The organism is Pradoshia sp., from assembly GCF_051873915.1.
In the GTDB taxonomy this organism is placed as follows: Bacteria; Bacillota; Bacilli; order Bacillales; family Pradoshiaceae; genus Pradoshia.
The window spans coordinates 1-50,661 of sequence record NZ_JBJEFJ010000087.1 but is presented as its reverse complement, the minus strand read 5'-3'; the positions used below and the strand labels follow the sequence as shown (position 1 = coordinate 50,661).

Here is a 50,661-nt window from a genome sequence, read left to right as displayed (position 1 = left end):
GAAACCAGTTCAGTAGTGAGCTGGTTTTTTTGTGTTTTCAGGGTATCGTAGAGATGCGGACAAATCAAAAAAGCCTAATAATAGTGTGGTTTTTGAAGATTTTAAGGCAAAAAAACGAGATATCTTCTAAAAAGCAGCTCAGCTTATCATTTTTGACGGTCAGAGGATGGATCGGCTTTATTTTTTTATCTCCATTTTTCTAATTTTAAGATTTAAGGGCGAACGACCTTTGTTAAGGGCGGAATCCAGGCATTACGGGCGATGACCCATCACCTTTTTCAAAATAAGAATTCATTCGCCCACATCCAGACTCATAAAACCTCACCCCTCCCTTCCACTAAACTTTATATGTTGACCCCTAATTAAGACATACAACGTATGCCTGCTCTGGGCATACAATAAGATACAGAAAGAATTCAAAATCATGTATACAATGCCTTGCCAGCGGTGATACTAGGATTAGTGGGAGGTGTATTTATGGCCATTTTTGATGCAGCCTATAAGGAGTTCAAGGAGTCTGAAAACAGATGCCGTATTTGTGAGAAAGAGAAATCAGAAGGTCTACAGCTTCATATAGGATTCATTTGTTCCGAATGTGAGAGAGAGATTGTTCAGACAGATACGAGTGAGCCGGTTTATCAGGAATTCGTGGAGAAACTGCGGAGGAATAATATATCCGGTATTTATACGTAAAGGATTTCAGTTCGTCACTTGAACGAACCGAATAGGAAAACTTATAATGATAAAAAGCACAGGCCCCTTCTTTTGACGGAGCCTTTTTATATGGCTGTGATGAGGAAGGTAGTTGATATAAATGGATAAAATAAAGATACCGATTCTGGAAATGCTGGAGGCTCATAGAGGGAAAGTACCTCTATCATTACATGTCCCAGGTCATAAGAATGGATCAATGGTACATCCGCGGACGCCATCTGGTCTGCAATCAGCTATGAGCTGGGATATGACCGAGCTGACCGGTCTGGATGATCTCCATAGCCCGGAGGAGGGGATTAAAGAAGCTGAAACATTGCTTTCCTCTTTTTATCAGACAGATAGAAGTTATCTGCTTGTGAATGGTTCTACAGTGGGGAATTTAGCGATGATTCTTGGGGTTATCCAGCCGGGAGAAAAGGTGCTGGTACAGAGGAATTGCCATAAGTCTGTTATGAACGGGTTGGAGCTTGCTCGTGCAAACCCTATCTTCATTCATCCGGAGCTGGATGCAGAGGGGGTTGAGATTGGGCTCACAGCTTCAGTCATCAATAAATATTTACATAGGCACCCGGATACGAAAGCCATCATTTTAACTTACCCCAATTATTATGGAATGGCTATGGACCTTGAGGATCTCATTAAGGAAGCTCATTGTTTGCATATTCCTGTACTCGTTGATGAGGCTCATGGTGCTCATTACGCAGCAGGTGACCCTTTCCCGCCTTCTGCCCTTCTTCATGGGGCAGATATTGTGGTTCACTCCGCCCATAAGACACTGCCTGCGATGACAATGGGGTCATATTTACATATTCAAGGGAATCTGGTTTCTGCCGAGCAGGTGGAGCGTTATGTCAGGATGCTACAGTCCAGTAGTCCATCCTACCCGATTATGCTGTCGCTTGATTTAGCGAGGGCATATCTGGAAGGATATGGGGAGTTAGATAAGCAATATCTTCAGGAGCAGATTCAGCTATTGAAGGATTATCTAGCCAGTCATAAACAGCTGGCTGTATATGAAACAGAGGATGCTGATTGGCTTGACCCGCTTAAACTGATGATATACCACCGCGGCGGTCTCTCAGGTCAGAAGCTGCAGGCAAAGCTTGAGGAAGCCGGCCTCTACCCAGAGCTTTCAACAGACCGATTTGTGTTATTTGTTCTCCCTCTCTTGAAGGAGGGCGAGGAATATTTCATTAAGGAGCTTATAGCAAGGATCGAGTCGATAGTGTGGAACGAGGGAATGGGGGCTCAAGCCCGCCATACAGCCTTGATACAGGATGAAGTCAATAGGAGAGAACATAGTGAGCTTGCCTTATCCTACGAGGAAATGGAGAGGCTGCAGGTAGACAGACAACCGCTTTCTCTCGCCATTGGGGAGATTGCTGCCGAGGCAGTTATTCCTTATCCGCCCGGAATTCCGCTCATTCAGCGCGGGGAACGGATTACGGAGGAGGTAGCTGAAGCGTGCCAGAAGCTATTGGAGCAGGGGATAAAAATCCAAGGCGGTATGTATCTGAAAGAAGGAGAAATTCAGGTCTTTAAAAGGGGCCTATGATATACTAACTAGTAGCGTACATAATATTGGAGGGTACAGCCTTGAATCGAGGAGTATTTATTACAGTGGAGGGTCCTGAGGGAGCCGGAAAAACAACCATCATAGCAAAAGTGGCTGAACAGCTGGAGAAGGAAGGATACAGCATTATCCTAACGAGAGAGCCTGGGGGCATCCCCATTGCTGAACAGATTCGAGAGGTAATCCTGAATCGAAGTAATACAGCGATGGACCCGCGTACAGAGGCACTCCTTTATGCAGCTGCCCGCAGACAGCATTTGATGGAGAAGGTTGTACCGGCACTTGAAAAGGGAGCAATCGTCCTTTGTGACCGTTTCGTTGATAGTTCCTTGGCTTACCAAGGATACGCAAGAGGTATAGGGGTAGAGGAAATCTGGCAGATTAACCAGTTCGCCATTGAAGACCTTATGCCGGAGCTGACATTATTTTTCATGATTGAGCCGAAAAAAGGACTAGAGAGAATCGAGCAGCATAAAAATAGAGAAGTAAATAGACTTGATGTAGAGGAGCTGAGCTTCCATCAGAAAGTGTATGACGGCTATCAATTATTGATGGAAAAGGACCCGTCACGCATTAAAGGCATTGATGCAGACCGGTCTATTGAGGAAGTATATGAAGAAACTCTTCACCAAATAAAGACAATTATTGACAGGAAACCTTAAAGCACTGCTTTAAGGTTTTATATTAATCTTATACAGGCTTTGGTATAATGAAGATGACAACTTAGAGGAAAACACATGAATAGATTGATTCTAGATTGGGGGGTTCACCATGAAACTTATTGTAGCAATAGTACAAGATAAGGACAGTGCAAAATTATTAAGTGACTTGGTTGACCATAACTTCCGTGCGACTAAGTTGGCCACGACAGGCGGGTTTCTGAAATCTGGCAATACGACTTTTATGATTGGTACTGAGGAAATACGGGTCAATAAGGCTCTTGAAATCATTAAAAGGAATTGTCAGGCGAGGGAGCAATATGTGTCACCGGTCTCACCCATCGGAGGGAATGCGGATTCGTATGTGCCGTATCCAGTCGAAGTAGAGGTGGGAGGGGCAACTGTATTTGTCCTGCCAGTGGATCAGTTCTATCATTTTTAAGTTTAAGGGATGAGAGGAAATAAGCATGATTGAAACATGGGAACAGCTATCAAGCCAGCAGCCAAGAGCAGCAGCAATGCTGAAGAACAGCCTGATAAAAGACAGGGTAGCACATGCATACCTATTTGAAGGGGAGCGTGGCACCGGCAAGCAGGATGCGAGTATATTGCTTGCTAAGTCCTTATTCTGCCTTGAGCCGATTGAGGGGTATCTTCCATGCGGAGAATGCGCGAACTGTAAGAAAATCGAGCATAAGAATCATGCGGATGTCCATATCATCGAACCTGATGGCCTTTCAATCAAGAAAGAGCAGATCAAAATGCTTCACGAAGAATTTCAGAAAAAAGCAGTTGAATCTCAAAAGAAAGTTTACATTATTACTCACGCGCACAAAATGACAGCCTCTGCGGCAAACAGCCTGTTGAAGTTCCTTGAGGAACCTCATGCAGGCACGACCATTATCTTGCTGACTGATCAAATCCACCGGATGCTTTCTACGATTTTATCCAGATGCCAGACCATTTCCTTTACACCTTTAAACCCTGTGGAGCTAAGCAAGCAATTAGTTCAATCAGGGGTACCAGACAAGAAGGCTAGATTAATTGCCAGTTTGACGAATAGTGTCGAAGAAGGACTAGCTTTAAATGAGGATGAGTGGTTTGCACAAGCCCAAAAGATAGTGGTAAAATTGTTTGAAGCCATAAAAAATCCAGTGGATGGCATTATGGTCGTCCAAGAGGATTGGCTCCCTCATTTCAAAGAACGTGAGCAAATGGAAATGGGATTATTGCTTCTTTTGAATATATACAGAGATCTCCTTTACGTTCAGCTTGATAAACCAGAGGAAATGGTTTATCAGGATAAGGAGGATCAATTCCGCCAATTGGCTATAATGCATTCGCAAAAGCGATTAGCCAATCAGATGAATGAAATACTGGAGGCAAAACGGAAGCTTTCGGCGAATATGAACCCACAGCTGTTAATGGAGCAGCTTGTGCTTAACCTTCAGGAGGGGTTTACACTTGTATGATGTTGTAGGAGTCCGCTTTAAAAAAGCGGGTAAAATATATTATTTCGACCCAGGTGAGCTCGAGATAGCCAAGGATGAGTATATTATTGTAGAAACCGTCAGAGGCATTGAATTTGGGAAAGCTGTGATTCCGCGCAAGCAAGTGGGCGAAAATGATATAGTCCTTCCTTTGAAAAAGGTCATCCGGATTGCTGATGAGAAAGATCGCTTTACCGTAGACGAGAATAAGGAAATTGCCCAGCAGGCTTTCCAGATTTGCAGTGAAAAAGTAACAGAGCATCGGCTGGATATGAAGCTGGTTGATGTGGAATATACCTTTGACCGCAATAAGGTGATTTTTTACTTTACAGCGGATGGACGAGTTGATTTTCGTGAGCTTGTTAAGGACTTGGCGGCCATTTTCCGCACAAGGATTGAACTCAGGCAAATAGGCGTTAGGGATGAGGCCAAAATGCTCGGCGGTATCGGCCCATGCGGACGGATGTTATGCTGTTCAACCTTCTTAGGGGATTTTGAGCCAGTCTCAATCAAAATGGCGAAAGACCAAAATTTATCACTTAATCCAACGAAGATCTCAGGGCTGTGCGGCCGTCTCATGTGCTGCCTGAAATATGAGAATGATGAGTATGAAAGTGCAAAAGAGCAGCTTCCTGACCTTGGTGAGTATATCAATACACCAATGGGCAAAGGAAAGGTTATCGGCCTGAATATCCTTGAGAAGATCATGCAGATTGAATTGCAAGGAAAAGAACGTGTTGTTGAATATACGCTGGATGAGATGATGGAGGAAGGCACCTTCACGATTCAAGCCACAGATTAATAAGGTGGTGGGTGTTATGAATAAAAAGGAAATATTCGATTCGGTCAGCAGCATGGAGGCCCAAATCGGCGATTTGTACAAGCAGCTCGGGGAATTAAAGGAACATTTGGCTGAGATTCTAGAGGAGAATAATACGCTCCAATTGGAGAATGAGAATGTTCGCCGCCGTTTGCTTGAGCTCGAAAAGAGTAAACCTGCTTCTGCTCAAAAAAAGCAGAAGAAAGGAAATAAGCCGATGGATATTGGAGAGGGGTATGACAACCTCGCAAGGCTTTATCAGGAAGGCTTCCATATTTGCAATTTGCATTTTGGAAGTCCGCGTAAGGACGGGGATTGCCTGTTTTGCCTCTCATTTTTGAATAAGAAATAAAGATAGTCTTTCCTATCGTTTAGGAAAGGCTATTTTTATAAAGGATATTTGGTTAGGAGCGAATAGTTTTTGAATATGTTAAAAGATGATGAACGCCTGGATTATCTCTTGGGAGAGCCGCTTCGGATTATTCAAAGCCCAAGTGTGTTCTCTTTCTCTCTGGATGCAGTGCTGCTTGCGAAATTCGCCTATGTACCGATTCAAAAGGGAAATCTCGTGGACCTTTGTGCCGGTAATGGGGTGATCCCGCTCTTATTGAGCCGGAGGACCAAGGGACATATCCATGGGGTGGAGATTCAGGAAAGACTTCATGATATGGCTTTAAGAAGTGTTCAATATAATAACTTGTCCGAGCAGATTACGATGCATCATGAGGACTTGAATAAGATTGTCCCGATTCTCGGGCATGATAAATATGATGTGGTTACATGCAATCCCCCGTATTTTCTGACACCTGCTAAGGAAATCCAGAATGATAATGAACATTATGCTATAGCCAGACATGAGATAATGTGTACATTAGAGGATGTTGTCCGGGTAAGCAGCCAGCTGCTGAAGCAGGGAGGGAAGGCAGCCTTTGTGCACCGGCCCGGAAGGCTTCTTGATATCCTGACTTTAATGAGGAAATACCGAATTGAACCGAAGCGGCTGCAATTTGTGTATCCAAAGGCAGGACGGGAGGCCAATACCATTTTGGTAGAGGGAATCAAGGGCGGGAGCCCGGATTTGAAGCTGCTGCCGCCTCTTGTCGTTTATCAGGATCATAATGAGTATACAGACGAGCTAAAACGGATAATTGATGGAGAATAATATGCATTATTTCTATGTACTTGAATGTGCGGACGGTAGTTTTTATGCAGGCTACACGAATAATATTGAGAAAAGAGTCCATACCCATAATGAGGGAAAAGGGGCTAAGTATACACGAGCAAGAAGGCCTGTGGTCCTGCGTTATTACGAGGAGTATGAAACAAAGACAGAGGCCATGCAGGCAGAATACCGCTTCAAGCAATTGAGGAGATACGAGAAGGAACGGATCGTGCAAATGGGAGGTAATGGCGTTGAAGAGCCAAAAGAGCTTTGAGCAGGAGCGGGAGCCTGCCTTGTATTTAGTGCCGACACCAATCGGCAATTTAGAGGATATGACCTATCGCGCTGTGAGAATTTTACGTGAGGCTGATGTGATTGCAGCGGAGGATACCCGTAATACGAAGAAGCTGTGCAATCATTTTGAGATTCAGACACCGCTTATCAGTTATCATGAGCATAACAGGCAGCAAAGCGGTGAAGCAATCTTAGAGAGAATCAGGAACGGGAGTGTGGTTGCTCTTGTGAGTGATGCGGGAATGCCTGCGATCTCAGACCCGGGCTATGAGCTTGTACAAGCTTGTATAGAGGAAGGAATACCTGTGGTGGCACTTCCGGGTGCAAATGCAGCCTTGACTGCCCTGATCGCCTCAGGAATCACACCTCAGCCTTTTTACTTCTATGGATTCCTGAACCGGAGCCGAAAGGAGAAGAAAAAGGAGCTTGAGGAGCTGAAGAAGAAGGATGGGGCCATCATCTTCTATGAATCCCCTCACCGTCTGAAGGAGACGCTTGGGCTTTTGCATGAATACCTTGGAGACAGGCAGATAGTTCTGGCACGCGAGCTGACGAAGCGATTTGAGGAATATATTCGCGGGTCCATTGCCGAGGCAATCGAATGGGCGAATAATCAGGAGGTTCGCGGTGAGTTTGTCTTAATTGTAGAGGGCACTGATTATGTGGAGGACGAAGCCGTTTGGTGGGAGAACATGAGCTTGAAGGAGCATGTCGAACATTATATTGATTCTAAGGGCATGAAGCCAAATGATGCAATCAAGCATGCAGCTAAGGAACGAAACATTCCGAAGAGGGAAGTATATCAGGCGTATCATATAGACATAATGAAATAAAGAACATAAAAAAGGCTCCCCGTTATGGGAAGCTTTTTTATTAAGAGTTTGTAACGTGAAGGTTTTCTTGAATTTCTTTTAGGAGTTGTTCAGCACCTTCGCGGCTTAGGATTAGTTTGCCGTCTGCTAAAGTGAAGTTGCTGTCAGATACTTCACCTGTTACTTGGCAAGTCATGTTTGGTTTATATTTTTTGAGGATGATACGCTCGTCATCAACATAGATTTCAAGGGCATCTTTCTCAGCGATTCCGAGAGTACGACGAAGTTCGATCGGAATAACCACCCGGCCAAGCTCATCTACTTTACGTACAATACCAGTGGATTTCATAACAATACTCCTCTCATAGAATAATATTTTTTTAATAAAATTCGTCATTATTCGACAAAATTTAATGATGTTATCATAATACCAAGCATTCCCAAAACCGTCAATGTTTTTAGTCCCTATATCAATGGTAGTTTGTGGGGTTTATGGGTAGAAATTTGAAAAAAACTAGTTGAAAAGGCTTACTTTTTCCTCATCTTAACCAGTATATGAAATTTTTACACCCGTAATTGTGCAGTAAATTGTATAAGATTTAGAACAAACAAACTTTTTTCGACACTTTCCGAGAGGGAAAATATTATATCAATATACTCGAATAGGACATTTTGTATAATTAATTCACCCAGACAGTACCATTTGTCTTTATGGAAATTTATTTCGTCTCTTGAGATTGGAGAGTTCCTCTGTATAAAAAATCAAGGAATTCCTTTATAATGTTACTATTATGTAAAATAGTCCTTTCGAGTAAAAGGACTTTATTGGCAGGCCTTTAAGGAGTGAAAAAGATGAAGGAAAAATTAAATACGTTTTACATTACAACCCCTATTTATTATCCAAGTGGAAATCTTCACATTGGTCATGCATATACAACAGTAGCTGGAGATGCAATGGCCCGTTATAAAAGAATGCGCGGGTTCGATGTCATGTACTTAACGGGGACAGATGAGCATGGGCAGAAGATTCAGCGAAAAGCAGAAGAGAAAGGAATCAGCCCGCAGGAATATGTAGACGGTATGATTCGAGATATCAAGATTCTATGGAAGAAGCTCGATATTTCTTATGATGATTTCATTCGCACTACTGATGAGCGTCATAAAACAGCCGTAGAGAAAATCTTTAAGCAATTATTGGACCAAGGCGATATTTACCTTGATGAATATGAAGGCTGGTACTGTACCCCTTGTGAGTCCTTCTTCACAGATCGCCAAGTCGAAGATGGAAATTGTCCGGATTGCGGCCGTCCTGTAGAGAAGGTTAAAGAGGAATCTTATTTCTTCAAGATGAGCAAATATGCAGACAGACTTTTGCAATTCTATGAGGAGCATCCAGATTTCATCCAACCTGAATCCCGAAAAAATGAAATGATCAATAACTTCTTGAAACCAGGGCTCGAGGATTTGGCTGTTTCTAGAACAACATTTGATTGGGGCATTAAGGTGCCAGGTAATCCGAAGCATGTCATTTATGTGTGGATTGACGCATTGACCAACTATATTACTGCTCTAGGATATGGCAGTGATGATGATTCTAAATACTTGAATTACTGGCCGGCAGATGTGCATCTTGTCGGAAAGGAAATTGTCCGTTTCCATACGATTTATTGGCCAATCATGTTGATGGCACTTGACCTTCCGCTTCCGAAGAAGGTATTCGCTCATGGATGGTTATTGATGAAGGATGGAAAAATGTCTAAATCTAAAGGCAATGTAGTAGACCCGGTTACCTTGATTGACCGCTATGGCCTAGATTCCTTACGCTACTACTTATTGCGTGAGGTGCCATTCGGTGCAGACGGTGTCTTTACGCCGGAGGGATTTGTCGAACGCGTTAACTTTGATTTAGCCAATGACCTTGGAAACCTGTTGAATCGGACAGTTGCAATGATCAATAAATATTTTGACGGCAAGATTCCGGCTTACAAAGGCTCTGATCGGGAATTTGACCAGCAATTGCTGCAGGCTAATCTCGAGACAGTTGAAAAGTACGAGGAAGCAATGGAGAATATGCAATTCTCTGTGGCCTTGTCTACTCTATGGCAGCTTGTCAGCCGTACGAACAAATACATTGATGAAACACAGCCATGGGCGCTTGCGAAGGATGAAGCTAAAGTGGATGAGCTAGCATCTGTCATGACCCACCTTGCGGAATCCTTAAGAAGAATCGCTGTAATGCTTAAGCCATTCCTCACTATGGCTCCGAAGAAAATCTTCGAACAGCTGAATTGTGAGCAGGAAGCAATGCAAACATGGGAAAGCCTTGAAAGCTTCGGCATTCCATCCGCTGATTTAGTGGTGAAGAAAGGAAATCCAATCTTCCCGCGTCTTGATATAGAGGAGGAGGTTGCCTATATCAAGGAATCTATGCAAAGTACGGCTCCTCAGCCGGCAGCAGAGGAAGCGAAAAAGGCACCAGAGGCACCAGAGGTCGAGGAAATTACGATTGATGACTTCAAGAAGGTAGAGCTTAGAGTAGCTCAAGTCATCAGTGCTGAACCGGTTCCGAAGGCTGATAAGCTTCTGAAGCTCCAATTGGATTTAGGGTATGAGCAGCGTCAGGTTGTCTCCGGCATTGCCCAATACTACAAACCAGAGGAACTAGCAGGCAAGAAGGTTATTTGTGTGACAAACTTGAAGCCAGTTAAGCTTCGCGGCGTCCTTTCACAAGGAATGATTCTTGCCGGAAGTGAAGACGGGCAGCTAGCACTAGCTTCAATTGCGGAATCCCTGCCAAATGGTGCGCAGGTTAAATAAGAGAAATAATCGGAGGGGGATGTTACATGTGAAACATCCCTTTCTTTATTATGTAAGTTATTAGCCGAGCTTTAACTTTTTAAGAGAATGGGTAAAAACATGGATGAAGGAATAAGACTATACTGCAAAGGAGAAAACGGATGCTGTTTGATACACATGTTCATTTAAACGATGATCAATTTGATGAGGATTTGGAAGAGGTTATTGAAAGAGCGCGAGAGAATGGAGTCGAGCGCGTAGTGGTAGTCGGATTTGACGAAAAGACAATTAAACGTGCAATCGAACTGATCGATACATATGACTTTATGTACGCTGCCATTGGCTGGCACCCTGTTGATGCCATTGATTTAACGGACAGCTATCTTGAGTGGATAGAGGAATTGACTGCTCATCCAAAGGTCGTGGCAATTGGGGAGATCGGGTTGGACTACCATTGGGATAAATCGCCGAAGGATGTACAGCAGGTTGTTTTCCGGCGCCAGATTCAATTAGCGAAGAAGCTCAATCTGCCGATTATTATTCATAATCGCGAGGCCACGGAGGATGTTGTCACTATTCTTGAAGAGGAAGGGGCAGCGGAGGTTGGGGGAATCATGCATTGCTTTAGCGGAAGCCCTGAAACAGCGAAACGCTGCCTTGATATGAACTTCTATATTTCACTTGGAGGTCCGGTTACATTCAAAAATGCGATAAAGCCGAAGGAAGTGGCAAAGGCTGTACCGCTTGACCGCCTGCTTATTGAGACAGATTGTCCTTACCTGGCTCCACATCCATACCGCGGAAAGAGAAATGAGCCGAGCTATGTGAGGCTTGTTGCTGAGCAGATTGCTGACTTGAAGGAAGTGTCCTTTGAAGAGGTTGCAAAGGCGACAACAGAAAACGCAAACCGTCTGTTCAAAATCCAATAATACCAATCGGCGAAGGTCCTGACAGATTGTGTGGATCTTCGCCTTTTTTGTATTGTAAATTAGCGTGTTCCGTATTCAGAAAAGGTAGATAGGTTGACAATGTTGTCAGAATATCTATATAATTCATTCAGTGAAAAGGGGGAATTTTCGTGATTCAATACATGAAAAACCTATTTTCCAGGCCGAGACGAACGTCAAGGACGATATTAATTATGACAAGTGCAGCTGTTTTTATGTTTGCAACAGGAATTATATTTTATGAAAGTACAAAAAAAACAGTAGCACTGAGCCTGGATGGAAAAAAGCAAACGGTCAAGACCCATGCTGACACCATTAATGAACTGCTACAAGAACTAGAGGTTGAGGTAGGTAAAGAGGATTATCTTAGTCTGGCAAAAGGGACCGAGATCAGCGATGACCTGCATGTTATCTGGAACCCGGCTACAGAGGTGGAGCTGACAATTGACGGGGAGACTTCCTCCGTTTGGACGCTTTCTCAAACAGTTGGTGAGTTCCTTGAGGAAGAAGGCATACAGCTCAGAGCAGAGGATAAGGTATCTGAAGGCATGGATGAGGCAATCAAAAAAGATATGGATATCAAAATAGAAACGGCATTTCCCATAGCCCTCAAGGTAGGGAACGAGGAACGGGAAATATGGTCAACTTCGACCACGGTCGCTGATTTTTTAAAGAGTGAGCAGGTAAGTGTGAATGAATTAGACCGGGTCAGTCCAGCTTTATCTGAACATTTGACAGAGGAAACAGCTGTCACCGTTACAAGGGTAGAAAAGGTCACCGATGTGGTGGAAGAACCAATTAGCTATGAAACAGTCACTCAGAAGGATTCATCCCTGGAGAAGGGGAAGGAAAAAATTATAACTGAAGGACAAGAAGGATTAATCAGTAAAACATATGAATTAACAAAAGAAAACGGGAAAACCGTATCTAAAGAGTTGGTTTCTGAGAAAACGGTCAAGAAGAAGGTTGACGAGGTCGTCGCTATTGGAACGAAGGAAAAGAAAGCGGCTGTTACACCAGTGTCAACATCTTCTAAATCTTCAGCGTCTTCATCCTCGTCAGCAGAGGAGTATTATGTCACAGCAACAGCTTATACGAGCGGCTGTAACGGATGCACCGGTAAAACGGCAACAGGGGTTAATCTGCGTGCTAATCCAAATGCTAAGATCATAGCCGTTGATCCAAGCTTTATCCCGCTTGGTACGAAGGTGTATGTAGAAGGCTACGGATATGCAACAGCAGCAGATACTGGCGGTGCTGTGAATGGCAAGAAGATTGATGTATTTGTACCATCGACGGCGGACGCTTATAATTGGGGCGTAAAAACCGTCAAAATTAAGGTGTTTCGATAAATAAATCGTTATTATTTATACAGAGGATTTTTGTCCTCTGTTTTTTTGCGTTATAATAAGCAGGATTGCTGCTTAAATTTATGCTATTACATTTATATTACAAAAATAACGTAAATATATCAAATATTAAATGAATAAAAAGAAAGCTTTTTTGGAGGAAAAATGAAAATCAAGGAAATCATTGTGGTAGAAGGGAAAGATGACACGGTTGCCATTAAGCGGGCACTTGATGCAGACACGATTGAAACAAACGGGTCTGCGATTAATGAGGAAACCTTGGATAAAATACGGCTCGCCCAGAAGGTGCGCGGTGTCATCGTCTTCACGGACCCAGATTTTCCTGGGGAGCGGATTCGCCATATCATCACGCAAAACGTACCAGGCTGTCAGCACGCCTTCTTGCCTAAGCATCTGGCCATTCATAAAACGGGCAAGGGACTCGGGGTGGAGCATGCATCACCAGAGGCCATAAGAGAAGCCCTCTCTAATGCCAAGCAGATGGAAGAGGAGCAAGTCGAAGTCATCAGCAAAGAGGATTTGATGATGTTTGGGCTTATTGGGGGCAGTGATTCGGCGGATAAGAGAGAAAGGTTAGGAAAATACCTGAATATCGGGTACGCTAATGGGAAGCAGCTATATGCAAGGCTGAAGATGTTTGGAATCACAAAGGAAGAATTTCTACACGCAATTGAACAGATAAATGGAGTGGAAACAAATGAATAAAGATATCGCTACGCCTATTAAGACGAGGCAAATATTAGAGAAGTATGGCTTTTCCTTTAAGAAAAGCCTTGGACAGAACTTCTTGATTGATACAAATATTCTCCGCAATATTGTGCATCATTCCGGTGTTACAGAGGAGAGCGGCGCCATAGAAATTGGTCCGGGAATTGGAGCTTTGACGGAGCAGCTGGCTAAGTCATGCAAGAAGGTGGTTGCTTTTGAGATTGACCAAAGACTTTTGCCTATCTTAGCGGATACATTATCTGAGTATGAGAATGTGAAGGTCATCCATGAAGATATCCTCAAGGCTGATGTTACACGCGTCATTGGGGAAGAGTTTGCCGGTCAAGTGAAGGATCTGCATGTCGTAGCTAATCTTCCATACTATGTAACAACCCCGATTATCATGAAGCTCTTGGAGGAGAAGCTGCCGCTTAGCGGAATTACGGTCATGCTTCAAAAGGAAGTGGCGGATCGGATGGCGGCAAAACCAGGCTCGAAGGAGTATGGTTCTCTATCGATCGCCGTTCAATATTATACAGAGGCGTCAGTGGCCATGATTGTGCCGAAGACGGTTTTCGTGCCGCAGCCGAATGTCGACTCTGCTGTTATTCATCTGGCTGTCAGGGAAAAGCCGGCAGTGGATGTCAAGGACGAAGATTTCTTCTTTATGGTCACACGGGCGAGCTTTGCCCAGCGGAGGAAAACAATCCTCAATAACCTTACATCACAGCTTCCGGATGGGAAGAGCAAGAAGGAATGGATTGTGAAGAGTTTAGAGGAAAGCGGAATTGAACCAGGCAGACGGGGAGAAACACTTTCTCTTGAGGAATTTGCAGCATTGAGCAATCATCTTCTGCCCCATTTCAAACAAAGTAAGGAATAAGGACAAGACAAGAGCCCAGCTTCTCGAAAGCTGGGCTTTTCTTTGTTTCACCATAATGTCCTATTGTGCATAGCCTATGAAGAAACCATTGGTTACGATATGGTCACCATAGTGTGGAGTGAGGCTTTCATGGTAAGGATAAATGATATCGTCGGCCGAAAGTCATATGAATGTGATATATATTTCCGTGTGATTGATTTTCGCACCCATCAGGGCAGGGATATCGCTGTTTTATATGGAGAAGACATCCGGCTTGTCGCTGATGCTCCAATCGATGACCTTGAGCCCATAGGAGAGGCGAGGCGGGCAGCGAGGGATAGAAGCACGAATATGCTTGTCGACCAATCTAATCACCTGCTGACCCAGGAATTCGAGCGTATGCGGCATAAGAAGGAATATGAATGTACAGAAGGATACCGGCATCAAGCAGATTATTTTCAAATACCCGGGAAGGTGCTCCATCTAGACGGCGATCCCGCTTATTTAAAAAAATGCTTGGAGCTCTATCAGCAAATTGGTATTCCAGTTCACGGGGTCCATTGCCGGGAGAAGGAGATGCCTTATAAGATAGGGGAATTGCTGGACCGGTATAGACCCGATATTCTGGTAATTACCGGACATGACTCCTATTCCAAAACAAAGGGGACTGTGGACGATATCCGTGCTTACAGGCACTCGAAGGATTTTGTTTTGACCGTTAAAGAGGCACGAAAGAAGGTGCACCACCTTGATCAGCTTGTAATCTTTGCCGGGGCCTGCCAATCGCATTTTGAGTCATTGATTGTCGCTGGGGCAAATTTCGCCAGCTCCCCCACACGTGTGAACATCCATGCTTTAGACCCGGTTTACATTGTGGCAAAGGTCAGTTATACATCCTTCATGGATCAGATCAATGTATGGGATGTCGTACGGAATACACTGACAGGGGAACGCGGCCTTGGAGGAGTTGAATCAAAGGGTGCCTTGCGAATTGGGCTGCCATTTCACCCAAAGGAAGACCAAGTGCCTAAGAATGACGTATAAGGAGAGCCGCCCGAACAAAATGGGGCGGCTTATTTATTTTGCTTGATTTGTTAATAACATACATAAGTGGATGTCGAATAGGGTATGTTAAAAGAGAGAAAAAAAGAGAAATTTTTGGGATAAAAAACGTTGACAAACAAATTTAATCACTGATATAATTTATTATTTTGTTTGACCGTCATTTTAAAATGTGCTATACTAAATCTTAGTGAGGTGGACGAAGCATGCCAAAAAGTTTGACTGATATTAAACAAATTTTGGATTCCCATTTGGGGCAGAAGTTGCTACTCAAGGCGAATGGCGGTAGAAGAAAAACTATCGAACGTTCAGGTGTATTAGCTGAGACTTATCCATCGGTGTTCGTTGTCGAATTGGATCAAGACGAGAACTCCTTTGAGCGAGTTTCCTACAGCTATGCAGACGTATTGACAGAAACAGTGGAATTAACATTTACTGAAGAGACATCAGGAAAAATGGCTTAAACGGCAGTGGACAAGCGTCCACTGCTTTTTTACTATAATTTGGTCAACATAAAGAGAAAGCAGCGGGCAAAAGCTATGAGAGCCGCACCTATTAGAAAGGGGCTGTTCGCTTTGGGCAGAAGAAGAAGTATGATGTCTGAACGATTCAAAGAAGAGCTTGCGAAAGAACTCGGGTTTTGGGATGTTGTGCAGAAAGAAGGCTGGGGAGGCATAAAAGCTTCTGACGCGGGAAATATGGTCAAACGGGCCATACAAATCGCCGAGGAGCAATTAGCTAACCGCTCTTAGGAAATACCTTAATACCTGTTCACTTCTAAAACAAACTCGTTTGGTGCGGTGATGCGAGCCCCTGGGATTTTATGTCCTCAGGGGCTTTGCTTTGCTGGGAAATAAAATTTCGTGCGAATAGTGGCGATTGATGCGATGAAAATGTACAATGTGAGGAGGAAACAAAAGGATAAAGTAGGTGAACATAATGAAATGGATGGAGAAAGCACCTGCTAAGATAAACTTGGCGCTGGATGTTTTATATAAGCGGGAGGACGGTTTTCACGAAGTAGAGATGGTGATGACCAATGTTGATTTGGCTGATCGTATCGAGCTTGCAGAGCGAAGCGGAAATACAATCAGGATTAATTCACATAACCGCTTTGTTCCGGATGATAGCAGGAATTTAGCCTATCAGGCTGCTGACTTGCTTAAGAAACGGTTCTCGATTAATACAGGTGTTGATATAACGATTGATAAGCAGATCCCAGTTGCAGCAGGTCTTGCCGGCGGCAGCAGTGATGCAGCAGCCACACTGAGGGGCTTGAACAAAATGTGGAGTCTCGGATTATCCATGGATGAATTAGCAGAAATCGGTTCAGAAATAGGGTCAGACGTTGCCTTCTGCGTACATGGCGGAACAGCTATTGCGAGAGGGCGCGGGGAAAAGATTGAGCATTTGCCCTCCCCTCCAAGCAGTTGGGTCATTCTAGCGAAGCCGACAATTGGTGTTTCCACAGCTGATGTATACCGAAATCTTAAAGTCGATGAGGTTTGCCATCCCAATATTCCGAGCATGGTACAGGCCATCTATGAACACGATTATGATGGTATGTGCAATAATATGGGGAATGTGCTGGAGAGCGTAACATTAGCGATGTATCCAGAGGTCCGGATGATCAAGGAGCAAATGAGCCGTTTCGGTGCTGATGCTGTATTAATGAGCGGGAGCGGCCCAACCGTGTTTGGCCTTGTTGAGCATGATTCCCGTATGCAGCGGGTTTATAACGGATTAAGAGGATTTTGTGACAATGTCTTTGCTGTACGGCTGTTAGGAAATCGGAATGAGGTTGAATAAACACGTACAATAAGATAGAATTACATTAAAATATTCGTGTATGGAGGGTACTTATGAAATTACGCAGGAGTGAACGCTTGGTAGATATGACTACCTATTTAATGGCTCACCCTTCAACGCTCATACCGCTTTCCTTCTTTTCCGAACAATATCAGTCGGCAAAGTCCTCTATTAGTGAGGATTTAGCGATTATTAAGGAGACCCTTGAGTTAAAGGAAAAAGGAACGATCTTGACGGTTCCTGGTGCAGCAGGCGGTGTGAAGTACATTCCTGGTGCGGGGGTTGAAGAGGCAGCTCACATCATTGGTGAATTATGCGAAATGATGGAAACACCGGAAAGACTTCTTCCAGGCGGCTATCTTTATATGACAGATATATTGGGCCAGCCTCGAATCCTTGATAATGTCGGAAAGCTGATTGCTTCCCGGTACAGTGATCAGGAAATTGATGTCATCATGACAGTTGCCACCAAGGGAATCCCAATCGCTTATGCTGTAGCGCGGTATTTAAATGTGCCTGTCGTAATTGTTCGAAGGGATTCGCTAGTGACGGAAGGGCCGACAATCAGCATTAATTATGTGTCGGGCTCATCAAAACGAATCCAAACAATGGTTCTATCGAAAAGAAGCTTGCCGAAGGAAGCCAATGTCTTGATTGTTGATGACTTTATGAAGGCAGGTGGAACCGTCAACGGGATGGTTAATTTGCTTGAAGAGTTTGAAGCGAAAGTAGCAGGTATTGCTGTACTAGTAGAGGCAGAGCATGCAGAGGAACGCTTGGTTGATGAGTATGTATCATTGATGAAGCTATCGGATGTGAATGTGAAAGAGAAAATGATTAAGGTGAACAAAGGAAACTTTTTTGCCTAATCACCCGGATTCTACTAGATGATAGACCTTTTATAGAGCGATTTTACCAACTATATTCTTCCTAAACTAAATTTTTTATCTATTTTTTGAATATTTTTCAATATAAAAGAAGGAAATTAGATAGTTTTGTGGAAATAGTTAGTAATTCGCTTTTATAAAAGGTGGTGACATTATGGAAGTTACTGACGTAAGATTACGCCGTGTAAACACTGATGGCAGGATGAGAGCAATCGCATCCATCACTTTGGATAATGAATTCGTTGTCCATGACATCCGAGTAATTGATGGCAATAATGGTTTGTTCGTTGCTATGCCAAGTAAACGTACACCAGACGGAGAATTCCGTGATATTGCACACCCAATCAATTCTGGTACACGCGGTAAGATTCAGGAAGCCGTTCTTGCCGAATATCATCGTGTAGGTGATGTTGAAGAGGTTGAATTAGAAGGAGCGGGAGCATCCTAATTAAAGAGAGAGAATAGAAGTACTACATCTAAGAGCCGACCATCTGAGAGGCTCTTTTTTATATCCCCAAAAATCCCCCAGTTTAATCAAATCCCCATTCAAGGAATCCAGAAATAAATTGACAGTTTTGCCCTCCCTTCTTGAAAAGAATAATTAGTTCATGTATAGTCTTAAATGGATAAAAAGGTAAACGGAGGGCTATCATGACGAACCGAAATGCAATCATACTGGCGGCGGGAAAAGGCACTCGAATGAAATCGAGTCTTTATAAAGTATTGCATCCCGTTTGCGGCAAGCCGATGGTAGAGCATGTGATTGACAATGTTTCTTCTATTAAGGCTTCTAAGATCGTAACAATTATTGGCCATGGTGCGGAAGATGTTAAAGAAGTAGTAGGTTCAAAGACAGAATATGCCCTGCAGGCAGAACAATTAGGCACAGCTCATGCTGTTATGCAGGCTAAAGATATATTAGGGAATGAAGAAGGAACAACGCTTGTTATTTGCGGAGATACCCCTCTCATTACCGCAGACACACTGGAAGCATTGCTTGATGTGCATGCAGCACAGAAAGCTAAAGCAACTATTCTTACTGCTCGTACGGCTAACCCTGCCGGCTATGGACGCGTAATCCGAAATGCTGAAGGCTTGGTTGAGAAGATTGTTGAGCATAAAGATGCATCCCCAGAGGAGCTGCTTGTTCAAGAAATCAATACAGGCACTTACTGCTTTGATAATAAATTGCTGTTTGAATGTCTGGAGAATGTTTCAAATGAAAATGCTCAGGGCGAATATTATTTGCCGGATGTCATTGAGATATTGAAGCAGCAGGGAGAGATTGTTTCAGCCTTTGAAACACCGAACTTTGATGAAACATTAGGCATCAATGACCGCGTTGCTCTTTCACAGGCAGAAACGATACTCAAGCGTCGAATCAATGAAGGTCATATGAGAAATGGGGTAACGCTCATTGATCCTGACCATACGTATATCCACCCGGATGTGGTCATTGGCCCGGATACGTATGTTTACCCTGGGACAATGATTAAAGGAAAGACAACAATTGGCAGCGAGTGTCATATCGGTCCGAACACAGAAATCAAGGATTGTGATATTAAAGACCGCACAGTGGTTCGCCAGTCGGTCGCTCATGATAGCCAAATAGGTTCAGATGTCCAAATCGGTCCTTTCTCTCATATTCGTCCGCAATCAGCCATTCATGATGAAGCGAAGATCGGCAACTTCGTAGAGCTGAAGAAGGCGACTCTTGGAAAGGGCAGCAAGGCATCCCATTTAAGTTATTTGGGAGATGCTGAAATTGGCGAGCAGGTAAATGTCGGATGCGGAAGTATTACGGTTAACTATGATGGGAAGAATAAATTCTTAACCAGGATAGAAGATGGAGCGTTCATTGGATGCAATTCCAATTTAGTTGCTCCAGTAACCGTAGGAAAGAGTGCATATGTTGCTGCTGGTTCAACCATTACGAAGGATGTTCCGGGAGAGGCGCTATCCGTTGCGCGTGCACGTCAAGTGAATAAAGAAAACTATGTAAATAAGCTAAATATTAATAAATAGTCTTGGAGGCCCATTATAAAATGTCAAATCGATATTTAGATCCCAATCTAAAAGTATTCTCACTCAATTCCAATCCTCAATTAGCGGAGGAAATTGCAAATGTTATTGGCGTTGAACTTGGGAAATGCACAGTATCACAATTCAGCGATGGTGAAGTGCAAATCAATATTGAAGAAAGTATCCGCGGATGTGATGTATTCGTTATCCAATCCACTAGTGCTCCTGTAAATGAACACTTAATGGAATTACTCATCATGATTGATGCGTTGAAGAGAGCATCTGCTAAAACAATCAATATCGTTATGCCTTATTACGGCTATGCTCGTCAAGATCGTAAAGCTAGAGCTCGTGAGCCAATCACAGCTAAATTGGTAGCCAATTTGCTTGAAACAGCAGGGGCTACACGCGTTATTACACTTGACTTGCACGCGCCGCAAATTCAAGGCTTCTTTGATATTCTAATCGACCACTTAATGGGTGTTCCGATTCTTGCGGACTATTTCCAAGCAAAAGAATTGGATGATATTGTTATCGTATCTCCAGACCACGGCGGTGTAACACGTGCGCGTAAGATGGCAGATCGTCTGAAAGCACCGATTGCCATCATCGACAAACGCCGTCCGCGTCCAAATGTAGCTGAAGTTATGAACATTGTTGGTAATATTGAAGGGAAAACAGCCATTTTGATTGATGATATCATCGATACAGCAGGTACGATTACATTGGCTGCCAATGCTCTTAAAGAAAATGGAGCAAAAGAAGTGTATGCTTGCTGTACACACCCTGTTCTCTCTGGTCCTGCCATCGAGAGAATCCAAAACTCCAACATTAAAGAATTGGTTATTACAAACACAATCGCATTGCCAGAAGAAAAGCAAATTGACAAGATCGTCAATCTATCAGTTGCTTCTCTTATCGGTGAAGCCATCATCCGTGTACACGAAGAACAATCTGTAAGTACACTATTCGATTGATCAACTGAAATGGCAATCTCCATACTATACTAAAGAAGCTGAATGGAACCTCCATTCGGCTTCTTTGCATTCATCTAACAGTCCTTACGTCAGAGCATCCGCTTTTCCTATATGGAAAATGATTTAAGAAATCGCCGCGCTATATGTTTATACCTGTCTTAAAGAGGGGATTAGGTATAGGATACTCGTTCAAATAGAAAAAGGATGGTGTAAGTGGTATGGCAATGACATTACAAGCAACTAAAAGGGAAGAGTTCAAACGTTCCTCATTACGAAAGCTTAGAGAAAACGGAAAATTCCCGGCAGTCGTGTATGGAAATAACAAACCGACTTCACCCATATATGTTGATGAGGGCGAATTCCTGAAGGCTATGAAGGAAAGCGGAAGAAATGGTGTACTAGCACTCGACCTCGGCGGTCAAAAGGAAAGTGTGATGCTGGGTGAATACCAGCAAGACAGCATAAAAGGCCATATGATTCACGCTGATTTCTTGGTTGTCAACATGTCCGAGGAACTCGAAGTAGATGTACGTATTGACCTTGTTGGCGAAGCAGCCGGTGTCAAGGAGGGTGGTGTTATTCAGCAATCCTTGCATGAAGTAACCGTGAGTGCGAAACCGAACGAGATTCCTGCCTCTATTGAATATGACATCTCTAATCTGCAAATTGGTGATACCATCATTGTTGCTGATTTGAATCAGGATGGTGACTATACCATCACACAGGATGAGGATGAAGTAATTGCCTCTATCCTTGCTCCTAGAGTTGAAGCTGAAGCAGATGAAGGAGCTGTAGAAGGGGCCCCAGAAGAGGCGCCTGCTGAATAACGTATCCGATTATTGTAAGTCAACAAACAGGGTTGCCGGGCATGGGTCTGGCAGCCCTTTTTTATCGGCTAATCCTGTTTTCTGTGGAGTGCGCACTAATAAGGCTGTTCATTCCGCAGAAAATAGGGGTAACCTAGAAGGAGTTAGACCTAAAAGGACAGGTTTCTTATAAAAACCAAGCGGTTTAACAAAAATACTTGGTCAAACTCTCCTCAAAACAACATATGTATAGAAAAGATATTCGTAAAACCTAGCGAACAGGCGAACTTTATTTTGCTTAAATCCATAAAAAGTATAAAATATGAAGAGGAAATGAAAAGGGTTTAACCTACAAGGAAGTGTTATACAATGAAATTAATCGTCGGCCTTGGGAATCCAGGGGCAAAATATGAAAGAACACGTCATAATATCGGCTTCATCATTATTGATGCATTGGCTGAGAAATGGAACATCAAATTGAATCAAAGCAAGTATAATGGCTTATACGGAGTAGGCACAGTCGCAGGTGAGAAAGTCGTGCTGCTTAAGCCGTTAACATATATGAACCTCTCAGGTGAGGCTATCGCCCCTTTGGCGAATTTTTACAAAATCGGTCTCGAGGATATTGCCATTATTTATGATGATTTAGATTTACCGAAAGGGAAGATACGGCTGCGACAAAAGGGCAGTGCCGGCGGCCATAACGGTATGAAATCAGCTATCCAGCATCTCGGCGGGGATGGGTTTAACCGGATCCGTGTAGGGATAGGACGGCCGGAGGGAAGAATACCAGTACCTGATTATGTACTGACCAACTTCGGTGAGCAGGAGCAGGCGGTCATGGCTGATGCAATAGGGAAGTCTGTAGAGGCTTGTGAACAATGGCTGAAGGAACCATTCCTCAAGGTGATGAATACGTATAACGGGTAAGCTCGCTTCATATGGCTCGTTCTGAATAAAATCAGGCATAAACGTGAATACTAACAGTATTAGGATGCGGAGGTAAATGAATGGCGCTACACTATTACTGCAGGCATTGCGGGCATGTCTTAGGCAATCTCGAAGAACAGCATAAGGAATATTATCAATCGGTTCTTGAAGTGCTAACAGCCGAGGAAAGAGAAGAGATAATAGGTTATGATGATAATGGAGTTATCCAAATCCGCTCCATCTGTGAATCCTGTCAGGAGGCATTGGAGCAGCAGCCGGATTACCATTTGCTTGATTACCTAATTCAATAAGACAGAGATTTGCTTTGGAAGGCGTACTCCAAAGCGTTTTTCTGTTTCTAAATAAGACCTATACCATCTATCAATCTAACAATATAGAAGACAGTTGAAGGGAGGACAGACAGTTGAAAAGACTACAACAGCTATTATCAACGAATAAAGACATTACCTCTATCCAGGAGGGAATTGAAGCGGGATTGAAGGAGCAGATGATTGCTGGTTTATCGGGCTCAGCACGCTCATTGTTCATGGCCGGATTATATGAGCAAACGAATAGACCGCTGTTGGTTGTGACACCTAATCTTTTGAATGCCCAAAAAATTTACGAGGATTTAACCTCAATATTAGAGAAGGATAAGATCTATCTGTTCCCAGCGAATGAGTTAATTGCTGCGGAACTGAGTATTGCAAGTCCCGAGCTCCGTACACAAAGGATTGAAACCTTAAATTATCTGTCGAACGGACCGAAAGAGGGCATTATTATTGCGCCTATTTCAGGTATCAAAAAATTACTTCCGCCTGCAGAGGTATGGGCCGAAAGTCAATTAGTGCTGAAGGTTGGCAAGGATATAGAGATTGATAAAGCCTTATCCAAGCTTGTGGCGATTGGTTATACAAGAGCAGATATGGTTACTGCACCCGGTGAGTTTTCTCTCAGGGGTGGAATCATGGATATTTTTCCCCTGACAGAGGAGAATCCTATCCGAATAGAATTATTCGATACCGAAATTGATTCGATTCGAACCTTTTCCGTCGAGGACCAGCGTTCATTAGAAAAAGTGAAGGAAGCAACATTAAGCCCTGTTACAGAAACCATTGTGAGTAAGGCAGGGTTGTTTAAGATTGCTGAACGTCTTGAGGAAGGCTTAGAGAACTCCCTCAAAAAAATGAAGGATAAGCAAGCTAAAGAGAATATGCTCATGCAAATTGAACATGAAATCAGCATGCTTAGAAGCGGGGAAACCTTTGAACATATGGCCCAATACCTTTCCCTTGCCTATGATCAGCCGGCTAGTTTGATAGACTATATTCCTGAATCAAGTGTCGTTATTTTTGATGAGGTCTCAAGAATTCAGGAGATGGGTGACCAGCTAGACAAGGAAGAGGCTGAATACTATACGTCCTTGATAGCTGATGGGAAAATCATCCACGACATCATGCTTTCCCACTCGTTATCATCCCTTATGCAGCGCAGGAGGCACCCGTCTGTTTATTTATCCCTCTTCCTCCGTCACGCAGCCAATACGAGCCCGCAAAATATCGTGAATATATCCTGTAAGCCGATGCAGGATTTCCATGGGCAGATGAATGTATTGAAGGCTGAGTTTGACAGATGGAAAAAGGGTAAATATACCGTTATTCTGATGGGAACAGACCCTGAGCGTGTCAAACGAATTGAGCGCATACTTGATGACTATGATATGCAGGCAGATATTGTCAATGACCAGGACGGTATTAAGGATGGCGCCATTCAAATTATGGAGGGCCAATTGCAGACTGGCTTTGAGCTACCGCTGCAGAAAGCAGCCATTGTCACCGAAAAAGAGCTGTTTAATAAACGTACGCGGAAATCAGTAAGAAGGCAGAAGATGACCAATGCCGAGCGAATCAAGAATTATTCCGAGCTGAAGCCTGGAGACTATGTCGTTCACGTGAATCATGGTATTGGGAAGTTCCTTGGAATTGAGACTTTAGTGATAAACGGCATTCATAAGGATTATCTGCATATCCGTTATCAAGGCAATGACAAGCTTTATGTGCCTGTAGACCAGATAGAGCTCATTCAAAAATATGTGGGTTCTGAGGGTAAAGAGCCTAAAATGTACAAGCTCGGAGGCGCTGAATGGAAGCGTGTCAAGAGCAAGGTTCAATCAACTGTTCAGGATATCGCTGATGATTTAATCAAGCTCTATGCTGAAAGGGAAACAGCAAAAGGCTATGGATTTATGCCAGACGGGGAGATGCAGCGGGATTTCGAGGCCTCCTTCCCTTATAAGGAGACAGAGGATCAGCTGCGCTCCATCGTGGAGATCAAGAAAGATATGGAACGAGAACGGCCGATGGATCGCCTTCTTTGCGGTGATGTTGGCTATGGCAAGACTGAGGTCGCTATTCGTGCGGTCTTTAAAGCCATTGCTGATGGCAAACAGGTGGCCTTCCTTGTGCCGACAACGATTCTTGCCCAACAGCATTATGAGACCATGCGGGAGAGATTTCAGGAATTCCCGATTAATATTGGCTTGTTGAGCCGCTTCCGGACGAGGAAGGAGCAGAATGAAACGATAAAGGGGCTGAAGAATGGCACCGTTGATGTTGTAGTTGGTACTCACCGCCTGCTCTCAAAGGATATTGTGTACCATGATCTTGGGCTTTTGGTGGTGGATGAGGAGCAGCGCTTTGGTGTAACCCATAAGGAAAAGATCAAGAGGCTGAAGACGAATGTGGATGTCCTGACCTTGACAGCTACGCCAATTCCAAGGACGCTGCATATGTCTATGCTGGGGGTACGGGATTTGTCTGTTATAGAGACGCCGCCGGAGAATAGGTTCCCAGTTCAGACCTATGTAATGGAATATAATGCTTTGCTCGCTCGAGAGGCCATTGAGCGTGAGCTTGCTCGCGGTGGGCAGGTCTATTACTTATACAATCGTGTAGAGGATATTGAGCGCAAAGCAGAAGAGCTCGCTATGCTTGTTCCAGACGCCCGCATTGTTGTCGCACATGGAAAAATGACGGAAAGTGAGCTTGAATCTGTCATGTACAGCTTCCTTGAAGGGGAGGCAGATGTGTTGGTAAGTACTACCATTATTGAGACGGGTGTAGACATTCCAAATGTGAATACACTCATTGTTTATGATGCTGATAGAATGGGCTTATCCCAGTTATATCAACTGCGAGGAAGGGTTGGAAGATCCAATCGGGTTGCCTATGCGTATTTCACTTACAGACCGGACAAAGTACTTACTGAGGTTGCAGAGAAGCGCTTGCAGGCAATAAAGGAATTTACAGAGTTGGGTTCAGGCTTTAAAATAGCTATGAGGGATTTGACCATTCGGGGTGCTGGTAATCTATTGGGAGCTGAGCAGCATGGCTTTATCGACTCAGTTGGATTTGACCTTTATTCCCAGATGCTTGCAGAAGCAATTCAGGAACGAAAAGGGGACATAAATAAAGATACCCATAATCCAATTGAAATTGACCTTGAAGTTGATGCCTATATTCCAGATGCTTATATAGCTGATGGAAATCAGAAAATTGAAATGTATAAACGTTTCAGAGCGGTTTCAACAGAAGAGGAGCTCGATGAACTCCGAGATGAAATGCTCGATCGTTTTGGAGAATTCCCAGTAGAAGTTACTTACCTTTTCAAAATTGCCGATATGAAAATTCGGGCGATACGCGCAGGCGTAGAATCAATTAAGCAAGTTAAAGATGAAGTAACCATACTCACCTCCGAAAAATCAAGCAAAGAAATAGACGGACATTTATTGTTTAAGGCTGCCTCTAAGTATGGCCGCATGGTTGGCTTAGGTATGGAAGCCAATTGCTTGAAAATGGTTCTGTATGTAAAGAAGGTTCCGGCAGAGGACTGGCTCAATGCTGCCTTTGAGCTGGTTTCCGAGCTCGAGAAGAACAAAAAGGTAAAGGCAGATTAAACGCCTTTACCCTTTAGTGCTTTACAGGAGAAACCCCCATTAAAAAAGAAATAATTTTCTTAGTGTATAGAAGTTACCATTAGAAAAATACTAAGTGCAAGCATCGGCGGCATTTTCGTCAAATGGCAGCAGGACGTGTCGCAAAAAACAAACCCGATGAAAGAGAGGCAACACAGAATGAAAGCAACAGGTATTGTTCGTCGCATTGATGATCTAGGACGCGTTGTTATTCCTAAAGAAATTCGGAGAACACTCCGAATCCGTGAGGGAGATCCTTTGGAAATTTTTGTGGATAGAGACGGAGAAGTAATCCTTAAAAAATATTCTCCAATCAGTGAGCTTGGAGATTTCTCTAAAGAATATGCGGAAGCATTATATGATAGCCTTGGCAACCCAGTATTAATCTGTGACCGTGATACATACATCGCTGTAGCGGGAGGCTCTAAGAAGGAATTCTTGAACAAGGCAATCAGTGATTCTGTTGAAAAAATCATGGAAGATCGCAACTCTGTACTTATCACTCAAAAAGGAACTGTTTCCTTGGTTGATGGCGCAGATGAAGACGTGGCTTCATACACAATCGCTCCTATCGTAGCGAATGGTGATCCAATCGGTGCCGTTGTTATTTTTGCAAAAGAAGCAACTGTTGGTGAAATCGAATTAAAAGCGATTGAAACAGCTGCAAGCTTCCTTGCAAAACAAATGGAACAATAATTAAGATTATTGTATGATGGGCAATCAAAAGATCTGTTTTGAGTAAAACGGGATCTTTTGATTGCCCTTTTTTTATGGATTCATAAAGGTTTAGGTGTATATGGTATAATACATGAAACAGATTAAAGAGGTGTACGTTTGATGGACAGGGAATATGGGGCATCGCGCACGATTGCGCGAGGAGCAGCCGTCTTGGCGGCCGCAGCCATTTTTGTGAAAGTACTGAGCGCGGTTTATCGTGTTCCCTTTCAGAATATTGCTGGTGATGAGGGATTCTATATTTACCAGCAGGTCTATCCAATCTACGGCATTATCGTTGTTCTGGCTACATACGGATTTCCTGCTGGTATCTCAAGTATGCTGGCATCACAGGATTCTGGAGGAAGGGGAGGTCATAAGCAGCTTATAACCGCTTCTCTCCTTTGGATATCCATATTCGGCTTGCTCGGCTTTACTCTCCTTTATATGGGTGCTGAGGAGATTGCTCTTCTCATGAATGATCTTCAGCTCGTCCCCTTGATACAAGTAGTAGCTGTTTCTATGCTTTTACTTCCGTTGATTTCCTGTGTGAGGGGGCTCTATCAATCGAGCGGGAATATGCTGCCTACAGCATACTCGCAAACAATCGAACAAATTGTCAGGGTGTCGGTCATCTTAATTGGCTCCTTTATCTTAATGGAGAGGGGCTTCTCCCTTTATGCAGTTGGTAGAGGAGCTATGATGGGGTCTGTTTATGGAGGTCTTGCAGCAACGGTCATTTTGCTCTACTTTGTCATAAAAGACCGGGATCGGCATTTTCCGCTGCAATGGCCGTCCTATGAGATATTTCTTCAATCTGGGAGGATTCTCCTGTTTCAAGGGCTGGCGTTTTGTCTAAGTAACATGTATATCCTGCTTTTGCAACTCGTAGATTCCTTCCAGCTGTATGCTGCTCTTATCGACCAAGGTATTCTTTCGCAAGATGCCAAGGTGTTAAAAGGTACATATGACAGGGGGCAGCCATTGATCCAAGTTGGGCTGGTCATTACGACCTCTTTGGCTTTATCAATGGTGCCTGTTCTGTCCTCATTGAGAAAACAGAAGGCGGTAGAAGAATTAAAGAGGATGTGCCGGCTTGCAATCAAGGTAAGTGCTGCAATTGGACTTGCAGCAGCAGTTGGGCTTACGGCAATATTAAGCTCGGTGAATGTAATGCTATTTAAGGATGATCAAGGCAGGGATGCGTTAATCATTATTGCCTTCATGATTGTGTTTGCTTCAGTGGCCATCACCTCAGCAACAATTCTGCAGACATTGGGGCGCATAAAGGCCTCTATCATCGTGGTTGGCTTGTCTGTTGGGCTGAAAGCTGTGATGAATCCGCTGTTTATTGCGGATGGAGGCATTGAAGGAGCAGCTTGGTCCAGTTTGGCAGCAACAGCCTTTGGGGCAGCTGCCCTGCTTATCCTGGTTGGCAGGGAGCTATCTGGGGAGATGATAAGCATACGGCAGATGGCGATCACAGCAACAGCCGCACTCGCCATGTTCGGAGCCTTAGCTGGATACACATTCCTCTTCTCTATCATCTTTGAAGGATATTTGGCGTCAAGATGGCTGTCTGCCATTCATGCATTAAGTGCCGTTCTTCTTGGGGTGGTAGTTTATCTCCCAGTTTTGGTTAAAATGAAATTATTCAGCAGGGAAGAGCTATTGTTGATTCCTTTAGGAGACCGGCTGGTCCGGTTGCTGCCGCGTGAGAAAAATTAAGTTAGGAGCACAAGTTTAATGAGTCATCATATTACCATTATTGGTTTGGGAGCGGGAGAGCTTGAACAGCTTCCGCTCGGGATCTACCGGTTGTTAAAGAATACATCCTTATTGTATGTCCGAACAATGGAGCATCCGGTATTGAAGGAGCTTTCTTTAGAGGGACTTTCGATTGAGAGCTTTGATGCTGTCTATGAGAAGCATGACCAATTCGAGGACGTATACGAAGAGATTGCGGAAACGCTATTGCAAAAAGCTTTATCAGAGGATGTCATATATGGGGTTCCGGGTCATCCGTTAATTGCGGAAATGACGGTACAGCTTCTTCTCTCAAAAGGGAGTGAACGGGGGATTGATGTCGTCATCAAGGGAGGACAGAGCTTCCTTGACCCTATGTTTACAGCGATTAAGGTTGACCCAGTAGAGGGCTTCCAGTTTCTTGATGGCACGAGCCTGTCTGTTATAGATCTGAATACGCGTCAGCATATCATCATCAGTCAGGTGTATGATGCTTTTATCGCCTCAGAGGTAAAGCTGACGCTGATGGAACGTTATCCGGATAATCATCAAGTATGCCTTGTAACAGGAGCCGGCATGAGCTCGGAACAGGTAAAATGGCTGCCGCTATATGAATTAGACCGGGAGATGGAGCTGAGCAATCTGACATCAGTCTATGTGTCGCCGTTGTCTGCTCCTGAGCAGCAATTTAAGGAGTTCTGGAAGCTTAGGGAGATCATTGACCGCCTCAGGGCTCCGGATGGCTGTCCATGGGACCGTGCCCAGACACATATTACCTTGAAGAAATATTTAATAGAGGAAGCCTATGAGCTCATAAATGCCATCGACCAGGACGATATAGATAATATCATTGAGGAGCTGGGCGATGTTCTTCTTCAAGTAATGCTCCATGCAAAAATCGGCGAGGATGACGGCTTCTTCTCGATTGATGATGTGATTGAGTCCATCTCTGATAAGATGGTCAGAAGGCATCCGCATGTCTTCGGAGATGCTTCCGCCCATACGCCGGAGGATGTGGAGAAGACATGGCAGGAGGTAAAGAAAACTGAAAAGGATGAGAAGGAGTCCTTGTTTAATGGTTTGAATGAGAGCCTTCCGAAGCTCATGCAGGCAGAGGAGATTCAGAAGCGTGCGTCCAAGGTAGGATTTGACTGGGATGATGTCAGCCCTGCCTGGGAGAAGGTTCTGGAGGAACTGCAAGAGTTCAAGTCAGAGCTTGACCACCCAGAGCGCAATCTGGTTAAAATGGCAGATGAGTTCGGAGATGTCCTTTTTGCCTGTGTTAATGTGGCAAGGCTTGCGGGCATTGACCCTGAGCTTGCCTTGCATGGGACAAATAATAAGTTCCGAAACCGTTTTGAGTTTGTGGAACGCTGTGTAAGGGAATCAGGAAAAGGCTGGTCAGATTTCAGCCTGGCTGAGCTTGACCATTTCTGGGATCAAGCCAAGCAGCAGGGGATATAAAGAGTTAGGAGGAAACAACAATGAGGCTGGATAAATTCTTGAAGGTGTCACGAATCATTAAAAGACGCTCTGTGGCAAAGGAAGTGGCCGACCAAGGGCGTATTAAAATAAATGGAAAAGAATCGAAAGCTTCTGCTGATGTGAAGGTCGGTGATACACTTGAAATTCGCTTTGGCCAAAAGGTCCTTACGGCAAAGGTAGAGAAATTAGTAGAGACAACGAAAAAAGACGAGGCTGCCGGAATGTATTCCATTATCGGTGAGGAGCGGATTACCGAGTAAGAGAAGCTTGGTCTAATTTATCCCGATTTATCATACACTTTTACAAAATGTTTGATAATGGGGGATAAGAATGAGCCAATATTATGAATCAAATCAAGCAGGCAAAAATGCCGCACCTGACCATGATATAAGCATGAAGGGCCGCAAGCTTTTGGATATAACAGGCGTCAAGCAAGTGGAGAGCTTTGATAATGAGGAATTCTTGCTTGAGACTGTTATGGGCTTCTTGGCAGTTAGAGGCCAAAATCTCCAAATGAAGAACCTCGATGTCGATAAGGGAATTGTCTCTATTAAGGGAAAGGTATATGAAATTACCTATCTTGATGAGAACGGCGGGGAGAAAGCTAAAGGGTTCTTTGGCAAGTTGTTCAAATGAGTCTTGATACCCAATTTGTGACGCTCTTGTCCATGATTGCAATGGGCTTGAGCTTTGGGGCGGCCTTTGACACGTATAATCGATTCCTGAAAAGGGCGAAGAGAGCCCTTTGGATCGTGTTCATTCATGATGTCTTATTCTGGTGTATGCAGGCACTGTTGATTTTCTTTGTTCTTTTTAAAGCTAATGCAGGTGAATGGCGCTTCTATATTGTACTGGCTCTCTTGTGCGGCTATTCAGCCTATCAGGCCCTATTCAAAGGGTTATATAAAAAAGTGCTCGAGGGAGCGATTCATCTTGTGCTTGAGACGATTCATTTCTTTGTTCGTTTAGGGGACATGCTGTTGCTCAAGCCAGTGAAGGGAATAATCATGCTATTGGCCGGGACCGTTCTCTTCATCTTGAAAATGGCAGCAAAATTAGCGAATGGAATATTTATGCTTGCTTTGATGATTTTAAAGGCCTTATTATCAATAGTAAGAGTAGTATGCTGGCCGTTGTTCCGTTTGGCCGCAATTATATGGAGAATCATGCCTATGGTCCTGCGCCGGCCGTGTGAAAAGTTTTTTTCAAAAATGGCAGGGATTATCGCGGGTATGAAGAATAGTATCATTGTATTCTATGATAGGTGGATAAACAGGTCATCTGAATGAAGGAGGACAAGGAAATGGGTGCGCTTGATAAGAAAAAGAAAAATATCTCTCAAATCGACTCACCATATGTTCAATATCAAGAGAAACGGACCCAGTCCTTTGAGCGGAAGAGATTGGGACTGGCAAGAAGACTGATGTTCTTCATGCTTTTTGCCGTTATTTCAACCGGCATTGTTTTGGCTACGCTCTATTCTCAGAAATCTGCCCTGAAGGACAAAGAGGCCCAAAAGCAAGAGCTTAAGGAGCAATTATCCAGTTTGCAGAAGGAAGAGGAACAATTGAAGGAAGAAATCATAAGGCTGAATGATGATGAATACATCGCGAAGCTTGCCCGTAAGGAGTATTTCCTTTCGGATGACGGTGAGATTATTTTCAACCTTCCAGAATAATGAAGGGTCACGAAATTACCCTCACGTTGACACGAATTTTTTACAGGGATTATAATATATAGGGAAGTATTTCTATACTCTATTATTTTTTTAATTTCTTAAGGAGGAGCATTTTTTTTATGTCAATCGAAGTAGGCAGCAAGTTACAAGGTAAGGTAACAGGAATTACCCATTTCGGAGCGTTTGTTGAGCTGCCCGAAGGTTCAACAGGATTAGTCCACATTAGTGAAGTGGCTGATAACTATGTTAAAGATATCAACGATCACCTTAAAGTGGGTGACCAAGTTGAAGTAAAAGTCATCAACGTCGAAAAGGACGGAAAAATTGGTCTATCCATCAAGAAGGCTGTTGAGAAGAAAGAAAGCGAAGCACCATCTTCTTATCAGCAACGTCCAAGAAGAAACAACGACTTCCGTGGCGGACGCGGTGATAACCGCGGTGGAAGAGGAAATGATTCTAGACCGCCACGCGAGAATTTTGAACAAAAAATGGCCCGCTTCTTAAAAGATAGTGAAGAGCGTATGTCATCTCTTAAACGGAATACAGAATCCAAACGAGGTGGCAGAGGAGGAAGACGCGGCTAAACCTTGCTGCTGAAACAAACTGGCAATTTTATATAACAGACCGGCTGATTAGCCGGTCTGTTTTTGTATACACAGGAGATTTGGTGAAAGGCGCACAAAAAAGCCGAGGAACGCATTCCTCGGCTTTTATCTATATAAAAATGACCCCTACGGGATTCGAACCCGTGTTACCGCCGTGAAAGGGCGGTGTCTTAACCGCTTGACCAAGGGGCCATATATAAAAAATTGGTAGCGGCGGAGGGGATCGAACCCCCGACCTTACGGGTATGAACCGTACGCTCTAGCCAGCTGAGCTACACCGCCATATTTTTAAACACAAAAAGTATCTTACAATCTTCCTGTCTCTTTGTCAACGATTTAAAAATTATCCGCAATTATCAGATTATTACAGTTAAATTAATGGCAAATTCTTGCCTGTTCCCTTCATTCTTACACATCTTTCAAGCAAAAGATGATCATTGCCCGTCAACGGCACATGCTTTATGTTTGGTTTTGCCCATTCGCAAGGAATGCCGTCGAAGACTTTTTCTCTCTCCATCCTTCAATATGACAAATTAATGAGCTTGTCCACTCTATAATGAGAGACATCACTAGTTAGGGGAGTGAAACAATGAGTAAAGTAGAAAACAATCAAATGCTTGGATCAGTAACAGATGTTCAATATAATCCTGAGAAGTGGAATCCGGTTAATCTTATTGGCAAATATACGGCCAAAGTTGAAGATATATTCATTAGACAGGGGTATATACTCGTTGTTCTGGGCTTCCTGCTGGGGAGGGCGCTCATTCTCTCTCAGCTTACCCCATTCTCACTGCCGTTCTTTGCGGCGGTTTACATGATGAAAAGAGAGCGATCACCGCTTGTGATGGTGTCGGCCATCGGAGGAGCATTAACGGTATCCTGGACAGCTGGATTAAGCCTGTTCGCCTCCTGTGCTTTATTTCTCCTTCTTTATAAGCTGCGTCAGCCCTCGGTGGAGAACCAATTTAAACTGGTCGGCGTTTATGTCCTCATAGCCCTCGGCATCTCAAGTGCGACAGAACGGTATTTAAAATATATGAAGTTTGAAATCTACGACGCCATGATGGTTGGAGTAGAGGCAGGACTTGCACTGATCTTAACGTTAATCTTTATTCAATGTATACCCTTGATTTCCGTTCATAAGAGACCGCAATCCTTAAAAACGGAGGAAGTGATCAGCCTGATTATCATGCTGGCCTCCGTTATGACGGGAACGATTGGGTGGGCAATCTATGATGTGTCACTTGATCATATTCTGAGCCGGTATCTCGTCTTATTGTTTGCTGTCTCTGGCGGGGCATCCATAGGGTCGACTGTCGGCGTCGTGACTGGGCTTATCTTCAGTCTGGCTAATTTGTCTAGTCTATTTCAGATGAGTCTGCTCGCCTTTTCCGGACTTCTGGGAGGCTTATTAAAGGAAGGGAGAAAAATCGGCGTATCCTTAGGACTAATCATTGCGACGCTGCTGATAGGCCTATATGGTGAGGGCTCGCAAAACATATCCATAACCCTATATGAATCACTCATTGCTATTAGTTTATTTCTGCTTACCCCTGCCTCTATTATTGAGCGGGTCGCAAAGCATATACCCGGAACGGTCGAGCATGCCAATGAGCAGCAGCAATATGTCAGGAAGGTGCGAGATGTGACTGCCCAGCGGGTGAATCAGTTTTCATCCGTGTTTCTTGCATTATCTAATAGCTTCTCGAAAATGGAGGCGGAGACAACAAAAGAGGAGGATAGGGAGCGCGATATGGACTACTTCCTCAGCAATGTCACAGAAAAGACATGCCAAACATGCTTTAAGAAGGATTATTGCTGGGCGAAGAATTTCGATTACACATATGGGATGATGAGTGATTTAGTCCAAGATCTTGAAGAAGAGCCGGCTCAAGTCTCGCAGCAGACGGCGCGGGAATGGAAGAAGTTCTGCACGCGGTATGACAAGGTGACAGAAGCGATGCTTCAGGAGATATCCTATTTCAATGCCAATCAGAAGCTGAAGAAGCAGGTGAAGGAGAGCAGGAGGCTGGTTGCAGATCAGCTTCAAGGTGTTTCGAAGGTAATGGAGGACTTCGCTAAGGAAATTACTAAGGAACGCGAGAATCTTCATATCCATGAGGAGCAATTAATGGACTCCATTCGATCATTCGGATTGGACATCCACCAAATGGAAATTTATTCTCTTGAACAGGGGAATATTGACATAGATATGCAGCTCAGTGATAACAAAGGAAGTGAAGTGGGAGAGAAACTGATTGCACCGATGCTATCCGACATATTGGGCGAACATATTATTATGCATAAGGAGGAAAAGGGGCCTTTCCAAAGAGGGATTTGCCGGCTGACTTTCCGTTCGGCAAAACGATATGCAGTTGTGACAGGAGTGGCTCACGCGGCAAAAGGAGGCGGGCTCGTATCCGGAGACAGCTATAAAATGATTGATATTGGAAAAGGGAAATATGCCATTGCCATAAGTGACGGCATGGGTAATGGCCAGAGGGCACATAATGAGAGTACGGAAACCCTGCAGCTTTTACAAACCATTCTTGAATCAGGCATTGAAGAAAAGGTGGCGATTAAATCCATCAATTCCATCCTTTCATTACGGACGACAGATGAAATCTTCTCGACGCTGGATTTGGCCATGATTGATTTGCAGGATGCAAATATTAAATTTCTAAAGGTCGGTTCCACGCCGAGTTTCATTAAACGAGGACAGCAAGTGACGAAAATACAATCGAATAATTTGCCGATAGGCATTATTAAAGAATTTGACGTAGATGTCGTGAATGAACAGCTGAAGGCAGGCGATCTGCTTGTCATGATGAGTGATGGTATTTTCGAAGGGCCGAAGCATGTAGAGAATTACGAAGCATGGATGAACAGGAAAATACGAGAAATCAAGACAGAGGACCCTCAAGAGGTGGCAGACATTATATTGGAGGAGGTTATTCGAACAAGCTCTGGCCGAATAGAGGATGATATGACAATTGTTGTTGCCCAAATAAAGCATAATATACCGAAGTGGTCCAGCATCCCTATGGGAATGCGGAGAAAAAAGGCGCAATAGTCCCTGAAAATCCCTTCAAAGACCGTATAAAGCGCCATTTAATAGGCGAAGATGATGATAACATACGAGTATTGGAGGGTAATGGGATGAAGACAGGTACAGTGAAGCAGATTCTCCTGCTGACGGATGGCTGCTCTAATCAGGGGGAGAATCCAGCGGCCATGGCAGCTTTGGCACGGGAGGAAGGATTGGTTGTCAATGTGATTGGTGTGATGAGCAAGGATATCATTGATGAACGGGCGATGGGTGAAATTGAACAGATTGCCATTGCCGGCGGCGGAATTCATCAAATTGTCTATGCTGAACAGCTATCTCAAACCGTGCAAATGGTCACAAGGAAAGCTATGAATGAAACCATTCAGGGGGTAGTCAATAAAGAGCTTCAGCAGATTCTTGGGAATCAGGTAACGCTAGAGGAGCTGCCTCCTGAAAAGCGGGGAGAAATCATGGAGGTTGTTGAGGACCTTGGTGAAACAGTAAGAATGGAAGTTCTTGTTCTGGTTGATACGAGCGCAAGCATGAAGCATAAGCTTCCCACGGTCAAGGAAGCGCTGATTGACCTATCGATCAGTCTAAATGCCCGGAGCGGCGATAATCAGTTTGCCGTTTACATATTTCCCGGGAAAAGGGCAGAAGCGGAATTAGTGCTTGATTGGTCACCAAGAGTAGAATCACTATCCAAGATATTCGAAAAGCTAACAACAGGCGGAATCACACCGACCGGCCCTGCTATTAGGGAAGCAATTAGGCACTTTAAAGACAAATCATCTTTAAGGAGATTGGTGAACGAAGATGACGAGTCATACCGCGAAGAGACCATGTAGTTTCCAGATAGGGACTTTCATGACGGGCAAATGGCACCATAACCGCTACGAGTTGCGAAAGGAATTAGGATATGGGGCCAATGGAATTGTTTACCTGGCCCAATCTGTGCGAGGAACTGTCGCAGTAAAGTTCAGTGATAACAATGCCACGATTGCCTCTGAAGTGAATGTATTAAAATCATTTGCAAAGGCCCAAGGGGATTCCCTCGGGCCTTCTTTAATAGATGTAGATGACTATGTAGTAAATGGCAAGATCTATCCTTTTTATGCGATGGAATTTATACAAGGGGATTCCCTCCTGGCATTCCTGAGAAAGCGGGGGAATGAATGGCTGAATGTCCTCTCCTTGCAGCTGCTTACCCAGCTGGAGAAATTGCATCAGCTAGGGTGGGTCTTTGGTGACTTGAAGCCGGAGAATCTGATTATTCAATGGCCCGAACAAAGAATCCGCTTTATTGATGTCGGCGGAACAACTCAGCAGGGCAGAGCAATTAAGGAATATACGGAATACTTTGATCGAGGATATTGGGGTCTTGGCGGAAGAAGGGCTGATCCGTCCTATGATTTATTCTCCTTAGCCATGATTATGATGACTGCAGCTTACGGAGGAAGAGTGCCAAAGAGAGAGGGCGGTCTAAAGGAGCTTCGCGAGAGAGTCAAGGACAAGAAAGAGCTCGCTGTAATCGAGCCTGTTCTCATGAAGGCATTTGCTGGCAAGTATGCGAGTGCTGGAGAGATGAAACGAGAGTTGGCAGCATATATGCAACGCCAGTCAAATAGGAGAAAGCATAGCGCGGTACAAACGAGCCGTATGCAAATGAGAAATGCTAAAGGCAAGAGTGGTCGTCGTAAGGGTGGGCGAATAGCAGAGACCTTGTTTCTCATTCTTCTTGTCACACTGTTATACGCAATCTATATGTTGGGGCTTGTTGTATAAGTTTATTATTTAAACAAATAATAAAGTGGAGTTTCTTGCCTGTTCATAAAGGAAAGTTTTTGGCAGCGTCCATACAAGAATGGTACGATAGTACATATTGAATTGATAAGGCAGGAAGGGATTACGCATGTTAGAGAAGCAGGTTACTGCTTTTATAAAGCAAAAACGGTTAATAGACCCCGGTGATTCGTGCTTAGTTGGGGTTTCAGGCGGTCCGGACTCGATTGCTTTATTGGCTTATATGAAGGAACTCATCCCGGAATATGGACTGACGATTATGGTTGCCCATGTTGATCATATGTTCAGGGGAGAGGAATCTTATAAAGACTACCAATATGTCGAGGAGATGTGTGCCAAATGGAATCTGCCCTTTAAAGGGACGAGAGTCAATGTACCGGATTATATTAAGCAGACAGGAAAAAATCCCCAACAGGCATCTCGGGATTGTCGATACGCGCATTATAAAGCTATAATGAAGGAATATTCGGTGAAAAAGCTTGTTCTGGCGCATCATCTAGACGACCAGGCCGAAACGGTCCTGATGAATTTAATCAGGGGGAGTACAGGTAAAGCGAGAATGGGGATACCTGTAAAAAGGTCTTTTGCCGGAGGAGAAATTATCCGGCCGTTCCTTGCTGTGACAAGACAGGAAATCATGGATTATTGTGAACGAATGAACCTGAATCCCCGTTTTGACCCAAGCAATGAAAAGGATCTATATACAAGGAACCGGTTCCGCAAATACATATTGCCACTCATTAAGCAGGAAAATGAACAGGCATTGAATCATATTCAACGTTTCTCTGAGGAAGTGGAGCAGGATGAGGATTATCTTCAAAGCCTTGCCCAGGAGAGATTTGAATCCCTTGGTATAGAGCGGGATAAGGACAAATGGATTGTCGAAATCCCCCGTCTTTCAGCAGTGCCAAAACCTTTACAAAGAAGGGTGATTCAACTAATATTAAACTATCTTTATCAAGTGAAACCTTATATGTTTTCATCCGTACATATAGATAGTATTCAATCCTTGCTTGTGGAATCTCATCCTTCCATCTCCTTGCAGTTGCCTCATGGCCTTCGAGTGACAAAGGCCTACGAACGGTTGCTTTTCCATTTTGGCGAGCTGCCCGTTTCGACCTTTTCCAATGAACTTTGTATACCTGGGCTGACGACGCTAGAGAATGGTTATGTGATTGAAACAGCATTATGGGACGGAGCTGCTGAAGAAATGCTTCAAGAATCAGCAGATGCCTGTACCATAACGATTGCGAAGGAAAGACTGCCCTTGCTTGTACGGAACAGGCGTGATGGAGACCGCTATCAGCCGAAGGGATTTGCAGGACATAAGAAGCTGAAGAAGCTTTTTGTCGAACGCAGAATTCCCATCCATTTACGTGATTCATGGCCGATTGTCACCGATAAGAACGGAGTCATCGTCTGGATACCGGGCTTGCAGCAGGTAAGTGCCGAATATTCGCCGAATGCTATAAATATCATGGTAAAGTATACTGAATTAAGCTCTTCTAGGAGGACAACTGAATGACAATCCACAATGACATAGAAAAGGTACTGATTTCCGAGGAGGAGATCCAAGGGAAAATCAAAGAGTTGGGCGCAATGCTCACAGAAGAATATAAGGATAAGAATCCGCTTGTAATCGGCGTGTTAAAAGGCGCAATGCCATTTATGACAGATTTGCTGAAGCATGTGGATAGCTATCTGGAAATGGACTTCATGGATGTTTCCAGCTATGGAAACTCAACTGTTTCATCCGGTGAGGTTAAGATTATCAAGGATTTAAATACATCTGTTGAAGGCCGTGACCTTCTTATTATTGAAGATATTATTGACAGCGGTTTGACCTTATCCTATTTAGTGGACTTATTCCGCTACCGTAAGGCTAAATCAATCAAGCTTGTTACTTTGCTTGATAAGCCGTCCGGCCGTAAAGCTGACATCACAGCAGATTATGCATGCTTCGATGTGCCGAATGAATTCGTTGTCGGCTATGGATTGGATTACATCGAGAAATATCGTAACCTTCCATATGTTGGAGTGCTTAAAAGAGAAGTTTATGAAGCATAAATTTAGGGATATAAATGATTAGAACACGTTTTATTTCAGCAAAATAGACGGGTCTATTATATTTATATAAAATAAATAAGTACCTAAATGCACTATAGCCAAATACTATTTAGTTTCCTTTGGGAGGAGGTTAGGGATGAACCGTATATTTAAAAATACCATATTTTACTTACTTATTTTTGTGGCGATCATAGGTGTCGTGAGTGTGTTTAACCAGAACTCCGAGCCTACCACACAAATGTCAAATACTGAGTTCATAAACAAACTCGAAGCTGGTGAGATCAAATCTGCCGACTTGCAGGTGGAAAATGGTGTATATGCAGTAACAGGCCAAGAAAAAGGCGCTAAGGAAGATGAGTTTTATGTAACATACATTCTTTCAGAGCAGGCAGGGAAAGTCACTGATCTGATTGATGACCAAGACATCGCTACTAATGTAAAAGGTGCCGAACAAACAAGCGCATGGGTAACATTCCTTACTTCCATGATTCCGTTTGTTATCATCTTGCTGCTATTCTTCTTCTTGTTGAATAATGCACAAGGCGGCGGAAGCCGAGTAATGAACTTCGGCAAAAGCAAAGCTAAGCTGTACAGCGAAGAAAAGAAAAAGGTTCGTTTCAAAGATGTGGCAGGAGCAGACGAAGAGAAGCAGGAGCTTGTCGAAGTCGTTGAGTTCTTGAAAGACCCTCGTAAATTCGCAGAGCTCGGTGCCAGAATTCCGAAGGGTGTCCTGTTAGTTGGACCTCCAGGGACTGGTAAAACCTTGCTTGCACGTGCAGTGGCTGGAGAAGCCGGCGTGCCGTTCTTCTCTATCAGTGGTTCTGACTTCGTTGAGATGTTCGTCGGTGTCGGTGCATCACGTGTTCGTGATTTGTTTGAAAATGCAAAGAAAAATGCTCCATGTATCATCTTCATTGATGAGATTGATGCAGTTGGACGCCAGCGTGGCGCAGGTCTTGGCGGCGGACATGATGAACGTGAGCAGACCTTGAACCAATTGCTAGTTGAAATGGATGGCTTCGGTGCTAATGAAGGCATCATCATCATCGCTGCGACTAACCGTCCAGACATCCTTGACCCGGCGTTATTGCGTCCAGGACGTTTCGACCGTCAAATCACGGTTGACCGCCCAGACCTAAACGGAAGGGAAGCAGTCCTTCGTGTTCATGCACAGGGCAAACCGCTTGCTGAGGATGTTGATCTTAAAGCGATTGCAATGAGAACACCTGGTTTCTCAGGAGCAGACCTTGAGAACTTGTTAAATGAGGCGGCGCTTGTTGCTGCCAGACAAGATAAGAAAGAAGTAGACATGAGCGATATCGATGAGGCAACTGACCGTGTTATTGCCGGTCCTGCTAAGAAGAGCCGTGTTATTTCCAAGAAGGAAAGAAACATCGTTGCCTTCCATGAATCCGGGCATACGGTTATCGGCCTTGTATTAGATGAAGCTGATATGGTTCATAAAGTGACAATCGTACCGCGCGGTCAAGCCGGCGGATATGCTGTTATGCTTCCTCGTGAAGACCGTTACTTCATGACGAAACCAGAGCTTTACGACAAGATTACCGGCCTATTAGGCGGACGTGTCGCAGAAGAAATCGTGTTCGGTGAAGTAAGTACAGGCGCTCACAATGACTTCCAGCGTGCAACAGGCATCGCTAGAAAGATGGTCACTGAATACGGCATGAGTGATAGACTCGGACCAATGCAGTTCGGTCATACACAAGGTCAAGTATTCCTTGGACGTGACATCAATAATGAACAAAATTACTCTGATAAGATTGCTTATGAGATTGATACAGAAATCCAAAACATCATCAAGACATGTTATGAGCGTGCCAAAACAATCCTTACTGAAAACCGCAGCAAGCTTGATTTAATCGCTAATACATTGCTTGAAGTAGAAACATTGGATGCAGAGCAAATTCGTCACTTAGCGGATTACGGTAAACTGCCTGAACGCAAGAAGGCGAATGGCGATGTAAAGGTGAACCTTTCCTCTAAGGAAAAATCACCTGTTGTCCATGAAGATATGACGAAAGAAGATGAGACGATCGCTGAGGGCAGGAAAGATGTACCTACTCCTCCAGACATGGAGACAGATGATCGCAATAAGCTATAAGAAAGAAGTGCCCCTTCATTGGGGCGCTTTTTTATTGCGCATGTTAAAATAAGGACATTCTAAGATAAGGTGAGGATAACAGATGCTGCTCGTTTTAGAAGTGGGGAATTCGAATATCTTGATAGGGGTTTATGAGGATGATTATTTGCGTTACCACTGGAGAATTGAAACGAATCAACGAAAAACCGAGGATGAGTACGGCCTAATTTTCTCTCAGTTATTTAGTCATTCGGGTGTCTCGGCTGAACAAATTGAAGGAATTATTATGTCCTCCGTTGTACCGCCGATTATGCCTGCCCTTATCAAGATGTGCTCAAAGTATTTTCATTTGGAACCGCTTGTGGTGGGACCGGGAATTAAGACAGGTCTTCATATTAAGTACGAAAATCCCCGTGAAGTCGGGAGTGATCGAATCGTCAATGCGGTGGCTGCCATAGAAGAATACGGGGCGCCAATCATCATTGTGGATTTTGGGACGGCAACCACGTATTGTTATGTTAATGAGCATCAACAATATATGGGTGGAGCCATTGCGCCTGGTATTGAAATCTCAATGGAAGCCCTTTTTGAGAGAGCCTCCAAATTGCCAAGGGTTGAAATCTTACGACCTGAAGGCATAATAGGGAAGACGACAGTTTCGGCCATGCAGGCAGGGATCTTGTATGGAGTCATCGGTCAGGTTGAGGGAATTGTCAACCGTATAAAGAAACAAAGTAAACAGCAACCTAAGGTTATTGCAACAGGAGTATGGGCAGATCTCATTGCCGGTGAGACAACAGTCATCGATGAGGTGGCGCCGTTCCTGACTTTGAAGGGGCTGCAAATCATATATAAGAAGAATCGGCCGTAGAGCCATTCTCTCGGAAAGCTAGGAAGGAGCTTAACATGAACGATTATTTAGTAAGAGCATTGGCCTATGAAGGGCAAGTAAGGGCATATGCCGTATCAACAACAGAAACAGTAGGAGAGGCGCAAAGACGCCATGATACATGGAGAACAGCATCTGCCGCCCTGGGAAGAGCGATGACTGCTGGTGTCATGATGGGGGCCATGCAAAAGGGTGACGCAAAGATTACGATCAGCATTGAGGGGAATGGACCGCTCGGCCCGATTATCGTGGATGCCAATGCAAATGGGGAAGTGCGCGGTTATGTCACAAATCCGCATGTTGATTTCGCATCTCGTGAAGGCGGGAAGCTTGATGTCCGCCGTGCAGTAGGTACAGAGGGAACGTTATCTGTCGTTAAGGATGTAGGGATGAAGGATAATTTCTCCGGAAGAGTACCTTTAGTCTCTGGTGAACTAGGCGAAGATTTCACCTACTATTTCGCCCTTTCTGAACAAACACCAAGCTCAGTTGGTGTTGGGGTTCTTGTAAATGGGGATGATACGATTGCCGTTGCAGGAGGATTCATTATCCAGCTGCTTCCGAATACAGATGATGCCGTGATTACGCAAATAGAGAATTCCTTAAATAATATGCCGTATATCTCTGAAATGCTGAAGGACGGGTTAAAGCCTGAGGAGATTCTCTATCGTATTCTTGGAGAGGAAAACGTGAAAGTATTGGATACGATGCCAATCAAGTTTGAGTGCCAATGCTCAAAAGACCGATACAGCAGGGCTATTATTGGACTCGGTAAAGAGGAAATTCAAGATATGATTGATACAGAGGGCGGCATAGAAGCTCAATGTCATTTCTGTAATGAAACATATGCCTTCACCACAGAAGAACTAGAAGAACTGAAAAAAGAAGCAAAGTAAGCTATTGGGGGAGTTGCTTTGTCTGTTAAACAGTGCTGGGCAATCATCGCAGGATTGATTTTGCTCAATATCTCGACGGTTCTATATTTTCTTTATGGCGGAACATCGAAGAATAACCTAGATGATACAGTAGCATCGGTAGGAGATGTGAATATTCAAAGAGCCGAATTGGCGGATAAGCTAGACCTATCCTATGGTCGTGAAACCTTGAGGAAAATGGTCAATGATGAGGTCATCCGCCAAATGGCTGATAAGAATGGTTTGTCTGTTACAAAAGAGGAAGTGGAGATGGAACGGCGCCTTCATCAATCGACCTATGGATATGGAAAAGAAGAAGGACGGGATGAGAAAAAGCTGATGGAGCAACTCAAGCTCTCTATTCTCTTTGAGAAAATCCTTACGAAGGATGTCCAAGTCGCCGCTGAGGAAATAGAGAGGTATTTGGATGAAAACAATAGCCTCTTCAATAAGCCGGATCTATACCATGTATCTCATATCATCGTTGAGAAGAAATCGGATGCAGAGAACATTATTAAGGATTTAAAGGCTGGGGCTGATTTTTCGGCCTTGGCTATGGAATATTCCCCGTCCGATCCAGAATACGATTTAGGGATGCTTTCTTTAGAGACAGATACCATACCAACAAGCTATAAAGTCTCCTTGAAGAATTTAAAGGCAGGTCAATGGAGTGAGCCTCATGAAGTAGATGAAGGCTACGCTGTTTTGTATGTTGAGGAGTTCATGGAAGGAAAGACATATACGGCAGAGCAGCTTGAGCCATATGTCAAACGGCGTATTGCCATGGAGCAGCTTGATGCGGTTGCTGCCGTCGATCTTTTTTGGGATGAAGTCGGGGTCAAATGGGTATATGAGCAATAGGATGATAGAACCAGAAAATGGTGTAAATGATGGTTGGCCCAGTGAATATTAGTTGACAGATAGGAAAAAAATAGCTAAATTGTATATAAAACATATGAAAATACTATGGATTAGGGGTGGATGAAGTGAGTAAGATAGCAAATAATGTGTCAGAGTTGATTGGGAACACACCAGTCGTGAAGTTGAACAAGATTGTAGAGGATGGTTCTGCTGAGGTTTATTTGAAACTAGAATACATGAATCCGGGCAGCAGCGTGAAAGACCGTATTGCTTTAGCTATGATTAATGATGCTGAAGAGAAGGGTCTATTGAAGCCTGATACGACAATTATTGAGCCGACAAGCGGGAATACAGGAATCGGTCTTGCATGGGTTGCGGCTGCAAAAGGCTATAAAGCCATTCTAGTCATGCCTGACACAATGAGCATTGAACGCCGTAATTTGCTGAAAGCTTATGGTGCTCAACTCATCCTGACTCCTGGTAAAGAAGGGATGAAGGGTGCCATCGCGAAAGCAACTGAGCTAGCTGAGCAAAATGGCTATTTCATGCCACAGCAATTCCAAAATGAAGCAAACCCAGAGGTTCACCGTCAAACAACAGGTAAAGAAATCGTTGAGCAAATGGGTGACCAGCTTGATGCCTTCATTTCAGGTATTGGTACAGGCGGAACAATTTCCGGTGCAGGTTCCGTACTTCGTGAAGCCTATAAAGATATCAAAATTGTCGCTGTCGAGCCGGCGGATTCTCCCGTATTATCCGGAGGATCACCAGGACCGCACAAAATTCAAGGAATTGGTGCAGGATTCGTTCCTGATACATTAAATACAGAAATCTATGATGAAATCATCAAAGTGGCAAATGAAGAAGCGTTCGAACAAGCAAGAAGAGCTGCGAAAGAGGAAGGTATCCTAGGAGGAATCTCTGCTGGGGCTGCTATCCATGCTGCGCTTCAGGTTGCGAAGAAACTTGGGGAAGGCAAAAAAGTTCTGGCGATCATTCCGGATAACGGAGAACGCTACTTGAGCACACCTCTTTATAACTTTGAAGATTAATAGAGATGAACGAAAAGAGGCGAAAGCCTCTTTTTTTTATTCACAACATTTCCATTCATGCCCATGAGTTATGGTATAGTGTTTTCCATAGAAGAAGTGTTAAGGGCATCTTAATAAAAGGAGTATTGGTAAATGGTGAATGTAATAGAATGCGGACCATATAAACTCGAGATGAGCGGCCGGACGCTCATCATGGGAATCCTAAATATGACCCCTGATTCCTTCTCTGATGGAGGAAGGTATAATGCGGTTGATACAGCGCTTGAGCGGGCGCGCCAGCTCATCCAAGACGGCGCAGACATCATTGATGTCGGGGGTGAGTCAACTCGTCCAGGATATGAGCAGATTTCGTCTGAGGAGGAAATTGAGCGGGTAGTTCCAATCATTGAGTGTTTGGCTCAGGAGGTGAATGTACCGATCTCCATTGATACGTACAAAGCTGATGTAGCCAGAGCCGCATTAAAAGCAGGTGCTCATATTATAAATGATATTTGGGGGGCAAAGGCTGACCCGGATATGGCGAAGGTAGCAGCAGATACAGGTGTTCCAATCATTCTCATGCATAATCGTGAAGCAAAGCCCTATCAGGATTTTATGCGAGATGCATTAAATGATTTATATGAGAGCATTCAGCTGGTGAAGGGAGCAGGCGTAAAGGATGAACAAATTATCCTTGACCCAGGCATTGGTTTTGCTAAGACTCTTGAAGAGAACCTGCTGATGATGAGAAACCTCCGTATCATTACAAGTCTCGGTTACCCAGTTTTACTTGGTACCTCCCGTAAATCAATGATTGGCCATACATTGCAATTGCCAGTTGAGGAGCGCGTTGAGGGAACTATTGCGAGTGTTTGTCTTGGAATTCAGCAAGGGTGCAGCATCATGCGTGTGCATGATGTGAAGGAGAATGCACGCGCAGCGAGGATGATGGATGCAATGTTAGGGAAGGTGAAGGTAAATGGATAAAATAATTCTTGAAAAGATGGAATTTTATGGATACCATGGTGTTTATCCAGAGGAAAATAAATTAGGCCAGCGCTATCGTGTTGATCTTACTGCTTACTTAGATCTTAAGCCGGCAGGACAGACAGATGATTTGAATAAATCGGTTAATTATGCTGAAATATACACGTTATGCAAAGAAATCGTAGAGGGCGAGCGCTTTGATTTAATCGAGGCGGTAGCTGAAAGAATTGCAGCTGGAGTGTTGACGCAGCATGAAATAATTCAAGCGTGTACTGTCAGAGTAATCAAGCCTGACCCTCCGATTCCCGGTCATTATCAATCAGTGGCTGTGGAAATTGAGAGAAAGCGTGAGTCAGCATGAATAGCGCCTATATCGGATTAGGTACGAATCTGGGGGATCGGGAAAGCTATTTAATGAACGCTATTGAAGAGCTATCCAGCCATCCCTCCAATCGGATTACGGCTGTATCCTCCATTTATGAGACCGATCCTTGGGGATATGAAGAACAAGGTAAATTCTTGAATATGGTTATTTGCCTTCAAACAGAGTTATCACCGCAAGACCTACTCGCATGCTGTATGTATGTTGAGAAGAAACTTGGCAGAAAACGGGAAATCAGATGGGGTCCAAGAACGATAGACCTTGACATTTTACTATATAATCAAGAGAATATTGTCACGGAAAACTTGATTATCCCGCACCCGCGAATTATGGAAAGAGCCTTTGTTGCCATTCCGCTCGTGGAACTTGATAAGGACATCACTCTGCCAAATATGGACAAACCGGTAAGGGAAGTCATGGACGATATCCCCGACAAAAAAGGGGTTCGAGTATGGAAGCAGAAAGATGGGGAAGGCGCATTCGGGCTTTCCGGAAATTAAAAGGTTTTACGCAAGAAGAATTCGCTAGGGAGCTTGGTGTATCCGTCTCCATGCTTGGGGAAGTGGAACGGGGAAACAGGAACCCGACAACAACCTTCTTGACGGATGTGGCGGAGCAGCTGGGGATTACGATGGAGGAATTGAAGCCTCCTGTTAAATAGATGAATAAAAACACGGATAGGGAGGTCATATTCATGCTGAAGATTGGGAACGTCGAAATGAAGAACCCGGTAGTGCTGGCTCCGATGGCTGGAGTATGTAATTCTGCCTTCCGTCTGACGGTGAAGGAATTCGGAGTCGGTCTTGTTTGTGCAGAAATGGTCAGTGACAAGGGAATTGTGTATGGCAACGAGAAGACTTTGAGCATGCTCTACATCGATGAGCGTGAAAAGCCGCTGTCCCTGCAGATTTTTGGTGGGGAGAAGGAATCTCTCGTTCAGGCTGCCCAGTTCGTTGACAAGAATACGAATGCAGACATTATTGATATTAATATGGGCTGCCCGGTTAATAAGATTATTAAATGTGAAGCAGGAGCCCGCTGGCTGTTGAATCCAGATAAGATCTATGAGATGGTTTCTGCGGTAGTCGATAAGGTAGAAAAGCCGGTTACGGTAAAGATGCGCATTGGCTGGGATGATAAACATATCCTCGTGGCAGAAAATGCGCAGGCTGTTGAAAGGGCTGGCGGAAGCGCTGTGGCTGTCCATGGACGTACACGCGTACAAATGTATGAAGGGCAAGCGAACTGGGATTACATCAAGCTTGCGAAGGAATCGGTCAATATTCCAGTCATCGGTAATGGTGATGTCCAAACTCCGCAGGATGCTAAACGCATGCTTGATGAGACAGGCTGTGATGGGGTCATGATTGGTCGTGCGGCGCTTGGGAACCCATGGATGATGTATCAGACGGTTAAATATCTCGAGAGCGGTATCCTGCTGCCAGAGCCCTCTGTACGCGAGAAAATGGACGTATGCGTGCTCCATCTAGACCGGCTGATTGCCCTGAAGGATGAATATATCGCTGTTCGCGAAATGAGAAAGCATGCCGCCTGGTATTTAAAGGGCGTGCAAGGCAGCGGGAAGATAAGGAAAGAAATTAATATTGTAGAGACACGCGACCAGCTTGTTGGACTGCTCTATGGACTTGTAGAAGACATTGAAGCAGAGGGTCAAGTAACGGAAGCTGTTTGATGATTTGACAGCCTTGCATCTAATTACTAAAATAAGCATGAATCATAAGCTGCCGGGTCCGTTCCGGCAGTTTTTCTGCTATTTTAAAAAATTCAAGTAGATACTGGTGTCTTATGGTGTTATTTTGTGTAAAATAAAAAACAGTATATAGCGATACAGAGATGGAGTGAGTAGTAAATGAGCGAAGAATTAAATGACCAGTTCCAGGTCAGACGTGATAAAATGGCGCGAATTGCTGAATTGGGCCTTGATCCATTCGGACAAAAATTCGTGCGTACACATTTGGCTCAAGAGATTATTACAGAGTTCAGCGAATTGGAAAATGAAGAGCTTGAAGCAAAGGGTATTGAAGTATCCATTGCCGGCCGTATTATGACCAAACGCGGAAAAGGGAAAGCTGGTTTTGCACACATTAAAGATGTTAGCGGCCAAATTCAAATTTATGTAAGAAAAGACGCAATCGGTGAGGATGCCTATGAGCTCTTTAAGATAGCTGACCTAGGCGATATCGTTGGTATTAAGGGGATAGTCTTTAAGACTAAAGTTGGCGAATTGTCCATCAAGGTCAATGAATTTACCTTCCTGACTAAATCCTTGCGCCCGCTGCCGGAGAAATACCATGGTCTTAAAGACATTGAGGAGCGCTACCGTAAACGCTATCTGGACTTGATTACAAGCGAAGAAAGCCAAAAGACCTTTATTGCAAGAAGCCGTATTATCCAAGCGATGAGACGTTACTTCGACGATAACGGCTTCTTGGAAGTGGAAACGCCAATGCTTCACTCCATTGCCGGCGGGGCATCTGCAAGACCTTTCGTAACGCATCATAATGCTCTTGATATGCCAATGTATATGCGTATTGCGATTGAGCTTCACTTAAAACGCCTTATTGTCGGCGGGTTAGAAAAGGTTTACGAAATTGGCCGTGTATTCAGAAACGAAGGTGTATCTACACGCCATAACCCTGAATTCACCATGCTTGAGCTTTATGAAGCTTATGCTGATTTCCATGACATTATGGACCTCACTGAGAATGTCATTGCTTACATTGCTGAAGAAGTACTTGGAACAACGACAATTCCATACGGTGAATATGAAGTAAATCTTGCGCCAAAATGGAAGAGACTTCATATGGTCGATGCAATAAAAGAATATGTTGGTGTAGACTTCTGGAAAGAGATGAGTGTAGAAGAAGCTCGTGCACTTGCGAAAGAGCATGATGTACAAATTACTGAATCTATGACAGTAGGCCATATCATCAATGAATTCTTCGAGCAAAAGATTGAAGAGAAATTGATTCAGCCTACATTCGTCTATGGTCATCCAGTTGAGATTTCTCCGCTAGCGAAGAAAAATGCAGAGGACCCTCGCTTTACAGATCGTTTTGAACTCTTTATCGTTGCGCGTGAGCACGCTAATGCCTTCACAGAGCTAAATGATCCTATCGACCAAAGACAACGCTTTGAAGCACAATTAAAAGAGCGTGAGCAAGGTAATGATGAAGCTCATATGATGGATGACGATTATATCGAAGCGTTAGAATATGGCATGCCGCCAACAGGCGGGCTCGGTATCGGCATCGACCGTCTCGTTATGCTGTTAACGAACTCTCCATCTATTCGTGACGTACTGTTATTCCCGCTTATGAGACATAAATAAGATACTTAAAAAGAGCCATGGAGACATGGCTCTTTTTTTATGTATATCCCCATAACATTTACCTTTTGCAACGAGTTTTATCTTATTAAATATTTTAAATAAATTAACTATAATTTTTTTCATAAATAACTATTGCAATATAAAATGACGGGTGATATATTTATATACGTCGCCGCTGACCTAAAGCGAACGACGAAAAAAAGAATAAAAAAGTTGTTGACACGGAAGACTGAACTTGGTAAGATAGTTAAGTCGCCAAAAACGACAACGAAGAAAATTGTTCTTTGAAAACTAAACAAAACGAAACGCTAAGCAAGTCTTAAA

General features: G+C 43.9%; 52 protein-coding genes and 2 tRNA genes. 51 read left to right on the top strand and 3 right to left on the bottom strand.

Translation table 11 applies throughout. The annotated features are described in order from the left end of the window. The first annotated feature begins 477 nt into the window (after positions 1 to 477). From ACI35L_RS08430 to rsmI, 10 genes are all read left to right on the top strand, one after another. Positions 478 to 693, top strand: coding sequence for a sigma factor G inhibitor Gin (locus ACI35L_RS08430; RefSeq protein WP_439802649.1), 216 nt, complete (start codon positions 478 to 480; stop codon positions 691 to 693). 121 nt (positions 694 to 814) lie between these two features. Further along, complete coding sequence (locus ACI35L_RS08425) at positions 815 to 2,269, top strand: aminotransferase class I/II-fold pyridoxal phosphate-dependent enzyme (RefSeq protein ID WP_439802648.1); 1,455 nt, start codon at positions 815 to 817, stop codon at positions 2,267 to 2,269. Between the two features lie 41 nt (positions 2,270 to 2,310). Further along, entirely contained in the window at positions 2,311 to 2,949 is a 639-nt protein-coding gene (gene tmk, locus ACI35L_RS08420; RefSeq protein ID WP_049672627.1) for a dTMP kinase, read from the top strand. A 109-nt stretch (positions 2,950 to 3,058) separates the two neighbouring features. Then, positions 3,059 to 3,388, top strand: a complete 330-nt coding sequence (locus ACI35L_RS08415; RefSeq protein WP_049672626.1) for a cyclic-di-AMP receptor — start codon at positions 3,059 to 3,061, stop codon at positions 3,386 to 3,388. Between the two features lie 25 nt (positions 3,389 to 3,413). Continuing rightward, positions 3,414 to 4,418 carry a DNA polymerase III subunit delta' gene (gene holB, locus ACI35L_RS08410; protein WP_049672625.1) on the top strand — a complete coding sequence of 335 codons (1,005 nt, stop codon included), beginning with the start codon at positions 3,414 to 3,416 and terminating at the stop codon, positions 4,416 to 4,418. Continuing rightward, positions 4,411 to 5,238 carry a PSP1 domain-containing protein gene (locus tag ACI35L_RS08405; RefSeq protein ID WP_049672624.1) on the top strand — a complete coding sequence of 276 codons (828 nt, stop codon included), beginning with the start codon at positions 4,411 to 4,413 and terminating at the stop codon, positions 5,236 to 5,238. Before holB ends, ACI35L_RS08405 begins: the two co-directional genes overlap by 8 nt. Before the next feature lie 16 nt (positions 5,239 to 5,254). Beyond that, on the top strand, positions 5,255 to 5,608 hold the full coding sequence (gene yabA, locus ACI35L_RS08400; protein WP_049672623.1) for a DNA replication initiation control protein YabA: 354 nt from the start codon (positions 5,255 to 5,257) through the stop codon (positions 5,606 to 5,608). 69 nt (positions 5,609 to 5,677) lie between these two features. Continuing rightward, a complete protein-coding gene (locus tag ACI35L_RS08395) occupies positions 5,678 to 6,418 on the top strand; it encodes a tRNA1(Val) (adenine(37)-N6)-methyltransferase (RefSeq protein WP_156185672.1) in 741 nt (246 codons plus the stop codon). Continuing rightward, on the top strand, positions 6,408 to 6,692 hold the full coding sequence (locus ACI35L_RS08390) for a GIY-YIG nuclease family protein (protein WP_049672622.1): 285 nt from the start codon (positions 6,408 to 6,410) through the stop codon (positions 6,690 to 6,692). The genes ACI35L_RS08395 and ACI35L_RS08390 overlap by 11 nt, the downstream gene beginning before the upstream one ends. Beyond that, the gene (gene rsmI, locus ACI35L_RS08385; protein ID WP_156185671.1) at positions 6,670 to 7,545 is read left to right on the top strand and encodes a 16S rRNA (cytidine(1402)-2'-O)-methyltransferase; all 876 of its coding nucleotides are present in this window, start codon (positions 6,670 to 6,672) and stop codon (positions 7,543 to 7,545) included. The genes ACI35L_RS08390 and rsmI overlap by 23 nt, the downstream gene beginning before the upstream one ends. A gap of 40 nt (positions 7,546 to 7,585) precedes the next feature. Here the strand turns inward: rsmI and ACI35L_RS08380 are convergent, their stop codons facing one another. After that, positions 7,586 to 7,873 carry an AbrB/MazE/SpoVT family DNA-binding domain-containing protein gene (locus tag ACI35L_RS08380; RefSeq protein WP_049672620.1) on the bottom strand — a complete coding sequence of 96 codons (288 nt, stop codon included), beginning with the start codon at positions 7,871 to 7,873 and terminating at the stop codon, positions 7,586 to 7,588. Between the two features lie 503 nt (positions 7,874 to 8,376). On the opposite strand from ACI35L_RS08380, the gene metG reads away from it, so the two are divergent. From metG to ACI35L_RS08255, 25 genes are all read left to right on the top strand, one after another. Continuing rightward, complete coding sequence (metG, locus tag ACI35L_RS08375) at positions 8,377 to 10,341, top strand: methionine--tRNA ligase (RefSeq protein WP_049672619.1); 1,965 nt, start codon at positions 8,377 to 8,379, stop codon at positions 10,339 to 10,341. Between the two features lie 140 nt (positions 10,342 to 10,481). Further along, a complete protein-coding gene (locus ACI35L_RS08370) occupies positions 10,482 to 11,249 on the top strand; it encodes a TatD family hydrolase (protein ID WP_049672618.1) in 768 nt (255 codons plus the stop codon). 149 nt (positions 11,250 to 11,398) lie between these two features. After that, positions 11,399 to 12,619, top strand: coding sequence for a ubiquitin-like domain-containing protein (locus tag ACI35L_RS08365; protein WP_439802647.1), 1,221 nt, complete (start codon positions 11,399 to 11,401; stop codon positions 12,617 to 12,619). 162 nt (positions 12,620 to 12,781) lie between these two features. Further along, positions 12,782 to 13,342, top strand: a complete 561-nt coding sequence (gene rnmV, locus ACI35L_RS08360) for a ribonuclease M5 (RefSeq protein ID WP_049672617.1) — start codon at positions 12,782 to 12,784, stop codon at positions 13,340 to 13,342. Further along, a complete protein-coding gene (rsmA, locus tag ACI35L_RS08355; RefSeq protein WP_049672616.1) occupies positions 13,335 to 14,228 on the top strand; it encodes a 16S rRNA (adenine(1518)-N(6)/adenine(1519)-N(6))-dimethyltransferase RsmA in 894 nt (297 codons plus the stop codon). The genes rnmV and rsmA overlap by 8 nt, the downstream gene beginning before the upstream one ends. Before the next feature lie 129 nt (positions 14,229 to 14,357). Beyond that, positions 14,358 to 15,251 carry a sporulation peptidase YabG gene (yabG, locus tag ACI35L_RS08350; RefSeq protein ID WP_049672615.1) on the top strand — a complete coding sequence of 298 codons (894 nt, stop codon included), beginning with the start codon at positions 14,358 to 14,360 and terminating at the stop codon, positions 15,249 to 15,251. A 224-nt stretch (positions 15,252 to 15,475) separates the two neighbouring features. Further along, a complete protein-coding gene (veg, locus tag ACI35L_RS08345) occupies positions 15,476 to 15,733 on the top strand; it encodes a biofilm formation stimulator Veg (RefSeq protein ID WP_049672614.1) in 258 nt (85 codons plus the stop codon). Positions 15,734 to 15,844: 111 nt separating this feature from the next. Beyond that, on the top strand, positions 15,845 to 16,021 hold the full coding sequence (locus ACI35L_RS08340; protein ID WP_439802650.1) for a small, acid-soluble spore protein, alpha/beta type: 177 nt from the start codon (positions 15,845 to 15,847) through the stop codon (positions 16,019 to 16,021). Positions 16,022 to 16,208: 187 nt separating this feature from the next. After that, positions 16,209 to 17,078, top strand: a complete 870-nt coding sequence (ispE, locus tag ACI35L_RS08335) for a 4-(cytidine 5'-diphospho)-2-C-methyl-D-erythritol kinase (RefSeq protein ID WP_049672613.1) — start codon at positions 16,209 to 16,211, stop codon at positions 17,076 to 17,078. A gap of 53 nt (positions 17,079 to 17,131) precedes the next feature. After that, entirely contained in the window at positions 17,132 to 17,947 is an 816-nt protein-coding gene (gene purR / locus ACI35L_RS08330) for a pur operon repressor (protein ID WP_049672612.1), read from the top strand. 172 nt (positions 17,948 to 18,119) lie between these two features. Next, the gene (gene spoVG / locus ACI35L_RS08325; protein WP_049672611.1) at positions 18,120 to 18,413 is read left to right on the top strand and encodes a septation regulator SpoVG; all 294 of its coding nucleotides are present in this window, start codon (positions 18,120 to 18,122) and stop codon (positions 18,411 to 18,413) included. A gap of 203 nt (positions 18,414 to 18,616) precedes the next feature. Beyond that, positions 18,617 to 19,990 (top strand): bifunctional UDP-N-acetylglucosamine diphosphorylase/glucosamine-1-phosphate N-acetyltransferase GlmU, encoded by a 1,374-nt coding sequence (gene glmU, locus ACI35L_RS08320; RefSeq protein ID WP_049672610.1) that lies wholly within the window; start codon positions 18,617 to 18,619, stop codon positions 19,988 to 19,990. Between the two features lie 20 nt (positions 19,991 to 20,010). Next, positions 20,011 to 20,964 (top strand): ribose-phosphate diphosphokinase, encoded by a 954-nt coding sequence (locus tag ACI35L_RS08315; RefSeq protein WP_049672609.1) that lies wholly within the window; start codon positions 20,011 to 20,013, stop codon positions 20,962 to 20,964. A 218-nt stretch (positions 20,965 to 21,182) separates the two neighbouring features. Then, complete coding sequence (locus tag ACI35L_RS08310; protein ID WP_049672608.1) at positions 21,183 to 21,791, top strand: 50S ribosomal protein L25/general stress protein Ctc; 609 nt, start codon at positions 21,183 to 21,185, stop codon at positions 21,789 to 21,791. Positions 21,792 to 22,139: 348 nt separating this feature from the next. After that, entirely contained in the window at positions 22,140 to 22,700 is a 561-nt protein-coding gene (gene pth, locus ACI35L_RS08305; protein WP_049672607.1) for an aminoacyl-tRNA hydrolase, read from the top strand. A gap of 80 nt (positions 22,701 to 22,780) precedes the next feature. After that, a complete protein-coding gene (locus tag ACI35L_RS08300; protein WP_049672606.1) occupies positions 22,781 to 23,011 on the top strand; it encodes an anti-sigma-F factor Fin in 231 nt (76 codons plus the stop codon). A 113-nt stretch (positions 23,012 to 23,124) separates the two neighbouring features. Beyond that, entirely contained in the window at positions 23,125 to 26,655 is a 3,531-nt protein-coding gene (gene mfd / locus ACI35L_RS08295; RefSeq protein WP_439802646.1) for a transcription-repair coupling factor, read from the top strand. A 177-nt stretch (positions 26,656 to 26,832) separates the two neighbouring features. Next, complete coding sequence (spoVT, locus tag ACI35L_RS08290) at positions 26,833 to 27,369, top strand: stage V sporulation protein T (protein WP_049672604.1); 537 nt, start codon at positions 26,833 to 26,835, stop codon at positions 27,367 to 27,369. A 141-nt stretch (positions 27,370 to 27,510) separates the two neighbouring features. Continuing rightward, a complete protein-coding gene (locus ACI35L_RS08285) occupies positions 27,511 to 29,115 on the top strand; it encodes a putative polysaccharide biosynthesis protein (RefSeq protein WP_439802645.1) in 1,605 nt (534 codons plus the stop codon). Between the two features lie 18 nt (positions 29,116 to 29,133). Then, on the top strand, positions 29,134 to 30,597 hold the full coding sequence (gene mazG / locus ACI35L_RS08280; protein WP_439802644.1) for a nucleoside triphosphate pyrophosphohydrolase: 1,464 nt from the start codon (positions 29,134 to 29,136) through the stop codon (positions 30,595 to 30,597). A 20-nt stretch (positions 30,598 to 30,617) separates the two neighbouring features. After that, positions 30,618 to 30,878: an RNA-binding S4 domain-containing protein gene (locus ACI35L_RS08275; protein WP_049672601.1), complete on the top strand. Its 261-nt coding sequence runs from the start codon at positions 30,618 to 30,620 to the stop codon at positions 30,876 to 30,878. A 70-nt stretch (positions 30,879 to 30,948) separates the two neighbouring features. Continuing rightward, entirely contained in the window at positions 30,949 to 31,254 is a 306-nt protein-coding gene (gene yabP / locus ACI35L_RS08270; RefSeq protein WP_049672600.1) for a sporulation protein YabP, read from the top strand. Next, positions 31,251 to 31,907 carry a spore cortex biosynthesis protein YabQ gene (gene yabQ / locus ACI35L_RS08265; protein WP_439802643.1) on the top strand — a complete coding sequence of 219 codons (657 nt, stop codon included), beginning with the start codon at positions 31,251 to 31,253 and terminating at the stop codon, positions 31,905 to 31,907. Before yabP ends, yabQ begins: the two co-directional genes overlap by 4 nt. Before the next feature lie 14 nt (positions 31,908 to 31,921). Next, entirely contained in the window at positions 31,922 to 32,296 is a 375-nt protein-coding gene (locus ACI35L_RS08260; protein WP_049672598.1) for an FtsB family cell division protein, read from the top strand. A 119-nt stretch (positions 32,297 to 32,415) separates the two neighbouring features. After that, positions 32,416 to 32,880: a S1 domain-containing RNA-binding protein gene (locus ACI35L_RS08255; protein ID WP_049672597.1), complete on the top strand. Its 465-nt coding sequence runs from the start codon at positions 32,416 to 32,418 to the stop codon at positions 32,878 to 32,880. A 141-nt stretch (positions 32,881 to 33,021) separates the two neighbouring features. Here the strand turns inward: ACI35L_RS08255 and ACI35L_RS08250 are convergent. Beyond that, positions 33,022 to 33,093: transfer RNA gene (locus tag ACI35L_RS08250), tRNA-Glu, on the bottom strand. A 13-nt stretch (positions 33,094 to 33,106) separates the two neighbouring features. Next, a tRNA-Met gene (locus ACI35L_RS08245) sits at positions 33,107 to 33,183 on the bottom strand. Between the two features lie 307 nt (positions 33,184 to 33,490). Between ACI35L_RS08245 and spoIIE the strand changes: the two genes are divergently transcribed. The 16 genes from spoIIE to lysS all read left to right on the top strand — a co-directional run bounded on the left by spoIIE (position 33,491) and on the right by lysS (position 50,337). Further along, entirely contained in the window at positions 33,491 to 35,974 is a 2,484-nt protein-coding gene (spoIIE, locus tag ACI35L_RS08240; RefSeq protein ID WP_049672596.1) for a stage II sporulation protein E, read from the top strand. Between the two features lie 86 nt (positions 35,975 to 36,060). Further along, positions 36,061 to 36,798: a vWA domain-containing protein gene (locus tag ACI35L_RS08235; RefSeq protein ID WP_049672595.1), complete on the top strand. Its 738-nt coding sequence runs from the start codon at positions 36,061 to 36,063 to the stop codon at positions 36,796 to 36,798. Positions 36,799 to 36,817: 19 nt separating this feature from the next. Continuing rightward, complete coding sequence (locus tag ACI35L_RS08230; RefSeq protein WP_231589562.1) at positions 36,818 to 37,735, top strand: serine/threonine protein kinase; 918 nt, start codon at positions 36,818 to 36,820, stop codon at positions 37,733 to 37,735. Between the two features lie 127 nt (positions 37,736 to 37,862). Next, positions 37,863 to 39,278: a tRNA lysidine(34) synthetase TilS gene (gene tilS, locus ACI35L_RS08225; RefSeq protein WP_049672593.1), complete on the top strand. Its 1,416-nt coding sequence runs from the start codon at positions 37,863 to 37,865 to the stop codon at positions 39,276 to 39,278. Continuing rightward, positions 39,275 to 39,820 carry a hypoxanthine phosphoribosyltransferase gene (gene hpt, locus ACI35L_RS08220; RefSeq protein ID WP_049672592.1) on the top strand — a complete coding sequence of 182 codons (546 nt, stop codon included), beginning with the start codon at positions 39,275 to 39,277 and terminating at the stop codon, positions 39,818 to 39,820. The genes tilS and hpt overlap by 4 nt, the downstream gene beginning before the upstream one ends. 136 nt (positions 39,821 to 39,956) lie before the next feature. Next, complete coding sequence (gene ftsH / locus ACI35L_RS08215) at positions 39,957 to 41,942, top strand: ATP-dependent zinc metalloprotease FtsH (protein WP_439802642.1); 1,986 nt, start codon at positions 39,957 to 39,959, stop codon at positions 41,940 to 41,942. Positions 41,943 to 42,024: 82 nt separating this feature from the next. Beyond that, entirely contained in the window at positions 42,025 to 42,792 is a 768-nt protein-coding gene (locus tag ACI35L_RS08210) for a type III pantothenate kinase (RefSeq protein WP_049672590.1), read from the top strand. Between the two features lie 35 nt (positions 42,793 to 42,827). After that, positions 42,828 to 43,706, top strand: coding sequence for an Hsp33 family molecular chaperone HslO (gene hslO / locus ACI35L_RS08205; protein WP_049672589.1), 879 nt, complete (start codon positions 42,828 to 42,830; stop codon positions 43,704 to 43,706). Between the two features lie 18 nt (positions 43,707 to 43,724). Next, entirely contained in the window at positions 43,725 to 44,585 is an 861-nt protein-coding gene (locus ACI35L_RS08200) for a peptidylprolyl isomerase (RefSeq protein ID WP_049672588.1), read from the top strand. Positions 44,586 to 44,710: 125 nt separating this feature from the next. Beyond that, complete coding sequence (gene cysK / locus ACI35L_RS08195; RefSeq protein WP_049672587.1) at positions 44,711 to 45,637, top strand: cysteine synthase A; 927 nt, start codon at positions 44,711 to 44,713, stop codon at positions 45,635 to 45,637. 132 nt (positions 45,638 to 45,769) lie between these two features. Continuing rightward, positions 45,770 to 46,603, top strand: coding sequence for a dihydropteroate synthase (gene folP / locus ACI35L_RS08190; protein WP_049672586.1), 834 nt, complete (start codon positions 45,770 to 45,772; stop codon positions 46,601 to 46,603). After that, the gene (gene folB / locus ACI35L_RS08185) at positions 46,596 to 46,964 is read left to right on the top strand and encodes a dihydroneopterin aldolase (RefSeq protein ID WP_049672585.1); all 369 of its coding nucleotides are present in this window, start codon (positions 46,596 to 46,598) and stop codon (positions 46,962 to 46,964) included. The genes folP and folB overlap by 8 nt, the downstream gene beginning before the upstream one ends. After that, positions 46,961 to 47,485, top strand: coding sequence for a 2-amino-4-hydroxy-6-hydroxymethyldihydropteridine diphosphokinase (gene folK, locus ACI35L_RS08180; protein WP_439802641.1), 525 nt, complete (start codon positions 46,961 to 46,963; stop codon positions 47,483 to 47,485). The genes folB and folK overlap by 4 nt, the downstream gene beginning before the upstream one ends. Then, positions 47,437 to 47,646 (top strand): helix-turn-helix domain-containing protein, encoded by a 210-nt coding sequence (locus tag ACI35L_RS08175; RefSeq protein ID WP_049672583.1) that lies wholly within the window; start codon positions 47,437 to 47,439, stop codon positions 47,644 to 47,646. The genes folK and ACI35L_RS08175 overlap by 49 nt, the downstream gene beginning before the upstream one ends. A gap of 33 nt (positions 47,647 to 47,679) precedes the next feature. Then, positions 47,680 to 48,678: a tRNA dihydrouridine synthase DusB gene (gene dusB, locus ACI35L_RS08170; protein ID WP_049672582.1), complete on the top strand. Its 999-nt coding sequence runs from the start codon at positions 47,680 to 47,682 to the stop codon at positions 48,676 to 48,678. A 177-nt stretch (positions 48,679 to 48,855) separates the two neighbouring features. Next, positions 48,856 to 50,337, top strand: a complete 1,482-nt coding sequence (gene lysS, locus ACI35L_RS08165; RefSeq protein ID WP_439802640.1) for a lysine--tRNA ligase — start codon at positions 48,856 to 48,858, stop codon at positions 50,335 to 50,337. Positions 50,338 to 50,661 lie beyond the last annotated feature (324 nt).

Bases quoted from the DNA above. Each gene is read 5' to 3' on its own strand.
- ACI35L_RS08430 (WP_439802649.1), top strand. From the start codon at position 478: ATGGCCATTTTTGATGCAGCCTATAAGGAGTTCAAGGAGTCTGAAAAC.
- ACI35L_RS08425 (WP_439802648.1), top strand. From the start codon at position 815: ATGGATAAAATAAAGATACCGATTCTGGAAATGCTGGAGGCTCATAGA.
- ACI35L_RS08415 (WP_049672626.1), top strand. From the start codon at position 3,059: ATGAAACTTATTGTAGCAATAGTACAAGATAAGGACAGTGCAAAATTA.
- holB (WP_049672625.1), top strand. From the start codon at position 3,414: ATGATTGAAACATGGGAACAGCTATCAAGCCAGCAGCCAAGAGCAGCA.
- yabA (WP_049672623.1), top strand. From the start codon at position 5,255: ATGAATAAAAAGGAAATATTCGATTCGGTCAGCAGCATGGAGGCCCAA.
- ACI35L_RS08390 (WP_049672622.1), top strand. From the start codon at position 6,408: ATGGAGAATAATATGCATTATTTCTATGTACTTGAATGTGCGGACGGT.
- ACI35L_RS08380 (WP_049672620.1), bottom strand. From the start codon at position 7,873: ATGAAATCCACTGGTATTGTACGTAAAGTAGATGAGCTTGGCCGGGTG.
- metG (WP_049672619.1), top strand. From the start codon at position 8,377: ATGAAGGAAAAATTAAATACGTTTTACATTACAACCCCTATTTATTAT.
- ACI35L_RS08370 (WP_049672618.1), top strand. From the start codon at position 10,482: ATGCTGTTTGATACACATGTTCATTTAAACGATGATCAATTTGATGAG.
- rnmV (WP_049672617.1), top strand. From the start codon at position 12,782: ATGAAAATCAAGGAAATCATTGTGGTAGAAGGGAAAGATGACACGGTT.
- rsmA (WP_049672616.1), top strand. From the start codon at position 13,335: ATGAATAAAGATATCGCTACGCCTATTAAGACGAGGCAAATATTAGAG.
- yabG (WP_049672615.1), top strand. From the start codon at position 14,358: ATGGTAAGGATAAATGATATCGTCGGCCGAAAGTCATATGAATGTGAT.
- veg (WP_049672614.1), top strand. From the start codon at position 15,476: ATGCCAAAAAGTTTGACTGATATTAAACAAATTTTGGATTCCCATTTG.
- ispE (WP_049672613.1), top strand. From the start codon at position 16,209: ATGAAATGGATGGAGAAAGCACCTGCTAAGATAAACTTGGCGCTGGAT.
- purR (WP_049672612.1), top strand. From the start codon at position 17,132: ATGAAATTACGCAGGAGTGAACGCTTGGTAGATATGACTACCTATTTA.
- spoVG (WP_049672611.1), top strand. From the start codon at position 18,120: ATGGAAGTTACTGACGTAAGATTACGCCGTGTAAACACTGATGGCAGG.
- glmU (WP_049672610.1), top strand. From the start codon at position 18,617: ATGACGAACCGAAATGCAATCATACTGGCGGCGGGAAAAGGCACTCGA.
- ACI35L_RS08315 (WP_049672609.1), top strand. From the start codon at position 20,011: ATGTCAAATCGATATTTAGATCCCAATCTAAAAGTATTCTCACTCAAT.
- ACI35L_RS08310 (WP_049672608.1), top strand. From the start codon at position 21,183: ATGGCAATGACATTACAAGCAACTAAAAGGGAAGAGTTCAAACGTTCC.
- pth (WP_049672607.1), top strand. From the start codon at position 22,140: ATGAAATTAATCGTCGGCCTTGGGAATCCAGGGGCAAAATATGAAAGA.
- ACI35L_RS08300 (WP_049672606.1), top strand. From the start codon at position 22,781: ATGGCGCTACACTATTACTGCAGGCATTGCGGGCATGTCTTAGGCAAT.
- spoVT (WP_049672604.1), top strand. From the start codon at position 26,833: ATGAAAGCAACAGGTATTGTTCGTCGCATTGATGATCTAGGACGCGTT.
- ACI35L_RS08285 (WP_439802645.1), top strand. From the start codon at position 27,511: ATGGACAGGGAATATGGGGCATCGCGCACGATTGCGCGAGGAGCAGCC.
- mazG (WP_439802644.1), top strand. From the start codon at position 29,134: ATGAGTCATCATATTACCATTATTGGTTTGGGAGCGGGAGAGCTTGAA.
- ACI35L_RS08275 (WP_049672601.1), top strand. From the start codon at position 30,618: ATGAGGCTGGATAAATTCTTGAAGGTGTCACGAATCATTAAAAGACGC.
- yabP (WP_049672600.1), top strand. From the start codon at position 30,949: ATGAGCCAATATTATGAATCAAATCAAGCAGGCAAAAATGCCGCACCT.
- yabQ (WP_439802643.1), top strand. From the start codon at position 31,251: ATGAGTCTTGATACCCAATTTGTGACGCTCTTGTCCATGATTGCAATG.
- ACI35L_RS08260 (WP_049672598.1), top strand. From the start codon at position 31,922: ATGGGTGCGCTTGATAAGAAAAAGAAAAATATCTCTCAAATCGACTCA.
- ACI35L_RS08255 (WP_049672597.1), top strand. From the start codon at position 32,416: ATGTCAATCGAAGTAGGCAGCAAGTTACAAGGTAAGGTAACAGGAATT.
- spoIIE (WP_049672596.1), top strand. From the start codon at position 33,491: ATGAGTAAAGTAGAAAACAATCAAATGCTTGGATCAGTAACAGATGTT.
- ACI35L_RS08235 (WP_049672595.1), top strand. From the start codon at position 36,061: ATGAAGACAGGTACAGTGAAGCAGATTCTCCTGCTGACGGATGGCTGC.
- ACI35L_RS08230 (WP_231589562.1), top strand. From the start codon at position 36,818: ATGACGGGCAAATGGCACCATAACCGCTACGAGTTGCGAAAGGAATTA.
- tilS (WP_049672593.1), top strand. From the start codon at position 37,863: ATGTTAGAGAAGCAGGTTACTGCTTTTATAAAGCAAAAACGGTTAATA.
- hpt (WP_049672592.1), top strand. From the start codon at position 39,275: ATGACAATCCACAATGACATAGAAAAGGTACTGATTTCCGAGGAGGAG.
- ftsH (WP_439802642.1), top strand. From the start codon at position 39,957: ATGAACCGTATATTTAAAAATACCATATTTTACTTACTTATTTTTGTG.
- ACI35L_RS08210 (WP_049672590.1), top strand. From the start codon at position 42,025: ATGCTGCTCGTTTTAGAAGTGGGGAATTCGAATATCTTGATAGGGGTT.
- hslO (WP_049672589.1), top strand. From the start codon at position 42,828: ATGAACGATTATTTAGTAAGAGCATTGGCCTATGAAGGGCAAGTAAGG.
- folP (WP_049672586.1), top strand. From the start codon at position 45,770: ATGGTGAATGTAATAGAATGCGGACCATATAAACTCGAGATGAGCGGC.
- folB (WP_049672585.1), top strand. From the start codon at position 46,596: ATGGATAAAATAATTCTTGAAAAGATGGAATTTTATGGATACCATGGT.
- folK (WP_439802641.1), top strand. From the start codon at position 46,961: ATGAATAGCGCCTATATCGGATTAGGTACGAATCTGGGGGATCGGGAA.
- ACI35L_RS08175 (WP_049672583.1), top strand. From the start codon at position 47,437: ATGGAAGCAGAAAGATGGGGAAGGCGCATTCGGGCTTTCCGGAAATTA.
- dusB (WP_049672582.1), top strand. From the start codon at position 47,680: ATGCTGAAGATTGGGAACGTCGAAATGAAGAACCCGGTAGTGCTGGCT.
- lysS (WP_439802640.1), top strand. From the start codon at position 48,856: ATGAGCGAAGAATTAAATGACCAGTTCCAGGTCAGACGTGATAAAATG.